Genomic DNA, 57,671 nt, shown 5'->3' with positions numbered 1-57,671 from the left:
TTGTAATAAAGCAGTCCTAAATTGCGTCCGTTTTTGGTGGGTTCGCCCTCGGCAATGAGCTTGCCCTCACCGACACGATGCACGGTTGAGGGACTTTGGCAAACGGGGCACGATACGTGCCCGCGAATTGGGTTTGGGTGTTTACTCATCAGCGGCCGCCTCGACTGTTTCCAATTGCTGCATGTTGCCTTTGACACAACCGCGATACTTTTCACGCACCTTGTTATTGAGCTTGGTAAGCTGCTCAATTTGGTCGAACAACGTTGGATTTAAACCAAACGCTTCAAGCGAAAAGTTACCCGTCATGAGCATCTTGCTTGCACGTTTGATAATCGCGTTGGTGTCCATGTTTTTGAACTGGCTCAACTCCTTTTCCACACTGGCGTTGAGTTTGTCGGCCGCATCGAGCGCGGCCATTGCTTGCTGACATTCTTTAAGGGATAGCATTTCCATTGTTTAAGCCTCGGCTAGTTCTTCATCGGTGTTCGGTTTGTTCTGAATCTGTTTGTTGACTTCCTTCATCCAGACCAACATGAGACGCCAAAACACGCCGCCTTTGCTGCGCTTCACTTCGGCTTCCATTTCTTGGGTGATTTTGTCGATGGTGCTCATTGGGTTGTCCTTACCTAGTTGCTGAAATCGTTGTCGCAAGCAATGCCCAAACGGGTTAAATCAGTCGTAATGTGTTGTTTTGTAATTTGATTGAACAATATTGGTCGATGGAAACCGTCGCCCCATTCGCCAACGGCTCTAATAGGCATTTCACTCCCTCAAAGCTCCATCCGGTGAGCTTCTTCAACTCTGTAATGAGTGGGGAGTTACAGTTATTTTCAGTGCTCCAAGACGTCGCTCCGCGACTTTTTAAAAGACGCTTTACGTCTTTCGTTTGAACGAGCGAATAGCACTCGCTAGCGGTTTCGATGACTTGACCGCACCACTCAAAACCAATGATTTTTTTGATTGGTTCGCCGTAGTCGTTTTTGTTTTCTTTGTAAGCCAACTTCGCGCCCTTAGCTAACTGACAAAACAGTGCCCATTTGGATGAGTCTGCCGCTTGTCTCAGTTCTTCTAGCTGATCATCTTTTTGGGTTTGTTCGGCTGTCGCACGGCGTAAACTACGCCACAAAGACACAGGCTCACCGCCAAATTGCTGAAACTGGCGAATGCGATGCACCGACGCCCAAGCGCGCACTTTAAATGCGCTTTCTTCGGCTTCGGTGTCTGGCATGTGTTTACCGTTGATGTTCTTCGAAACGTACTTGGCAATGTACGCCGTTGCACCGCCCTTGCTTGGGTCGGCTTCTTTAACGTCAAAGCGTGGCGTGATGTCGTCGCCCAGTTCCTCACGGTCTGGCGCAATCGCCTCACCGCGGAGAATACGAATGATGTTGGCTTTGTCTTTGTGAGAGCAAAACAAGAAATAGTGCGCGTGACTGGTTGCATCTTTGTGTGGCTCGGCTACACGAAAGCCAAAGTATTCAATCTCTAACTTTGCCAACTTAGCGCGAGCAAGTGACCATTGGCGCATTAACTCGGCGTGTCCGTCTTTGACGCTTGAGCCGTCCCACTTCGGTGAATTGCGGTGATAACGGCTCGGCAGTGTCCACGTAATGAAAAGCGCGGTGTATTCCAGTTCGTCGGCCAGTTCTTCAAAGCCACGAGAGCGAACCATCATTTCAATGCGGCGATTCTCAGGGTTAGCAATGGTGCGCTTTGCCACTTCCTCTAATGGAAAGTGCTCGCCTGTTTCCTCGTTGTACACGCTCATCGACTTCATGTACTTCTCGGATTCGCGTTGCTTGCGCTTCCAGTTACTAAAGGAAATCTCTGACACGTATTTGCTTTGATGGCCTTTGTCACCCACACGGCTCATGGTGATTTGGGCGTACTCGATGTAGTCACCACGCAGACGCAGCAAACGACGTTCAACCCACTTTTCCGACTGCATTTTGAGTACCGCGGCTGTTAGCATTTGCTCTAACACTTCAACGTCTTTCACTTTGAAATTCACGTATGGCGGCTTGATGTGAATGGTCTTAAGTAACGCTTTTTGCTCAGAATAAACCGCGGCCAACGCCTCGACAAAAGAGGCGTAACCCTCGGCATTTAGGCTTGATAAAACCTCGGCGCATTGGTCGGCGTACTTCTCCGCGAACTTGGTCAGCGCGTCGTCACGCATCAAGATGTTGTGCGTCAATGGCTCGCTATGCGCACCCTTTCGACTGTCAACAAACGAGTAACGATTCTCGATATGGTGAGCGCACTTCAGGCCAAATTTCACCGCGTCTTTGGCGGTTTTAATCACGTTTTCACGTGTGGCGTTTTTGCGCTGTGTGCGCGCCTCTACTTTACGGCGCACATCGTTGCGAACTATCGCGGGTAAGCGTGGGAAGAATCGGCGTGAAAAGGCACTTTGATGAATGGCATCATTGGCGAACGTCTTGCCCGCCATCTTGATTTCTATGGCTTTGGTGTCGAAGTCCATGCATCCCCCTGATTAAAGGGAAGAATCCGCGCCCACTTGGGGCGCTTCATCTTGCTTGCGGATTTCGTGTAGTGGTTGGCCGTTGTTTTGCGCGCCAAGTGTCGCCATACGGTGAGCGGTAGTTGTAATATCGGCCAAGGTGTCGTTTTGTGCTTTGATGCAAGCGACAAGCGTCATCCCTTGGTAAAGCCAAAGTGAGGCTTCAACGGCTTCAAGCTCAAAACTATCGAAGTAGATATGAGTTCCGTTGTCTTGTGATGCAACAAGTTGGCGCTGATTGCGGCGCGATTTCCAGATACTAAGATTCATGCTACAACCCCCTGACGAAAACGTGTAGGAATGTAGGTCTGTTTCTTCTTAGGGAATTGCTCGGCGAACTTCTCGCGTAATTCTGCGATTTTACGCAGCGATTTAGCCGTTTTGATTGGGTCTGGATTTGCACACCCTGCCATATCAGGGCAAGGTAAGTGAATTGGGTTTGAGATTATACGTTCCATGTTCATAGCCTCCGCAAGCTGTCTCTTTTTTGAACATGGCAACCGTAAACGAATTATTTTAAACGTACAAACGAGTTAAACTACTGAAATAGCACGTAAGATGCTCTACAATTTAACAATCTTGTTTCTTTTTTAAACAGTTACTAAATGAACTACACAAACATACTTTTAGACAGAGTAAAAGCTAAGTACGAACTGGGCTCAGACTACAAACTAGCTCAGAAACTTGGCGTTGGTCGTAGTCGCGTAGCCCACTGGCGCGCGGGTAGCTGTTCTATGGATTGGGAAATAGCCTTTAAAATCGCTGACTTACTGGAACTAGATGATCAAAATTTGGTGTTCGGTTTGATAGATGATAAGTACAATAACCCCCGCTTAATCAATGCCTTACAAGCAGGCGCACCCGTCTAACCTATATTAACCCTTTCACATATAATGCGCACTGTAATAGTGGTTCCTGTGGACTTGTAATCACTAAGGCCAATCCAGTGCAAGCCATTGAGGTTCCTGATAATCCAAGTCCATTAAACTTTTTTGCAATTCCTTCCCATGCTGCTTTTATCTGCGGATTATTATTGCGAGATGATTGGTTTATGGCTCACCTGTAGCCTGCATTCCCAACCAATTACACGAGAGCCACTTCATTTTCATTTGGTTCATCGGGTCTGAAAGCTTTGCGCTCTTGCTGCCCGATGCTTCTAATCAACATTGCAATCACGAACCTGTGGCTATATGAAGCCGAATATACTTTTCTGGATATTTATAACGATAGCGTTTTCCTTTCCTCAAGTTGGATTTCACATACCGACAAACTTTTTTGTCACCACTACTGGTTACTCTTTTTATTACTGCTTTTTTACCTTTGTGTTCCATCTCTATCATGACATCACAATAACCTTGGTAGTCATCAAATTTATTGTCTGCTTTCCTTTGAATCTTAGTTTTAATCTTTTTAGCCAATGGATTCGTTTCCGAGTCGTCAGACAAAGCTGAAGCACTTACAAAGAGAAAGATCATTAAAGTTACAACGTATCGCATAGTTTAAGTCCGTTTATCTTATTGATTAATCAATGATAAATAATTTTTCTATAGATACGAAAATGGGACGCTATATTGCGTCCCATTTAACACGATTAAGTAACTGATATGTAATTAAGCTCGCTTCTTGCCTTTGCTCGCTTTGAAACCTTGATGCGGAAAAACGTTGCGAATCCGCTGTTGGATTTTTTTGGGAACGTCCTTGGAGAAGCTCAAACGCATGCCGGTTCGTTGGCTATATACCTTCATTTCACCACTAAACGGATTATGTTCACTAATATCTTGTAAGTTATGTTTGAAAGAAGGTGGTAGATGCCCTTTTACGTTACTGATATGGCCGTTATCAAACTTTACTTTTAGCACTGGTCTATCAACTGCGATCAACCAAAAGATCACGATGGCAGCAATTAAGATTACATATAACATTTGGCACTCCCTATCCTAGCTAGATAGCAATTTACTCAAATCCTCTTTGATTGAGGTAACTTTTTGACTCGCTTTTTCACTTCTCGATGCTTCAGAAAGTAGATATTCAATTGCGTCAGATAATGTACAACCGAGCTCGTTTGCTCTACTAGAAAGCTTTTCCCAAACTCGATAATCTAAGTCAATGGACTTTTTCTTTGTATGGACTTGCTCTGCATTGAAATGACGCTTCCTTTTCGCTCGGATAGCCTGCTTGAGTTTGTTGTCCAACTCTTCTGACATGTGGTTTTCTATCCAAGCTAATACAAGCGTAGGTTCGTGTTCAAGGCGTTTTAGCTCTGCAACCGCGGCATCTGCTTCACTTGTATCAATATGTCGGGTAATCGCTTCACCATCTTTCCATTTCTTGATGAGATACTTCCATTTCCACCCACACTCTAGATTCTCAAGCTGCTGATATTTCATTTATTCCGACCCATAAACATAACCTAGTGACAGCGTAACCCAGATAATTTACTTGGGCAAATAAAACTCTTAGAAGTATCGATGTTGATCACTCATTTGTCTAAGTATTGTTCATTGAGTGTTGAATGCCTTGAGCGAACCAAATTGGTGCTAGGGTGTTATAGTCCATTTCGTTATAATGTCGGCAAGATTGAATTACGATGAATTTTAATGAACCAACTTAATTGGCAAGACGTAACACCTTCACTTGAGCAGTACGAAGCACTTTTAAAGTCTGCACCTTCGTTACCAAAGAAGTCTTTTACTGATCTTCAACCGAGGATGTCGGCAACGATATCTCGCTTTTCCAAAATGTCGGGATTGACACGCGTGCTACTCATTAACTGCGTCGATAATTCTGTCTATAGAGAGTTCATCAGTAAAGCTCTTCAGAGTCATTCTAACGCTGCGATTGTTTTGTCGGAATCACTTGATGCCAAACGTTTATTTGACCGTTACAGTGTTGATGTAAGTGGTGATATTGCCTTCCAACCTGGCTTGATTTCACAAGCTGACGACGGTTATTTGATTGTACCTGCTAATCTCATTCTGGCTAACCCGGGACTTTGGCCGAATATAAAGTCTGCAATTCAACAAAACCTTATCGAGCCACTGAACCTAAGCCCTACTCGCTTATCTACTTCAGTACCGCCATCTAAAGCTTATGATGTAAAACTGATTGTAACTGGGGAAAGAAGTCAGTTAGCAGAGCTAGAATATATCGACGAGGACTTTTGTTCAGGCTTTGCCATGTATACCGAAGTTGAAGAAGATATTCATTTGTCAGAGCAGAATTTGACAGATTACTTTGGTTTGGTGAACTGGATATGTTCTCAATATCAGCTGCCTCACTTAACGGAGTGTGGCTTTAGAAGACTGTTGCTAGCTGGTATGAGATTTACTGAAGATCAACATTATTTGCCGTTAGGTGTAATGTGGCATTCTCAACTTCTAACACTTGCCAGCCAGTTCAGTGATGGCCAAACATTAGATTACGAGTCGTTAGATAAAGCGATTGACGACAAGTATTACCGCGAATCCTATCTTCCTCAGCGTGCCGTGTACGATATTTTAGATGGACAAGTCATTATTGAGACAACTGGGGAACAAGTTGGTCAAATCAATGGCCTAACCGTCATCGATATGGCTGGACACCCTGTCAGCTATGGTGAGCCTGCCAGAATATCGTGTGTAATTCACTTTGGTGATGGCGATGTTTCCGATGTTGAGCGCAAAGCTGAGCTTGGAGGCAATCTACATGCGAAAGGCATGATGATTATGCAAGCTTTCTTAAGCTCTGCTCTAAAACTGGATGAACCACTGCCTTACTCTGCCTCGATTGTATTTGAACAGTCTTATAGTGAAGTTGACGGTGACAGCGCATCTCTCGCAGAACTTTGTTGCTTGGTGAGTGCGTTATCTGAATCTCCAATTAATCAACAAGTTGCGGTTACAGGAGCCGTCGATCAGTTTGGTCGAGTGCAAGCAGTCGGTGGCTTGAACGAGAAAATTGAAGGTTTTTATCAGGTTTGTAAACATCAGGGTTTTACGGGAAATCAAGGCGTTGTCATGCCGAAATCAAACCTTAAACACCTTGCATTACATAAAGATGTAATAGAAAGCATTAAAAATGGTGAGTTCCATATTTGGTCCGTCTCTACGGTAGATGAAGCTATTCCGATTGTTATGAATAAACCTTTTAGAGGCGAAGACGAGAGCATTATTGGCAAAATAGCGGAACGTATTGAAAACTTTGAAAGACATGAGCATCCAGAAGGAATTGTGCAGCGCATCAAAAACTGGTTTGTCTAGTACTGATCGGAGTTGTTTAGCGTACACGTGTTCACTAAGATGCAGCTATCAAAAATTGGAGTAATTGATAATGCAAAACAAACGTGATTCTTATAACCGTGACGATCTACTTGCTTCTAGCCAAGGGGAACTGTTTGGGCCTGGTTACCCTCAGCTTCCTGCGCCAAACATGCTAATGATGGATCGTATTACTAAAATGTCTGAGACAGAGGGCGATTTTGGTAAAGGTTTGATCTTGGCGGAATTGGATATTACTCCAGATTTGTGGTTCTTTGATTGCCACTTCCCTGGTGATCCAGTAATGCCTGGCTGCCTTGGCCTTGACGCGATGTGGCAACTTGTTGGCTTCTTCCTTGGCTGGGTTGGCGGTAAAGGTAAAGGTCGCGCTCTAGGTGTTGGTGAAGTGAAGTTTACAGGCCAAATCCTACCGACGGCGAAAAAAGTAACCTACGAAATCCATATGAAACGCGTCGTAAATCGTAAACTAGTAATGGGTTTGGCTGACGGTCGTGTATGCGTAGATGGCAAAGAAATCTACGTTGCGAAAGATTTGAAAGTTGGTTTGTTCCAAGACACTTCAAACTTCTAATCACGACTTTAATCGATTTATAAAGGCTCCTATTTAGGGGCCTTTTTGTTTGCCTAGTCTATAAATGTAGAAAAGGCTCCGTAGAGCCCTTTCGAATCCTTCTTTTTGTATGTGGAGAGTTTATTTGTAGAGACCAGATTGTCTTTCATCTCTGGCATCACGCCAACCACCTAACCAATACGACCGAGCATCAACTTGTTGATATGGGCAAGCCTCTTGAGACCTTCCATTCAACCCAGCTTTATAGCCTTGAGATTGAGCTCGTTCTAGGCGATCACGCTTTTGTCTCTTCATAGTTAATTCCTCATACAGGTCCATTTACTAACGTACAGCTGTTATTGTGAAACTTTGATGGAGTTTTTATGACTCCACTTATAAGAATCGATCAAGTTGAGTGATTTCTCAAGGCATAAAAAAAGCAGAGGCTCAAATGTGTGAGCCTCTGCTTGATTTAAAAATTACTGACGATTTTTGACTATTTTCTACGGAACCCAAACAATCCAAGCATGGTCAAAGCTAACCAACCAAGGCCTGCACCTTGACGCTCTGTTGTCGTTGAGTCAACGCTTCGAGACACAATGTCCTTCTCAGTCGCCCCTGCAATAGGCACCAATTTTACGGCTACGATTTGTTCATCAGAACTACATGTCGCATTGTTTGCTGTTGTACTGTAACCGCCAGCACATTTCATCGCGGTACCAGAAATCACACCTGCATCGTTGATATCGGTTGCATCGATAATACGGAACTGGTTGTTTTGTTCAGAGTAGTCACCGCCATTAGTCAAACTATCTAGGAACCAAGCTTTTCCATTAAATAGTGTTGAAGCACGTTCACTAGTCTCACCACCTACACTATATGGGTAGATAAAACCGCGCTTACGACGTGGCTTGCCATCGTCTTCACGAGTCGTTTCCGCATCGAGCTGTCCGACAATTTCATTGTAAGAGTTGATCCCGCCCATCTTACCGCCCGCACCGCTGAAGAAAATTCCGGTACTTGGGTAAAAAGCGTTGATAGAATCCTTACGAACATCATTTACGATAAAGAGACGATTTGGAGCAGAACCCGTTGGCATTAAGTATCCACCTGAACGTTTTGCTTCACCAATAGCAACAAAATTTGAGTTAACATCGGTTAATCGTGAGTTTGTATGAACCGTATCATCACCCTCACGCTGTCTCGCTCCTACAACAACTTTGTTTTTCCAAGTTGCGTTTTCAACGCTACCTTCTGCCTCTAGGGTTCCGACAAAAACAGTAGCATTCAGATAATTGTCATCACGATATGTATTGTAACCCACGCCGTAAACCGTTGTTCCATCTGTGACAAGGTCACGCATACTTCCTTGAGCCAGTCTTTCTCCATCTTTAGATTTGTCACTTTGCCAGGCCAGCTCACTAACGGTTCCACTTTGATCCCAAATAGCTGCTTTCGATGTGTGGTGAGCGCCATTGGTATTGCTTGCTGTTCGAGATACACTACCAACGGTAAAAGTGCCATCGGTTTTCCAAGCGTGGCTTTGCACAACGCTTGCGTCGTTATCACCTGTAACAAAATTTGGTTCAATAGGTGCTACGACGGTATTTCTTGTTTCCAGTGTCGACTTGTTTTCACTGTTGACTTTACTTTGATTACCGACAGCGGCACCATCTTCGGTAAGCTGATTGATAACATTGTTATATTCATTTTTATAAGCAGCAGAATCGCCTTCTACAAATGCTAACGCATTAGAAGTAAAGTCTTTACTACGCTCTTTGTTCCATGGGGTCCAGTTTACAGAAGCCCAAGAGTCACAAGTAGAATAGCGAAGCTGGTTATAACAGTAACGTTCAAAATCTTTGAGTTCTTGGATGTAATAAAAGCCCGCGTCCAATCCAAATGGAATTTCCTCACGATAGCTGTTCCCATCCACGGCTTGTGTCGCTGAAATCGGTGTTGTGCGAGTTTCCATCGCAAGCTTAAATTGGTCTAGTGTACAGTTTGCTGCTGCATCAAAACAGCCCAAAGCGAAAGGGGAACCTGTTGAAGGATCTGTACCCGCATCACCTTGCTGAATTGCAACGCCGTAAGCCGTTTGGTAGTCACCGTTTGAACCATGATCCTGAGGTGAAACCTCAACCACTTGATACAATGCCGCCTGTGCGTTCATTGTGGTACCAACCATCATCGCAATGGCGGTCAATTTGAATTTATTACTACAATTCATTGAATTCTTAACTATCCTGTTGCATTGCTTCGAGTTCTTCCCATCTCTCGAATGCGATTTCCAACTCCTGCTCTAGTGCAGCAAGCTGTTCCAATACCGGCTGAGTTTGCTCTACAGGTTTAGCAAAGAACTCTGGATCGTTCACTTGCTCCTGAAGGCCCTCGATATCCGACTCTAATTGTTCTAGTTTAGCTGGTAGAGCTTCTAATTCTCTTTGCAGCTTATACGATAACTTCTTCGAGTTGTTCTTAGGTTGAGTTGTTTTGGGAGTTTCCTCAACCACTTTTTCTCTTTTCGCTGGCTTTTCAACCGCTTGACGAACCGCCAATACCTGTTCACGCTGCTGTCTTGCATCGTGATAACCACCAACAAACTCTTCAATCACTCCGTTCCCTTCGAAGATCCAGCTTGTGGTAACGGTATTATCAACAAACTCTCGGTCGTGGCTAACTAAAAGCAACGTGCCCTGATAGTTGGCAAGCATTTCTTCTAAAAGTTCCAACGTTTCGATATCCAAATCGTTGGTAGGTTCATCAAGAATAAGTAAGTTGTTTGGTTTCAACAAGATACGAGCTAGCAGTAATCGGTTTTTCTCACCACCAGAGAGTGCCTTAACCGGAGTCCTTGCGCGCTTAGGTGCAAATAAGAAGTCTTGAAGATAACTCAGCGCATGACGCTGACGTCCCCCAACCATTACTTCTTGTTTCCCATCCGCTAAGTTATCGATCACTGTCTTTTCTGGATCCAAAATCTCTCGGTACTGATCAAAGTACGCGACTTCTAATTTTGTTCCGCAGTGTAAACGACCAGACTGCGCTTCCAATTGCCCTAATAGCAATTTAAGTACCGTACTCTTACCGCAGCCATTTGGTCCGATAAGTGCAATACGGTCACCGCGCATAATGTTAAAGCTAAAGTTGTCGACGATTGTCTTGCCTTCGTAAGCAAAAGATATGTTTTCTGCTTCAAATACAATTTTCCCTGAACGTGAAGCATCATCGATATTAAGGTTAACTTTGCCTTGGACATCCCGGCGATCGCGACGCTCTTCACGAAGTTTCTTCAATGCGCGTACACGACCTTCATTTCGAGTTCGGCGTGCTTTAATGCCCTGCCGAATCCAAACTTCCTCTTGAGCAAGCTTTTTGTCGAATTCAGCATTCTGCATTTCTTCAACGCGGAGCATCTCTTCTTTTTCTTCTAGGTAGTTGTCGTAATCACCAGGGAAAGAAGCTAATTGCCCGCGATCTAAATCAACAATGCGTGTTGCCATTGATTTGATGAACGCACGGTCGTGAGAAATAAAGATGATCGAGCCTTTGAAGTCTTTTAAGAAGTTCTCTAACCATTCGATAGTTGTTACATCAAGATGGTTTGTTGGCTCATCAAGAAGTAATACATCAGGGTCACAAACCAGCGCGCGAGCTAAAGCGGCTTTACGTTGCCAACCACCGGATAAATCGGTCAGTTTAGTTTCTGGACTTAGTTTTAAAGCACCAAGTACGTTCTTAACACGGTCATCAAAACGCCAAGCATTAGAATGGTCAAGCTGCTCTTGAACCTTGGCTAAACGGTTGATGTTTTTCTCACTCGGGTCTTGAGCAACAAGATCGAGAAGATCGTGATAGATCTTCAGTTGTTCGCCGATTTCAGCCAAACCGCCAGATACGTATTCGTAAACCGTACCCTCTTGATTACGCGGTGGATCTTGTTCAAGTCGAGAAACAACGACGTCTTGAGTGATTTGAATCTTGCCGTCGTCCAACAAAATGTCGCCGGCAAGCACTTTCATTAACGTGGACTTACCTGCTCCGTTGCGACCCACTAAACAAACGCGTTCGTTTTCTTGAAGAGCGAACTCCGCTTTGTCCAGTAATGGGTGGTCACCAAATGCAAGTTGTGCGTTATGAATGGTAAGTAATGCCATTATTATCCAACCAATGTGTGAGTTGTTCTAAGTCAAACGGCCAGTTCAACTCAGAATCTTGATACTTTAATACGGGTATTGTGACGCCGTAACGAGAAAACAGTGCATCATCGAACGCAATATCAATGATATCTGTTTGCTCGGCCAAACCAATTTGGTCTACTAGAGCAAATGCCATCTCACAAAGATGGCATCCCTCCGTGCTATACAATATCAGCACGTATTAATCCTTTTGTTTATACTACGCGTGCGTTACTAGCCAACAGTTATGAATCTGTTTATTACGCGCAAAATCTAATGGTAACGTTTGAGAAGAAATATTCTGAGCCTTCAAACCAAGTTCAGCCAGCGACTCTTCATCCATCTTGAAGTGGCGCTTGTTATTCGAGAATACGATAGTGCCTTCACTTCTTAGTAAACGTTTAAGATTCTTCATCAGTTTAATGTGGTCACGTTGTACATCGAATGATGTTTCCATACGCTTAGAGTTAGAGAACGTAGGTGGATCAATAAAGATCAAGTCGTACTCACCTTTCGCGTTTTCTAGCCATTGCAAGCAGTCTGCTTGTTCATAGCGATGCTGACGTCCTACACAGCCGTTAAGCTGCATATTGTCTTTCGCCCAGTTCAAGTAGGTATTTGACATATCAATAGTCGTTGTGGAACGAGCGCCACCAACCGCTGCGTGAACCGTCGCACTCCCAGTATATGCAAACAAGTTTAAGAAATCTTTACCTTGCGCCATTTCACCTAAGCGACGACGAGTGATCTTATGATCCAAGAACAAGCCAGTGTCTAGATAGTCATGAAGGTTTACGATCAGCTTCACACCGTACTCGTTTACTTCAAGCGTCTCTGATACCTGACCTAATTTTTGGTATTGGCTGCGACCCTTCTGCTTTTCACGAACTTTAAGTACAACTTTGTTCGCCTCTACATCTGTCACCTGAATCGTTGCACGAATGATATCCGTTAGGCGACGTTTTGCTTTTTCTTCTGGAATGTTTTTTGGCGCAGCATACTCTTGAATTACGATTTGATCGCCGTATACGTCTATCGCCACATTGTATTCAGGAAGATCAGCGTCATAGATTCGGTAGCAATCTAATTTCTCTTTACGAGCCCACTTGCCAATCTTGCCAATATTTTTCTTTAAACGGTTTGAAAAGTCTGGTGCGATTTGAACATTAGTATCAGCCCCCTTCACTTCATCAGCACTGCGCTCTGCAATACTGTAGTTCTTTTGGTGACAAGGTAACGCACCATTATTCAATTTAAACTGTTTATCAGCACGCATACGAAGACAGCTCAGCAGCTCGTCTGAACTCGAGAAGATAGAGGCTTTACATCCACCAAACTCAGATTTTAGCTGTCCACCAAATGCGGTGTAGAGCGCAATTAGCCCCGGCTCAGTTCCTAGACGTTCACCGTAAGGTGGGTTTGAAACGATAACACCGTGTTCGAATCCTGCAGGACGAGTAATGGTTGCAGCATCACCTTGTGCGAACTCAATCAATTCTTCAACGCCTGCTCTGCGCGCGTTTTCTTGAGCAACTTTTAATACTTTAGGGTCGTTATCGAAGCCAAAAAACTTAGCGTCAACTTTCTTGACACCTCGTCTAGCTTGAACATTAGCCTCTGATTTAATCTCTGCCCAAGTCTCTGGTTCAAAGTCTTCCAACACTTCGAAACCCCATTGCTTTCGCTTAACGCCAGGAGCCATGTTGGCAGCCATCATCGCAGCTTCAATAAGCAAAGTACCAGAACCGCACATTGGATCGAGTAATGGTTGATGCCCATCCCAGCCACAACGCATGATAATCGCAGAAGCAAGCGTTTCACGTAACGGGGCACGACCCGATTCTGGTCGGTAGCCACGTTGATGCAAACCACTACCTACCATATCTATCCCAAGCAACGCTTTATCTTTATGCAAACGAACGTGGATACGAACATCTGGGCGTTCTTTACTGATGTTGGGACGCGGCAATCCTTTATTTTCAAAGCAATCTACGATGCCATCTTTGACTTTCATCGCACCGTACTGGCTATTTCTGATCTCACGGTTTGTGCCGTTAAAGTCCACAACAAAACGTTTAGAACTATGAAATTGGTTAACCCAGTTAATAGCAGATGTAGATAAATACAAGTCCATGTCGTTGTTACACGTGAACTCAGATAAAACACGTACAAATCGAGACGCTAAACGGCTCCACAAACAACAGCGATAAACCTGTTCGTTTGTCGCTTTAAATTTTACGCCTGCCTGTACTGGTTTCGCATTTTCAATGCCTAGTTTAGTCAGTTCTTCAACAAGCAAATTTTCCATGCCATTTGAAGTTACCGCGAGATATTGATTCATAGTGTTCTTTCGCTGATAAAAAATGGCTTCAATTATACCTGACTTTACGATCAATGCCTCGTTTTTAAAGGAATTTCCCCACCTGTTAGTTCAAATCATCACCAACAAAATGATCTGAAACTTTCAACATCTTCAATTTGAGTGTTTTTTATTCACGAACGAAATTTTGTTTCCTTGGAAAGAAGTGAATACTTATTTACATTGATTTTGGTATATACCAGGCAGTGATTGTTGATGTAGGTTACTTACATTTTTGCCTTATAGGGGAATAAATGGGGTCATTTTAAGCGCTAGGTTGCCTAGTTAAGGGAGTCATCAGATTGAAATAAGTAAAATAAAAGTGACCAGCTTCATGTTTGCATGCATAGAAAACATACAGTTTCATGGCTGATGGGGCTCTAGTATCAAAGGAAAGGACAAAAAAAATCGACCTAACGAGGTCGACTAATGCAAACAAAGGAACGAAATAAAGAAAAAATTAAACAGGTTTACCCCACCATTGCCATAGGGGTTATTGCAAAGAGGTGATTTGCACAAGCCATGCGGTCATGCATTACTTTAATCGGCTGCCCAAACTGAAGCGCCTTATTGCCATCAAGCACAAACGCTTCTTGGTTAACATAAGCACATAAGCTCGACGTCTCGCCTGGTTCTAACACGATGAACATGCCGTCAGAATATTGGTTTGTTAGAAAGACCATGTCCCCTTCTTCAGGCTCGTAACCTGAGGACTGTGCGTCAAAGAACCAGCTTTTAGGCTGTACAGGTTTATGAAAGCGCTTTGCTGCAACACAATACAGTGTTAACTCAGCTTGGCGGTATTCGCCGATGTCGAGGCATCGAATACGTTCATTAAACGTTTGGAATGCACTGGCGTCATCAACGGTAAATTCATTGTTTGAGAAGGCACAGTTAACCAACAATTTTCGGGATAAATTGGTTTGGAAAATCATTTCCTCCCCCAGATCCAGCATTAAGCAAGCTTTTTGCTCGTCAAAATACCAATTCCATTTGTCGCTGGGTTTAAGCATTATTCCGTTCTCTCTTGACTAGTTAAATCAGTGGTAAAGAGGTAAGACGCTTAATTACCTACTCGTGATTTTTAAATTTTACAAACGAACGGATAAAAAAAAAGAGGAAACAAAGTCCTCTTTTTTATGTAATAGCTACTGATTTTTCAGTGGTTTTTGATGTATATGTTAAAGATTCTTAACAATATCACGTACTAGGCTTGGGCCGTGGTAAATAAAGCCAGTGTAGACTTGAACAAGTTTAGCGCCTGCCATCAGCTTTTCTTTGGCTGCAACATAGGAATCCACACCACCAACACCGATAATTGGAAGTTTGTCTCCTAGCTCTTCATGAAGCTTACGTACGACTTCCGTAGAGCGTAATTGCACAGGGCGACCACTTAAACCACCTGCCTCATTGGCGTGTTTCATTCCTTCTACGATCGTGCGATCCAGAGTTGTGTTAGTCGCGATCACACCATCTATATTGTTTTTCAATAAAGAATCGCAGATTTGGCAGATTTCTTCGTCACTCAAATCAGGCGCAATTTTTAATGCTAGCGGGACGTATTTGTTGTATTTCTCTGAAAGTTCCGCTTGTTTCGCTTTTAATTCAGAAAGTAGTTCATCAAGCGCTTCACCATATTGAAATGAACGAAGACCCGGAGTGTTTGGTGATGAGATATTAACCGCAATGTAGCCTGCGTACTCATACACTTTCTCCATACAAATCAGGTAGTCCTCTGCCCCTTTCTCAATTGGTGTGTCTTTGTTTTTACCAATATTAATTCCGAGAACACAGCTGAATTTTGCTTGCTTTACATTCTCGACCAAATTATCAACGCCTAGGTTGTTAAAGCCCATGCGATTGATGATACCTTCAGCTTCGACTAAGCGAAATAAGCGTGGTTTATCATTCCCTGGTTGCGGACGAGGTGTTACTGTGCCAACTTCGACAAAGCCAAAGCCCATGGCATCAAATGCTTCAATGCATTCACCGTTTTTATCTAAGCCAGCCGCAAGACCTACTGGGTTACGGAATGTTAGTCCCATACACTCAACTGGACGAGTTGGTAATTGTTGGCGGTAGAAGAGATCAAGTGGTGTGCCGTTAAAGCGTTGGAAGTTCTTGATTGCAAGATCGTGTGCCTTCTCGGCATCGAGTTGGAAAAAGCCAGTTCTGGCTAGACGGTAAAGCATTGTGCCTCCGAAAGAAAAAAGCCCCGTATAAACGGGACAATATTATTTACTGTTTTTCATCGTAATTCAATGAAAATGAATGTATTAAGTAAAAACCTATATCTTTCTAATATTTTCAAATATAAAACAAACAATTAGAGTAAGATTTCAACAATAAAATTTATAACTAACCACCCTAAAGCAATCGATTTCAGCCTATTTTAACTTCCCAACGCCGTTACGCCGTAACTCATCCGCACTATAGTAGAAACGATGAGCAACAAAAAAGCCTCGCTAAATAACGAGGCTTTTACTTACAATTTGACTAGCTCATCTACTCTTTCGACGAACAGTTGAGATTCAAGAGTACTAATTCTCGAAGTGCTACAGAAAACTTAGCAAATTCGTGGACAGAGCCAACTTTGAACTCATTCAAGATGCTTTCCCAACGGTGCAGTGATTGCTCGTTAGTTTCCATCCAATCTTCTAACGCTTTCATCACGTCTAGCTCTTCCGTTGCACAGCCGCAATTTAATACCTGAGCCGTAAGTTGACGTTGTTGCCAGTCCAGATCTTCTCGGAATGCAGCTCTTGCCAGTGCCTGCCAGTTATTATCAACGGCTTGGCTGTTAATTTGCTTCAAGAACCAGTGTAACGACAAACGGTCACCTAAGTTAAAGTAGAGCTTCGATGCTTGCTCAACCGTTTTACCTGTTTCACTCGCCACTGATGAGATATCCAGTGCAGATTGTAAGCTGGATAAACGAGCGACTTGATGTGCAAGTTTCTCTTCTACCCCTTTCTCAATCCACCCTTGAGCAAGTTCATTGTGTTCTTCTACTTCAGACTCAACCAGCATAGTGTCTAAGGTTTCAGTGATAACATTGACATCTTGCTTGTAGATAGCAATCAGCTCACCAACTGTGCATTTACCACTGCGGTTGCGAAGCAACCAACGTGCAATTCGACGTAGTGCTCGACGAACATAAAACATGATTTCGTACTGAGCTTGAGCAGTGGCGATATTATCGAGCTCACGAGTCTGCTTAAGAATTGCTTCTAGATCGAAAATTTCACGAGCCGCACTGTATGCGTTAGCAATATCGACAACACTTGCACCGGTTTCTTCTTGCAAACGAGTGACGAAATTACAGCCCATTTCATTAACCATCTGGTTAGCCAATGCTGTAGCGATAATTTCAGCTCGCAGTGGGTGATTAACCATTTGATCTTTATAGTTACGTCGTAACGCACTTGGGAAATATTCAACAAGCTGTTTCGCATGGAATTCATCATTCGCGATTTCATCCGTAACAAGTTGCTGTTTAAGTACCATTTTACCGTAGGCAACTAACACTGATAGCTCAGGGCGAGTCAGACCTAGTCCCTGTTTTTCACGCTCGATTAGCGTTTCATCATCAGGGATGTATTCGAGAGCACGATCCAAGTACCCTGCTTTTTCCATGGTATGGATGAATCGAATTTGTTCCTTAACAATGCCAACACCTTGCTGTTCAGTCACGGAGATCGACTCCGACTGACGGTAAGCATCATCTAATACAATTTCACCCACTTCGTCTTCCATAGACTCTAGAATTTGGTTACGTTGCTTAACCGTAAGATCGCCATTTGAAACCAGTCCATTAAGGAAGATCTTGATGTTGACTTCATTATCCGAACAGTCAACGCCACCCACGTTATCAACGAAGTCTGTGTTCACTCGGCCGCCAGTCAGTGCGTATTCAATACGACCAAGCTGAGTCATACCCAAGTTACCGCCTTCGCCAACTACTTTTGCTCTTAAGTCACGGCCGTCAATGCGCAGCATGTCGTTAGCGCGGTCACCAACATCCGTATGAGTTTCTGTCGAGGCTTTAACGTAAGTGCCGATACCACCATTCCAAAGCAGATCGACTTTCATTTTCAAGATCATCTTAATCAGATCATTAGGCGCTAAAGATGCTTTCTTAGTACCTAACATTTTCTGAATTTCTGGTGTCAACTGGATCGATTTTGATCGACGAGAGAAGATGCCACCACCTTGAGAGATCAAATCTTTATTGTAATCTTCCCAGCTTGATCTTGGCAGATTAAACAAGCGGTTACGCTCTTCCCAGCTGGTGGCTGAATCTGGATTTGGATCAATAAAGATGTGCATGTGGTTAAAGGCAGCTTGCAATCGAATATGCTTCGATAACAGCATACCGTTACCGAACACGTCACCTGCCATATCACCTACACCGATTGCGGTAAAGTCAGTGGTCTGGCAGTTGATGCCCATTTCACGGAAGTGACGCTTAACAGATTCCCAACCACCTTTTGCAGTGATACCCATCGCTTTGTGGTCGTAACCATTTGAACCACCTGAAGCAAATGCGTCACCTAACCAGAAGTTGTACTCTGCAGAAACAGAGTTCGCTAGATCTGAGAATGTTGCTGTGCCTTTATCTGCAGCCACTACTAGGTATGGGTCATCTTCGTCATGGCGCACAACGTTTTGTGGTGGCACGACTTCACCTTCAATGATGTTATCTGATACATCAAGTAGCGCACGAATAAATCGTTTGTAACAACGTTGGCCTTCAGCAAAGATCTCATCACGGGTTGTGAGAGATGGCTGGCGTTTACAAACAAAGCCGCCTTTTGCACCCACAGGTACGATAACGGTGTTCTTAACTTGCTGAGCTTTTACGAGACCAAGAATCTCTGTACGGAAATCTTCTTGACGATCTGACCAACGTAAACCACCACGAGCCACTTTTCCGCCACGAAGGTGAACACCTTCAATATCTGGTGCGTACACAAAGATCTCGAACGCGGGTACAGGCTGCGGAATCTCTGGAATATCGCTCGGTTTCATTTTCAAAGATAACCAAGGCTTAGGTTGCTTGCTTTCGTCTAATTGATAGTAGTTAGTACGAAGTGTCGCCATGATCATGTCGATGTAACGACGAATAATACGATCATCATCCAAGCTCTCTACACGATCCAACTGCTCTGTTAGCTTTTTAATCAGATCGTTTTGGCCTTTTTCACTGCCTTTGTTTTTCGGATCGAATCGCTTGGTGAACAGCTTGACTAGACCTGTTGCTAAGTCTGGGTAGTGGCTTAGCGTGTCTTCGATGTATTGTTGACTGAATGGGAAACCGACTTGGCGCATGTATCGAGCATAAGCACGAAGAATGGAAATCTCACGCCCAGATAGCGACGCACCTAGTACCAATCGGTTAAAACCATCACTTTCAAGGTTGCCCGCCCAAATTGCGGCAAATGCTTGTTGGAAACGATCACGAGCCTCACGAAGATCAACCGTTTTCTCGCTCTTATGCAGCATAGAGAAATCAAGGATCCAGAATGTCTGTCCGTTATTTTTCTCGATCTCATACGGTGATTCACCGATCACTCGCAAGCCAAGGTTTTCAAGCATTGGCATTACGTCAGAAAGATGGATTGGCTCATCGCGATGGTATAATTTCAAGCGAACAGCTTTTGAATCCGCCCCCTCTTCTTGAGGTCGGTAGAACAACATGCCAAGTTTATTATCATCACTTAACGCTTCTAAGCGTTCAATATCTGCAACCGCAGAACCTGGCATCATGTCCTCTTTGTATGAGCGAGGGAACGCACTCATGTATTCTTTTGAAAGAGGAAGGCCTTTGCTTTCACCAAAGTTAGCAATGATGGATTCTTTTAGTCTGTCATCCCAAGAGGTAGAAACTTCCATTAGGTTTTGCTCGATCTTTTTCACGTCTACGTCAATGTTGTTATTGTCTACACGAACAATGTAATGTGTTCTCGCTAGTGGGCTTTCTGAGAAGAACGTTGTAAATTCAACTTCTTGCTCGCAACCGAAGTACTGCTTAAGAATGCGTTGAGTTTGACGACGTAACTCTGTGTTGTAACGATCTTTAGTGACATAAACCATGCAGCTAAAGAAACGACCAAATGGGTCCTTACGAACAAATAAACGCAGTAGGTCACGATCTTGCATTTGTACAACACCCATACCCACCTCAAGCAACTCTTCTTCATTTGCTTGGAGTAGTTCATCGCGTGGGTAGTTTTCTAAGATATTGTGCAATGCTTTGTATGAATACGATCCGTGACGGTATCCGCTCGCTTCAAGGATACGGTCTACTTTTTCACGGATCAGAGGGATGCTTTGTACCGCTTGGTTGTACACGGCAGAGGTATATAAACCAGTAAAGCGATGCTCACCTATTACTTTACCGTTTTCATCAAACTTCTTAACACCGATGTAATCAGTATATGCTGGTCGGTGAATACGAGATGCTTTGTTACCTTTTGTGATAATCAGAGCGTATGGCTTTTTCGCTTCTAACCGCGCAGAATCTGAAAGCTCAGATAGCTTGACGCTACGCACGCGCTTGTCATCAGCAAATAGACCAAGTCCTTTTTCTTTAGCAGGAACAAGCTCGGTATCACCATTGACTTCTTCTAAGTCATAATCTTTGTAACCCATAAAGGTAAAATTATGATCTTCTAGCCAACGAAGAAATGCGATCGTTTCGTCCATACGATCCGTTTGGATAGAAACACGATCTTTATTTTTCTCAAGTTCATCAGTCACAAGCTTAAGCTTATCAACCATTTGCTTCCAGTCATCAACGACTAAACGAGTGTCAGATAGAATTTTTAACAGCTCTTCTTTAAGCGCTTGCATCTCTTCTTTACTAGTAAGGCGGTCTACCTCGATATGGAACAGTGATTGAAGAACACCACCCTCACCGTTTACGTCGGTAACTTGGCCTTTTTTATCACGCTGTATCTGTGTTGGGTTGTTTAACATTAGGTGGCAAACAAGGTCCAAACGCGCTAAAGCCATTTTGACTGAGTCCACTAAGAATGGACTATCTGGAACAACAATTTCTACGATTGTGTGTGTGGATTGCCAGCCTTGACGACTTACGGTCGGGTTAAATACTCGTACCGAAATCTCTTCTGGTTTTTTTTCATTGATATGGTGCCAAAGGCTGACGACAGCACCATAAAGATCGGATTCGTTTCGCTGAATCAGGTCATCATCAGCAATGTTACTGAATAAGTGTTGAGCAAGTTTAGTTACAAGCGTTTGGTGAGAAAGCTCGAGTTTGTCTTGAATCAGTTGGTAAACTTTTTCAAGCAGAACCGGCACTACATTTTCACGCGCGGTCATATTCACACTCCACATTAGAATTGTTGTTTTGTAGGGGGACTTAGTAGCTAGGTTGTTACCTTAGAAACTAAGCATAGGTAATGCATGTGCCCATTGTAAAAGCATAATTACAAATGTTTAACAACTAATCGTGGTGGTAAGAGGTGAAATGTCCGATTCTGTGACTAAGATTCCTATTTAACTCTCTGCAAATACAATACATCACAGAGTTTCTAACTTAAGAAACTTATTATTTTGGTCAGTTGTTAGTCTAAACTGGCCTTTAATGCCTAATTGACTAAGAAATGGTCTGAATCGTGCGGCGGGCAACTGCAAACGTAAACCGTTATGTGTGACGACTTGAACAACACTTGCCGCGCCAGAATAATGGGATAAAAACGTTTGATATGAAATGTTGAGGTTGAAGTAGTAATAGTTCATGAAGTAAAAACTAAGTGACATAAACAATAAGGTGGCCTTAATGACCACCCTATTGTGTTGTTTACTATTCGTCTAGTGCTTTAGTCACTTTTTCGAATAAGTCTTTAGCAAGATTATCCATTGCTTTAAGCTTTTCAAGTTCTGCTTTGATCAAAGCTTGGCGACCTTCATCGTATTTACGGAACTTAAGCAAAGGATCAATCATTCTAGATGCGACTTGTGGGTTCGAATCATTAAGTTGGCGAAGGATTTCTCCTGCAAATTGGTAACCTGCACCGGATTTATCATGGAAACGCACAGGGTTAGCACTTAAGAACGAGCCAATCAAACTGCGCGTACGGTTCGGATTTTTCAAGCTAAATGCTTCGTGGTTCATGGTTGCTTTTACTTTTTCAAGAGCATCCTCTGCAGGATTGCTACCTTGAAGTGCAAACCACTTATCCATAACCAAACCATCGTGCTTCCATTTATCGCTATAATCTGCCATAAGAACTTCACGACACTCAAGCTGAGCACTATTTGCCGCACTCATCGCTGCAATCGTATCTGTCATGTTATTTGCAGATGCGTATTGTGCTTTCACTAAATCATTACCTTTTTCCGTATGTGCTAGGTATTGCAGACAACGGTTACGTAATGCACGCTTGCCAATCGCAGCATGATCGATCGTGTACTCTGTTTGCTTCAGTGTATGATAAGTTGCACTTAGCTCATCTTCTAACTCTTGAGAAAGTGACACTGTAATGCTGTTTAGCACTTTGTCTACGGCATCAATGTCAATTTGCTGGTACCAGCCAGTAATCTCATTAATTGAAGGCAAAGAGAAAACTTGAGCAATGAAAGCTGGCTCAAGCGTCTCATCCAATAGCACACCACGGAACGCATCTATCACGCCTTCAGAAAGCGACACGTCTTGTCCGGCTTGAACGTTTTTCACGTTCTGACGAATGTACTTAGCCAATAGCATTTGGCTTGCATCCCAACGAGCGAAGTCATTCGTCGCGTGCTTCATCAAGAAGACTAATTCATCATCACTGTAGTCGTATTCTAGTTTTACTGGTGCCGAAAATTCACGCAACAAAGATGGCACTGGTTGTTCTTCGACATTCTCGAATACGAACGTTTGCTTATCTTGTTTAATATCTAATACGTTATGAACAGATTCACCGTTAATCATCAACGGGATAACGTGACCTTTCGAATCGTACAGCTCGATATCAAACGGAATGTGCAGCGCTTGCTTCTCAGCCTGGTCTTGCGTTGGCTCCGTAAATTGCTCTACCGTTAGTGCGTAAGTTTTTGCATTGGCATTGTATTCGCTATTTACGCGCAGCGTCGGTGTACCAGACTGGCTGTACCATAGACGGAATTGTTTTAAATCGACACCGGTGGCATCTTCCATTGCAGAAACAAAGTCTTCGCATGTCGCAGCAGTACCATCGTGACGTTCAAAGTAAAGTTTCATCCCTTTTTGGAAGCCCTCTTCGCCAAGGAGTGTATGGTACATGCGAATAACTTCGCTGCCCTTTTCATACACTGTTAGCGTGTAGAAGTTATTCATCTCAATGACTTTGTCAGGACGAATCGGGTGAGACATTGGGCTTGCATCTTCTGCAAACTGAGGGCCACGGATGATACGTACGTTATCGATGCGGTTATCTGCACGAGAGCCTAAGTCAGAAGAAAATTCTTGGTCACGGAATACGGTTAAGCCTTCTTTTAGACTTAGTTGGAACCAGTCACGACAAGTGACACGGTTGCCAGTCCAGTTGTGGAAGTACTCATGACCGATTACAGCTTCGATACCTAAGTAGTCACGATCCGTCGCCGTTTGGTCATTCGCCAAAACATACTTTGAGTTAAAGATGTTTAGGCCTTTGTTTTCCATTGCGCCCATATTGAAGAAATCAACGGCAACGATCATGTAAATATCCAGATCGTATTCAAGGCCAAAGCGTTCTTCATCCCACTTCATCGAGTTGATCAGCGATGTCATCGCATGGCCTGCACGATCTAAGTTACCTTTATCAACAAAGATTTCTAAATCAACACTGCGACCTGACATCGTTGTGTATTTGTCACGCAGTACGTCAAAGTCCCCTGCGACAAGAGCAAACAAGTAAGCTGGCTTTGGATGCGGGTCCTGCCATTGAACCCAATGACGACCGTTCTCTGCATCGCCTTCTGCAATTCGGTTACCATTGCTCAGCAAATATGGATAAGCGGATTTATCTGCGATCACTTTTGTCGTGTATTTTGCCAGAACATCAGGACGATCTAAGTAATAAGTAATACGACGGAAGCCCTCGGCCTCACACTGAGTACAAAATGCGCCGCCTGATTTGTACAAACCTTCGAGTGCTGTATTCGCTTCAGGATCAATTTTGGTGACGATTTCAAGTTCAAACTCGGATGGAAGATCGGTCAGTACAAGCGATGATTCTTTCACTTCGTGATGAGCCCAATCCTCACCGTTTACTTTTACAGCGCGCAGCTCAAGCCCCTCGCCATCGAGTTCTAGCGTTGTTGTATCGCCTTTTTGAGCAACCTTTGATATCGCCGTAACGATGGTGTCATTGTCATAAAGATCAAACGTAAGATCGATATCGGTAATCGCGTGAGATGGCTCTTGATAATCTTTACGATATTTGGCCTGGGGAGCTTGGGACATGAGCATAAATCCTTGTATGTCGAACAACAAAAATACCAGACTGCATGATCAAAAATGCAGTTCTGGTATCACTATATAAGCTATTTGTAGGGGTTGTGGTATCAGAATACAAGTCTTTCCATCAAAAAACGGAGCTTTTAGTGCTCTAGCTCCGTTTTTTGATTAACATTTAAACAACATTGACAATTTACCGTATGCTCGCGTAATTTGTCGTAGCAAGATAAGCTATCAAGGCGTTACCCGATTAAGTACCGCGTACATATCGCCATTTGAATCTTCAATCGTTAATTCATTTTTGTTGAGCTTATAGGTGGTCCCGTGCTCGCCATTTTCATAGAGCAAGACTAAATATTCATCTTCTGTGTAGAAAACACCTTGCTTGATTGACTCATCTCCTTCTTCGTTGGATACCCGAAACATAAACACAAAGTCAGGTTGAAGTATCAGATCCATATGGTTGATGTTGTTTGCCACAAGGCCATCTCCGGATACATAAGAGCTAGACCATATGCCCGCTAGCGAGTTAGACAACCCTTTAATAAAAGTCACACCATTAAGATCAAGCGTATTGTGATTATTGCGATAGGCATAAATTTGAGGCTCATCTGTGTTTAAGCCAAGAACGATGGTGTCTTCATTGGCGTTATACAATCCTTCCCAATGATCGACAGAATAATCTTTCTTTTGAATATCAATAGAAAAGCTGTAGTCGGAACCCAGTGACAGTTTTATCGCACGAAAATTTTCAGCCGACTCTTCGGGGTTTGGGTTCATTAAATACCAGTCTCCGATGAGAAACGGCGTGTCAAAGTGACTTAATTCATCTTCTCTGGTGTTTTCTCCGCTAAACACACTAAAGCAGCAAAAGCTAAGTAAAATAAAGAACCATTTCATATCGGCATCCTTATCGTTTTCTTTTAGCTTAGGCAGTAGTCCTCACTTTCGCGAAATTTTAGATGTAGATCACGTAAATTATTGGGAAAAAATAAGCGAATATCTTACTTGATACTCAATACAAACAAAGATGAAAAGACATAAAAAAAGAGTGAGCCTGAAAGACTCACTCTTTTTACTTTGAATTGCCAGTTATTATGACTGATTTTTCTGCTTGAGTAGATCAACCATAATCGCGACAGACTCATCTAAATAAACATCAGGCGCTTCATAATCTTTAGGTATATCATCCAATGTTTTGAATGCTTCCTTACCTAAAGCAGCTTGACGCTCATTGATGCGTTGCAAACGAAGTGCTTCCGCTTTATCCGATTCAGCCTTGCGAACTTTCTCGTTCAAAGACAACATATTATCGTCTTTTTCTTTACGATACTTCTCTATGTCTTCATTGATGAAACGGAATTCCATCTCATCAGAAATACGCTTGTTATGAAGAGCGGTGAGTTTTTCAACTAGTGCTTCGTTGCTTGGGAAGGTTTGATATTTTGCTTTATCAATCTGATCCCAAGGTAGTGCATTGTCTTCTACACTTTCACCCGTTTCAGAAGCTTCAATTGGTGTTGGGTACGAAATATCGGGTGCAACACCACGATTTTGCGTACTTCCACCGTCAATACGGTAGAACTTCTGAATCGTGTACTGAACGTAGCCTAGCTCTTTATCGAAAAGATCGTAGATATGATTCAGTGAACGATGCTGTTGAACCGTACCTTTACCGAAAGAATTTTCACCTAAAATAATTGCACGATTATAATCTTGCATTGCTGCTGCAAAAATTTCAGACGCTGAAGCACTGTAGCGGTTAATCAACACCGTCAGCGGACCATCGTAGCTCACTTTTCCGTCAGTATCGGCGTTCACCTTAATACGACCATAGCTGTCACGAACTTGAACAACAGGACCTTCTTTAATGAATAACCCTGTTAATGCTGTCGCTTCCGTTAATGCACCACCACCGTTGTTACGTAGATCAACGATTACGCCGTCAACGTTTTTGGTTTTTAACTCAGCAAGCAGTTTATCGGTATCTTTCGACAAACCGACGTAGAAACTTGGCACTTCTAAAATACCAATCTTCTTACCATCTTTTTCGATGATCTCCGACTTAACTGCGCGATCTTCTAGGCGAACTTTGTCACGAACAATTGTGACAATGTAACTCTTCGCATCGTTACCTTCTGGCAAGATCTGTAGATTAACCTTTGTGCCTTTTGGGCCTTTGATTAATTGAACTACATCATCCAGACGCCAACCGATCACGTCGACAATCTCTTCACCGTCTTGTCCAACACCGATGATTCGATCCCCTTCGCCAAGTTGCTTGCTCTTCGATGCTGGGCCGCCAACAACAAGTGAACGAATTACTGTGTAATCGTCAGTCATTTGCAGAACGGCACCAATGCCTTCCAGAGAAAGGTTCATTTCCGATTGGAATTGCTCAGCATTACGTGGAGAAAGATAGCTAGTATGAGGGTCGACTTGTCGGGCGAAGGCATTCATATATAACTGAAATGCATCTTCGTTATTAGTCTGTGTGATCCGCTTCATCGCGTTGTTATAACGCTTCTCTAAAACCTCTTTAATCTCTGGCCATTCTTTGCCAGTCAGTTTCAGATTTAACGCGTCATATTTCACGCGCTTACGCCATAACTCGTTGAGCTCCGCTTCGTCTTTTGGCCATGCAGCTTCAGAACGGTCTAACTCTATCTCGTCGTCAGTATCAAACTTGATCTCTTCGTCGAGTAGCGTTAACGCATAAGCAAAGCGCTCAAAACGCTTTTGCATTGAGAGGTTATAAACATCAAAAGCAATTTGGTTGTTACCAGCTTTTAGCTGATCATCAAGCTCAATTGACCAGTCTTTAAAAGAGTCGATCTCCGCTTGAGTAAAAATATTTCTATTATAATCAAGCAATTCTACATAGCGTTCAAAGATCGCTTTGGAGAAATCATCATTGAGGCTGAAATGCTTATAATGAGAACGGGTAAATCGAGAGGTGACTCGTTTGCTAGCTGTTTCGTGCTGAACTTCAGGAGCGAGAACCGGCAAGTCATCTTTATGTAGTTTGGCTTCGAGAGCCTGAGCTGATGCTGCTAGCCATAAGCTAGCAGCAATCAGTGTCACTTTTGAACGGCAATTCATGCGTAGGAGTATCTCCTTTATGCGCGCAAGTGCTCCGCTTTCACAACCATTTGTAGGCCGTTAGCAAGTTGAACACGTACATCATCCTTATTGATCTCAACAATGGTCGCTGCCATGTTTCCTTTGCCCATGTTCACGTTAACTGCGTTACCTACTGTGATTTCGTCAGCATTTAGAGCGCGCGTTTCTACAGGCTTAGTTGTTTTTTGTACTTTTGGTTTGTTAGTACGACGAGGCTGTTGAGGCTTTTTAGCCGCTGGTTTCGCTTTCGCCTTACCCTCTTCACGAGCTTTTTGTGCTTGTTCTTTACGACGAGCTTGAACTTTCGCCTTGCTTTCTGCAAGTGTCGCTTTCGCGTGTTCAACGTGCTCTTCTTCTAGCTCACCACAAGGGTTGCCGTCTAGGTCCACACGTACTGCACCTGGTTTTACACCATGTAGGTAACGCCATGATGAAGTGTACTGTCTTAACGCTGCACGAAGCTGTGTTTTGCTTACTTTTTCGTCTTCACTTAGACGTTCCGCAAGATCTTGAAAAATACCAATTTTCAGAGGTTTTGCTTCACCTTCTAAAGTAAAGCACTTAGGGAAACATTCAGCAATATATGCAATAACTTCTTTGCTGTTTTTTAACTTTTCAGTCATGAGGGGTCCTGATTTGAGCGGATTTCCGCGAGCATTAAGAAAAAATATTCTCGTATTATAGTGACATGCCAAGGAAAAACCACACTCGAAGGCTAATTTATGCGTCGTTCGCGTGTGAATTAAGCAGCTTTTCTACTTCAGCCATGAAATGAGTGAGACCTTCTTCGTCTGTTTCATTGAATCGACCAATACTTGGGCTGTCAATATCAAGGACACCAACCACCTTTCCATTAATAGAAAATGGAATCACAATTTCTGAATTGCTCGCTGCATCGCACGCTATATGTCCCTCAAATTCATGAACGTCGTATACTCTTTGTATGGTGTTAGTTTTTGCAGCAGTACCACAGACACCGCGACCCATAGGAATGCGGACACAAGCTGGTTTTCCTTGGAACGGACCAAGAACGAGCTCTTCACCTTTTGCTAGGTAAAAGCCAGCCCAGTTAAGATCGTCCAATTCCATGAAAAGCAGTGAGCTCAAGTTTGCTAGGTTAGCAATAAAGTCTGGCTCAGACTCAATTAGAGCAACGGCTTGTTTGGTTAGTCTATGGTATTGTTCTATGTTCATATTAACTTCCTACTTACTATAAAAGCTTCCATTCTCACTGTATGGCGCTAAAATGCAGCCCTACTTTATAATAGGACTTATTCTCAATTACAATGCTTCTGAAAAATGACACTATTAGCCGTTCTTGGTTGATAACACAAGTAAAAAAGCACAAGTCCAAGCTGATCATAGCGAACTTGATAGCGGTGCTTGCAACCTTGATTAGTGTTCCAATCCCCCTTCTCATGCCGTTGATGGTTGATGAGGTTTTATTGGACCAACCAGCAAAAGGCTTAGCTGCTATGAATGCCATTCTCCCTGAAGCGTGGCACACTCCGACGGGTTATATATTTTTCACCCTTTTCTTGGTCGTCCTGATGCGAGCTGCAAGTCAGGGGTTAAATATCCTTCAAAGCCGACAATTTACACTTGTTTCTAAAACGATCACGTTTGAGATGCGCAGTAAAATGATCGATAAGCTTGGTCGTATCAGCATCCGCCAATACGAAACCAAAGGCAGCGGAGGCATCAACGCCCACCTTATCACTGACATTGAGACCATCGATAAATTTATTGGTTCTACGTTAGCAAAATTCGTTATCAGTTTTTTAACGGTCATTGGTACTGCCATCGTTCTGCTTTGGCTCGACTGGCGACTTGGTCTATTTATTCTGCTAGTTAACCCTATTGTCATTTACTTCTCACGTAAACTAGGAAGTATGGTTAAACATCTGAAACGGAAGGAAAATCATTCTTTTGAAATTTTCCAAAATCGTTTAGTTGAAACATTAGATGGCATTTACCAGCTGCGCGCAGCCAATAAGGAGCGAGAATTTCTCCAACAACTCAAAGACAGTGCGAACCAAGTTCGTGTGGATGCAGACAAGTATGCGTGGCAATCAGAGGCGGCAGGTCGCGTCTCTTTCCTACTCTTCTTAATCGGTTTTGAGTTATTCAGAGCCGTCGCCATGCTGATGGTCATGTTTAGTGACCTCACTATTGGTCAAATCTTTGCTGTTTTTGGTTACCTATGGTTTATGTTGTCTCCTGTTCAAGAGCTGCTCGGCATTCAGTTTTCTTGGTACAGCGCGAAAGCTGCGTTAAAACGCATCAACGACTTATTAGTATTAGAAGAAGAACAAAGACCAGTACCTAAGGTAAATCCTTTCAAAGAAGACAGAGAAGTCGATGTTAAAGTAGAAAACGTAGACTTCTCTTATAATAATGAAAACAAAGTCCTAGATAACCTTTCTTTACATATACCGGCAGGAAAGAAAGTGGCGTTAGTTGGTGCGAGCGGAGGCGGTAAGTCGACCTTAATACAACTACTTATTGGGGTTTATCGTCAAAACTCCGGTAGCATTCGCTTTAATGATGAATTAACAGAAGATATTGGTTTTGAAGTAATTCGCGACAAAATTGCCGTGGTATTACAGCAACCTATACTATTTAACGACACCTTGAGGCATAATCTAACACTCGGTGGGAATTTTGACGAAATGTCACTTTGGCGAGCTCTTGAAGTAGCCCAGCTGCAAGATGTTATTTCTCAACTGAACCACGGTTTGGATACTCAAGTCGGCCGTAACGGCATTCGTTTGTCAGGTGGTCAACGACAACGCCTTGCCATCGCAAGAATGGTGCTGAGTAATCCTCAATTTGTTATTTTAGACGAAGCCACGTCTGCGCTTGATACCGCTACTGAAGCGGCATTGCACAAAGCATTGACTGAATTCTTACGTGGTAGAACAACATTAATCGTTGCGCACCGTCTATCAGCCGTAAAACAAGCCGATTTGATCTACGTGCTTGAAGATGGAAAAGTGACGCAAACAGGTACTCATGGTGAGTTAGTTGAGCAAGAAGGCTTATATCAAACCTTATATGGGGGCATACAGTCCCACGCTTAAATCGTTCAAGTTAGAGAGGTCGTTATGACCTCTCTGTCTAAGCACTCCATGCAGCCAAATAATGTGCGCTTGTGCCAAGGTTGCGAATTGCCTGTCGATATCGTCGACTTACCCAATGGAAAAAATGCACACTGTCCTCGTTGTGGCACACAGTTGTATCGAGGCGGTAGCCCTAGCCTCTCAGGTAATCTAGCCGTCGCGATAACCTGTATTCTGCTATTTATTCCATCACACTTTTTTAACTTTATTAGTATCCGACTCTTTGGTGTGATGATTCCGGCAACCCTACCTTCAGGGATGATCACATTGATGGAAGAAGGCTTTGTTCTTCTTTCACTGCTTATTCTATTTTGTAGCTCTCTAGCGCCGCTGACGGTTTGTGTTTCAGTGGTTACGGCACATATCTCGCTGCATCAACGGTGGTTTCGAGGGCTTCGTGTTTCACTGTGGCTAATTCAACATTTGAAACATTGGGTAATGCTGGATGTGTTCTTAGTTAGCATCGCCATTTCCTGCTTCAAACTCCAAGATTATTCCGACATTTTTGTAGGCCCAGGGTTAATTGGTCTGGTTCTTTTGCAGATATTTACCGTTTTGTTAGTTTCAAGAATCAGCGTGCGTCGTTACTGGGAAGCCTGGAAACCAGAAAGCCTTTATTCCTTTGAACACAAAGACGTGCATTGCCATGAGTGCCACCTGTCTCAACCTGAAGGTGACCATTGTCGGCGTTGTCACCACGAGTTATATCATCGCAAGCCCAACTCCATTCAGAAGACGTGGGCTTACCTCATTGCGGCAACGATAGCGATTTTCCCAGCCAACTTGATTCCTATTTCCATCTTGCTGACCAATGGCAAACGTTTGGAAGATACTATTTTCTCAGGCGTAGCTGGGTTGGTAAAAAGCGGTATGTATAGCATCGCAGTGATCATTTTTGTGGCCAGTATTGTTGTGCCAGTTGTAAAAATACTTGGCCTTGCCTACATCATGCTTTGCATTCAATTCAAACGTTCGGTGTTTAAGAGACAACGAATGATGGTTTACTTTGTTGTTAAATGGATCGGTAAATGGTCTGTGATGGACTTGTTTGTTATTTCTATCATGATGACCTTAGTCGATCGTGGTCAGATACTTGATTTCACACCAGGATATGGCGCCGTGGCCTTTGGTGTTGTCGTGGTATTGACCATGCTTGCAGCGGAAAGTATTGATCCAAGGCTAATCTGGGACCAAACAGGCCCAACACAATCAGAAAAAGAGTCAATGAATGAGTGATCAGAACAGTTCTCAAACGTCATACGTACCAGATGTAAAGCGGAGCAAAGGCATATCTCCTCTTTGGCTTTTGCCAATTTTGACCACGGTCTTAGCTGGCTGGCTTGTGGTGAAGTCGATACACGATGCCGGACAACGGGTGCAAATCTATTTTTCTGACGCTGCTGGCTTGGTCGCCGGGCGAACCACTATCCGTTACCAAGGGCTAGAAGTCGGTATGGTGAGAGACATTAACCTCACTGAAGATCTCGGCAGTATTTATGTTGATGCCGATATCTACCCTGAAGCGGCAAAATTGCTGAACGATAAAACTCGCTTTTGGCTGGTAAAACCAACAGCAAGCCTAACGGGAGTTTCTGGGCTCGATGCGCTCGTGTCGGGTAATTACATCTCGATTCAACCTGGAGATGGTCAAGAGTTTGAAACAACGTTCCATGCGTTAGACTCTGCACCAACAGATTTGCGCGTTTCACAAGGTTTGAACATTAAACTCAAAAGCCGCGATTTAGGTGGTGTGTCGATTGGATCTCAAATTGTTTATAAGAAAATTCCAATCGGTGAAGTCTACAGCTACCAGTTGGATGAAGACGCAAAATCTATCACGATTCAAGCCAACATTCAGGATCAATACCGACATATCATTAACAACCGCAGTCGGTTCTGGAACGTAAGTGGAATCGGTGCCAGCATCGGTTTTGAAGGCGTCGATGTAAGGCTAGAAAGCATGAGTGCTCTACTCGGAGGCGCGATCGCCGTCGATTCTCCGGATGACGGTGAGCCTGTAGAAGAGAATACTGAATTCCGTCTGTATAAAGATTTGAAAACTGCAGGTCGAGGTATCGCTGTTAAAATCGTCCTCCCTGATGACAGTAAAATCAGTGGCGAAGGCGCACCCATTATGTATCGCGGAATCGAGATTGGCCAAGTTACAGACTTAAGCCTATCCGAAGGGCGAGAAGTGATATTAGCGTCAGCGGCAATTCAACCAGCTTTCAGTGACATGCTGACGACAGGTACCCGATTCGTCTTAGAAGAAGCAAAAGTGTCCCTCTCTGGTGTTGAAAACATTGCCAATCTCGTGAGAGGAAACTTCTTAACCATTGTGCCAGGTGCCGGTGATCGCTCTCGCCGCTTTACTGCCATTCGTAAAAACGTTTTTAACCAACAGCAAGAAAAGTCCATCGCTATTCGTTTAGTGTCTGACAACTCGTTTGGCCTAGATAGCGGTGCCAACGTGCTTTACAAAGGCATCGTGGTCGGTTCAATTATCAACGTAGGCTTAGTTGAAGAAGGTAAAAAATCGCAACATGAAGTATTTATGGACGTATTGATTGATCATGAATACAAACACCTGATCAAATCAAACAACCGTTTTTATGTAACCGGAAGTGCCTCTGCAGAGTTAACGGAATCGGGCCTCAGCGTTACCGTTCCTCCGGCAAAACAGTTGTTAACTGGGTCCATTAGCTTTGTAAGCGAAGGTAAGCAAGATATTCAAAAAGAGTACCAACTGTTCCAAAACGAATCATTGGCAGAACTAGCACAGTACAACCAAAGTGGCTCTAGAGCACTCACACTGTTTGCTTCTGAATTGCCGCCGATTTCCAAAGGCAGCCCTCTGCTCTATCGTAATCTTCCTGTTGGTAACATATCCGATTTCCAATTGGTTGATGGCGGTGTGTTAATTAAAGCAACCATCGAAAACCGCTTTGCTTACCTCGTAACACCGCAAACCGTCTTTTGGAACCGTTCAGGGATCGAGATAGATGCATCGCTAGCTGGCGTGAGTGTGAAAGCTCACCCTTTAAAATCATTAATCGAAGGTGGCATCGCTTTTGACTCTGTTCCTGGCGTTGAAAACAAAATTGGAGACAACTGGAAGTTATATACAGATCAAAAAACCGCACGCAAATTTGGACGCGTTATTGCGTTAGAAACAGACGGCTCACAAGAAATTGCCAAAGGAATGCCGATAGAGTATCAAGGCGTCAAAGTTGGTGAAATCACACTGGTTGTACCGAATTTTCGTCGCAATATGGTTGAAATTACCGCAAGAATCCTACCTGAATACGTAGAAAACATTGCGGTTGAAGGCTCACATTTTTGGCTAACTGAGCCAGAGATTGGCTTAGGAGGCGTGAAAAACCTTGGCGCATTGGTGTCGAAATCCATCAGTGTTGAGCCTGGTAAAGGTAAAGCTAAATTTGATTTTCAGTTGGAAAACGGTTCAGAACATGTTCAGGGCATGATGTTTACTTTACAAAGTGAACAACGAGGCTCAGTACAAGTCGGAACGCCTATTCTTTACCGCCAGATGGAAGTCGGCCAAGTAACCGACGTGAGCCTAGGAGAATTTGCCGATCGCGTCGTCACGACCATCAAGATACAGCCTGAATATGCTTACCTCGTTCGTCAAAACAGTGTGTTTTGGAATGTTTCAGGAGTAGATGTCTCCATCGGAATTACTGGTGCGAACATCAAAGCGGGCACATTTGATAGTTTAGTTCGCGGAGGAATTGCGTTTTCAACGCCAGAGCAATCGGCTATTCCACCAGCGGCAAAAAGTGGGCAATCTTTCTTTTTGTATCCACAAGCTGAAGAAGGTTGGACTCAATGGCGTACTGCGATTCCTAAGCCGTAGAATAAAGCTCAATTCACATACAATTGAAGTTTGAGTACCTTAAAAGAGCAGCAATCGCTGCTCTTTTTTATTGCTCGGCCCTTGTCACTATTCGTTTCTGCTTCGCTTTCGTATATTATTTGCCACAAATTCTGCAAACGAGATCCCACATTGCATCCTAATGTTTACATCCCAGACGCGTTTCTGGAAAAAATCCAAACTATCCTTCCTGCTAACCTCAACATGGAAGACTTTATCGCATCGTGCCAAAAGCCACTGCGCAAAAGTATTCGTATTAATACGTTGAAGATCAGCGTTGAATCGTTTCTAGAACGTGCAGACGCAAAAGGCTGGAAGCTTTCCCCTGTGCCTTGGTGTGACACAGGGTTTTGGATTGAAGCGGACGAGTCAGTTGTACCATTAGGCAACACCGCAGAGCACATGTCAGGCTTATTCTACATTCAAGAAGCCAGTTCAATGATGCCAGTATCTGCGCTGTTTATGAATGACGAATCGTACGATGCCGTGTTAGATACAGCAGCTGCACCAGGATCAAAGACCACTCAAATCGCCGCTTTAATGAACAATGAAGGCGTTCTCGTGGCCAATGAATACGCCGCAAGTCGTGTAAAAGTGCTGCATGCCAACGTGGAACGTTGTGGTGTACGTAACGCCACACTAAGTAACTTCGATGGGCGCGTTTTTGGTGGTTGGCTACCAGAACAATTTGATGCGGTTCTGCTCGACGCGCCCTGCTCCGGCGAAGGCACCGTTCGCAAAGACGAAGATGCAATGAAAAACTGGACGCAAGCTTCCGTGCTCGACATCGCTGACACACAGAAAGATCTTATTGAAAGCGCCTTCCATGCACTAAAGCCCGGTGGTGTGATGGTTTACTCAACGTGCACACTCAGTACCGAAGAAAACCAACAAGTTTGTCATCACTTGAAAGAAACCTTTGGTGATGCCGTTGAGTTTGAAAGCCTTGAAAACTTGTTTGAAGATGCAAATGCAGCCCTGACTGAAGAAGGTTTTTTGCATATTTTTCCACAGGTCTACGACTGCGAAGGATTCTTTGTCGCAAGAATTCGTAAACTGGCAGCTGTTGAACCACCAAAGGTCAAAAAGCGCATGGGCAAGTTCCCGTTTACCAAAGCATCGAAAAAAGAATCGGTTGAAATTGCCCAACAGCTGCAAAGTGCGTTAGGTATTGAACTTCCGAATGACAGTTCTGTATGGCTTCGCGATAAAGATGTCTGGTTGTTCCCTAATGCTTTAGAGCCAATGATCGGCGAATTACGCTTCTCCCGGATGGGTATAAAGATCGCGGAAGCCCATAAAAATGGCTACCGTTGGCAGCATCAGGTGGCAACGGCATTAGCGACGGGCTCTGAGGCAAACGCCATCGAGCTAACCATTGAAGAAGCGCGCGAATGGTACATGGGGCGTGATGTTCGCCCACAAACGATTCCTGAGGGAATGAAAACAGGTAAAGGCGAAGTACTTGTCACCTATCAAGGCGCAGTCATTGGCCTTGGAAAGTGGGTAAGCAACAGAATAAAGAATGGTCTTCCTCGCGAATTAGTACGAGATAAGAACTTATTTTAAAGAAGTAACGAATCATAAATAAATGAAAAGCCATCGTATTTGCGATGGCTTTTTAATTCGTAAGTATGAAAGCAACTGGGCTCGCTAGCGATCCGGATACGCTGTACTAAACTAGTTGTATCAAAGTAATGCTTTGATATGGCATTTCTCTCTATGTTCACCAACAAAATTATTGTTGGAAAAAGTTTAGCGCAGGCTCTGCGGAGCCGTTTCCCCTAGGCCCAAAAAAAGGAAAAGTTTGGGCCGTTTTTTTGGCTGCAGATCCGCTATACGTGAGTTTGGGCTACGCCAGACGAATACCGTCTTTCTCGATAACAATCTTGCCCTGCTTGTACAATCCACCAATGGTCTTTTTGTAAGTACCTTTACTTGTACGGAAAGCATCAAAAATCGCTTCAGGAGAAGACTTATCGTTCAAAGGTAAAAAGCCGCCTTTCTTCTCTAACAGATCAAGAATCTTGCTAGAAAGATCGTCCATTTTTGCCACGCCGACTTTTTGTAGCGCGAGATCGATTTTGCCATCTTCCCGAATTTGCTTAATAAAGCCTTTCAGTTTCTTACCGATGTAAAGCTTACCAAACACATCTGATGGGAAAATCATGCCCCAATGCTTTCCGTTAACAATCGCTTTGTAGCCAAGTTGACTGCGCTCTGCGATGATCAAATCAACTTGTTCGTTAACTTCATAGTTCGCCGGAGTTTTGTCTAACCATTTGTTGAACTTAGTCGTACCAACAATGCGGCCTGACGCTTTGTCAGTATAAACATAGACAAGAATAGTTTGTCCCGCAGAGAAGCGAGTGCGTTGCTCACTAAAAGGAATAAGTAAATCCTTCTCTTTGATGCCCCAATTTACAAAAGCACCTGTCGCGTTGACGCCCTCAATCTTCATTAAGCCCCATTCACCCACTTGGGCAATAGGTCTTTCAATGGTCGCAGCAAGCTGGCTTTCTGAATCGAAGTACAAAAATACGTCTACATGATCACCAATTTCAGTACCCTCTGGTACATACTTATTAGGCAGTAGAACAGAACCGTAATCATCACCATCCAGAAATACGCCAAAATCAGCCTTTTTAATGACTTCTAAGCTGTTAATTTGACCAATTTTAATCATTGATTTTGTCTCTTTTTAAATTTACGTGGAATTATACCTAAACTCACAAGAAAATCAGAGAGAAAAGCATAGTGCTCTGTTATGCTGTTGTCGTTCAGCTATATGCCCCAGTCACTCTTTTAGCACTTTTATGCTTACCTGCTCAACAGTACGCATAAGTTAAGAATGCTTTAACAAAGTCAGGAGCTTTCTTTGGTCACCGTCGATAAACAAGACTCAATAACATTAAAAATCAGTCATGCACTCGCAAAGAGCAAAAGTGTCGACCTAGATATTTACTTTTTTATACCTGGTGAGCTTGGTTTAAACGCCGATATCATCAGTGAATCCGAATTTTATTACACTTCAATCACACAGCAACGCTCTTATTACAGTACTGAAATCCTTCTACCGCTAGTACACAGTCGACTTGCCAAACGTGGACGCCTGTCGAATCAACAATACCGAGTAAGTTTGAGTTTGTTCGCGTACCAATACGTTATTGCGCTAGACAAAGCGGTGGCAAGTTTAAACAAGCATCAGAACAACTCCGTAACGGAAGATGAAGTAGACGAAGTTATCGAGCTCACGCTTGAGATCTTAAAGCGCTTGCGACGTTCTATTCCTTATGAAGAGAACTTAAAACGGTACTACGTTAACATCGATAACTACCTGTCTTGGTATACCGAGCAGAAGTTTTTATCTCTAGTGGCTCATCTCCCGCGTGAAGGCGATTATGGCACGATTAAGAAACGCTTGATCACGCTCTGTGAAAAAGAGCAAGCCCATCGAAAACTCAACAAGTACAACTCTCCAAGAGTCGTTGAAGACGTTACTCGCCTATCTAACAAAATGCGCTTGCTAAGACGCTTGATTGAACACCCTATCGTGCTTCGTGAAGAAACCATATCAATGGGTAACAACATCAAGCGTGCTATCAAAGGTATTGCTACTGGCTTGGTGATGGTTGTCGTGACCTCAACCGTGATTCTCGCTCGCGATTACCTTGGGGAAATTTCCGCGTCCTTCATTATCGCGATGTCATTTATTTATGCTCTACGAGAAATCTTTAAAGATGATTTGCGCGATGCGATGTGGCGATGGATCCGTAAAGGCAAGCCAAAGTGGCGTAAGAAGTATGTTGATCCAACAACGAAAAAAGTGGTCGGCAGAAAATTAGAGTGGCTCGATTATCGTACGTTAAGTAGCTTGCCAGATAAGATTCAAAGAATACGTAAGAAGCGCGTCGTGCAGCGCGAAGAGCAGATACTTCATTATCACGAGAAAACCGAAATGGCGACCTCTCTATTCTTAAGTGGTTATGAGCAAACAAGAGAAACACTGAACATCAGTTTGCGCCCTATCATCCGCTTGATGGATAAAAGCTCAAACCGAGTTTACCGTTTAAATGAAGGGCAAGTGACCAAAGAGTCTGTAGAGAAACGTCATTTGCTCAATGTGATTGTCAAAGAGGACAACCACACCGATGAGCCTGTTTATTACCGTTGGAAAGTGGTCTTAAACCGCTCCAAAATAGTCTCGATTGAGCAGATTGAACTCAATTAAAGCGATATTCTTTAAAAACAGCAAACCACTAAGCAGCCTCTTTTCTTCGTTGGGCTGCTTTTTTTATCGAAAGAGTCAACGAGAATTCAGCCATAGGTTCGTCACCATGTAAGCTAGGACACAACGCGACGATTTTTACATCGCGATTCACTCGTTCACCCGTTGCCAACGTATGATCGAGCATCTCATCAATGACATGACCATCGTTACACACAAAGTGTACATCCGCTTCCGGACGTTTTAAAAACTCGGCTTTGACGCCTTTAAATGCTAAAGAGATCGCTTCTCCTTTTTCTTGCGCCTTGCTCATAGCAAGAAAACCACCAGCTACATCCGCCCCAACAGCTAAAGCGCCGAAATACATGCTATTCAAATGGTTCTTTGTTCTTCTTCGCAAAGGAATTCGAACCTCAACGTGCTCGCTATCTATCGCAATGATCTTAGGATGACAAAGCCAAATTAGAGGCACTTTAGAAAAGCCAAATAGATTTAGGTACAAATTTGCACGACGTACAGCTGATAACATTTTGGTCTCCTTACCAATCTAGTCAGACCAGTTAATCAACGAAAGAAATAGATGTCAAAGAAATGTTAACAAAAGCTCGATCTCACGAGTTATTTAGCCACCAATTTAGTGACATTGTCACACAGATAAACATGAGGTTTGCCGCAGTTATCTTGATTGCCTAACGGTGAGATAGATGAAATGGTTATAAATTCAAATGTATATATATTGATTTAATGATCAAGTTTTGTCATTTATACATAAGTCATTTAAATGAATACCTACACCTTTGTATACAATTCGGTATTTCCTGGCGAAGATTCCCGTGAAACGGTTTATTCCTGCCTGTAATTCCGTTATCTTTACCCCTTCGCAATAGAGAATAAAGCTATAACATGCCTATAAAAACAGATGAATTGAGAACCCAACCTTTGGGTCCAATGCCTACCCCAGCAGAGCTAGGTAGTGTACATCCTATTACGGATGACGTTGCAGACCGTATCGCTCAATCTCGTCGTCAGATTGAAAACATTTTATCGGGTGAAGACGATCGCCTTCTTGCGATTGTAGGTCCGTGTTCCGTTCACGACACTGAAGCTGCCATTGATTACGCCACTCGCCTGAGTGAAATCCAAGACAAGTACAAAGACGAACTGTTTATCGTGATGCGTACTTACTTTGAAAAGCCTCGTACAGTAGTTGGTTGGAAAGGTTTAATTACCGACCCTAACCTAGATGGCTCTTACGCGCTTGAAGCTGGTCTCCATAAAGCACGTAAACTACTACTGGATATCAACAAGCTTGGTCTTGCGACTGCTACTGAGTTTCTTGATATGATTACTGGTCAATACATCGCGGATTTGATCACGTGGGGCGCGATCGGTGCTCGTACAACAGAATCGCAAATTCACCGTGAAATGGCATCGGCGCTGTCTTGCCCAGTTGGTTTCAAAAATGGCACAAATGGCAACGTAAAAATTGCAATTGATGCAATTCGCGCATCGAAAGCCTCGCATTACTTCTACTCTCCAGATAAGAATGGCCGCATGACGGTTTACCGTACAAGTGGTAACCCATATGGTCATATTATTTTACGCGGCGGAGAGAAAGGCCCTAACTTTGATGAAGCGTCAGTAAAACAAGCGTGTGATGCTCTAGCCGAGTTTGGCTTGCCACAACGTTTGGTTGTGGATTTCAGCCACGCAAACTGTCAGAAGCAGCACAGAAAACAAATCGACGTTGCTCAAGACATTTGTAACCAAATTAAGTCAGGCAGTACTCGTATTGCGGGTATCATGGCTGAAAGCTTTATTCTTGAAGGCAATCAGCCAATGACTGACATCAACAACCTAACGTATGGTCAATCTATTACAGACCCATGCCTAGGCTGGGAAGATACTGCTACAATGCTAGATATGCTGGCAAACGCCGTTAAATCCCGAAAGTCCCTATAACAAAATAATCAAGGAATCTTCATGCCATCGTTTGATATTGTTTCTGAAATCGATACGGTTGAACTACGTAACGCCGTTGATAATGCTAACCGTGAATTGTCTACTCGTTTCGATTTCCGCAACGTTAATGCGAGCTTTGAGCTAGTAGAAGAAAACGTAAAAATGTCTGCGGAAGGTGACTTCCAACTTAAGCAAATGCGCGATATTTTACGTGGCCACTTGGCAAAGCGTAATATTGATGCAAACGCAATGGATGCACAGGACCCAGATGTAACTGGTAAGAACTGGCACCAAACTCTGCTTTTCCGCCAAGGTATCGATACACCAACAGCCAAAAAAGTAGTGAAACTTATCAAAGACGCAAAGTTAAAAGTACAAGCCTCTATTCAAGGCGACAAAGTACGTGTTACTGGTAAGAAACGTGATGACCTGCAAGCGACAATGGCAGCGATTCGTGAAGCAGAGATGGGCATACCATTCCAGTTTAACAACTTCCGTGATTAATCAGTCTGAGAAGTAACTTAGTTTAAAAACGCCAGCGCATAGTTCGCTGGCGTTTTTTTGGCCTTTTAATCGAGCAAGCCAAGTGCCCACTTTTTAACGTGGTTATATCACCAAGTCCTGCCCTTGCAGCAATAAGAACTCGCTCGTCCCTTTAGGGATAAACACGCAAACTCGAAGCTTTTCAGATTTAGCCTTGGTCAACATATCAGAGAGTTCAGCTGCGCTCGAGAAAGCTTCTCGCTCTGCATCTCTTCGTATTAGCTCTAACACGTTCGCTTCGCATCGAGTTGAGTAAAGTGCTAGCTCGGCTTGTTGCATGTAGCGCACGGCCTTAATTGGCAACATCTCAACGTCTTTCCCTACCTGTATCCAAGTACAACTTCCTTTTTCATCCAAAGGTGTTGCCATGGTCGCTTGGTAAATCGTTTCTAACTCTCTATTATCTCGCGCGTTTTCAACCTCAGGATTCGAGAAGAATTGCTCCCAAAACTTACGACGTAAATCGACGCTAGGTAGTGCTTCTTTAATCGAATTACGCTTTGAGTTAGCAAAGTCCGCCATCAACCCCATGTTTTGTGGCAGTATCGATTCAAGCTTTTCACGGATGTTTCGAATTAAAACTGGTGAGGCGCCGCCACTAGAAATAGCAATTTGTATGCGGCCACGATTGATCATAGAGGGCGTAATGAAGTCACAATAAGGCTTATCATCCACAACGTTCACTAGGATGCCTAATTCTTTCGCATTTTTATACACTTGGTGATTTAGCTCAGGATTATCTGTCGTGGCCCACACTTGAACAAAGCTTTTAGTGACAATGTCACTTGAATAGAAACGTTGCACCCAGCGCACTTGATGCTCTGCAGCAAGCTTAGACAGAAAATCGACCAACGTTGGAGAAACGATAGTGACATCCGCCCCTGCCTTTAGCAACGCTTCCACCTTTCTGCTTGCCACTTCACCGCCGCCCACGACAAGAACGGGTTTATTGATTAAATCTAAGAACAGAGGAAAATATCGCATTTCAATCCATGATTACTCTAATTAGCTATTGCAGACCATGCTACCAAAAATGGGGCAAGCTCATCACCCTGTTTCGGTATCACAAATAATTTTTGTTCGAATTTTTACTGAACTTCACCAAGCTCAGCTAATGACAGTTTTAATAACAACTTTTTATTCTCTTGTATTGTTCACTCTTCTATTGATTGTTCTGATGCACCAAATTGTCCATGATTTGCACTATTTACAAACAATTAACATTTCGTCATTCTAAATCTCAAGGCGCTTTGTAAGTTCTCTCAAAACTTCATTTAAATTATATATTTGAGAATTAACAGATCCTTTCCTACGCTTATAACTGGTTGATCTATCGAATACCGTTTCTTCGAAAATCAATCACGTAGGACGATAACTCTAACGAATTGGACACGTTATTTCAGGTCACTCCTGATTAAACATGGATCATACAGGAAGGATACAAATGGCAAATAAACTCACAGTTCTTGCTTCCGTCGTAGCGGCTTCTACTGCGGTGATGGCAACATCAGCTCAAGCAGCAGACACTACTCTGGACAAAGTCACAAAACAAGGTTTTCTTACTTGTGGCGTAAGTACCGGTCTACCTGGTTTCTCTAACCCTAACTCAAAAGGTGAATGGGAAGGTATCGACGTAGAATATTGCCAAGCACTGGCTGCAGCCGTTCTTGGGGATAAAACGAAAGTTAAATATGTCCCCCTAACCGCGAAAGAACGTTTCACTGCGCTTCAATCAGGTGAGATTGATGTGCTTTCTCGTAACACCACCTGGACACTGCATCGTGATACTGCACTTGGCCTCAACTTCGTAGGGGTAAACTACTACGATGGCCAGGGCTTCATGGTCAAGAAAGATCTTGGCATCTCAAGCGCAAAAGAGCTTGATGGTGCATCAGTTTGCGTACAGTCCGGTACAACAACTGAGCTGAACCTTGCTGACTACTTCCGTAATAGCGGTATGTCATATAAGCCAGTCGTATTTGATACGGCAGCCCAAACGTCAAAAGGTTTCGATGCAGGACGTTGTGATGTGTTAACGACTGACCAATCTGGTCTTTATGCATTGCGTCTAAACCTGAAAGATCCCTCTTCTGCAGCCGTTCTTCCGGAAATCATTTCCAAAGAACCACTAGGTCCCGTCGTTCGTCAAGGTGATGACCAATGGTTCAACATTGCGAAGTGGACATTATCAGCAATGATTAACGCCGAAGAGTATGGTATTAGTTCGAAAAATGCGGATGAAATGCTGAAATCGAAAGATCCAAACATCAAACGTATTCTTGGTGTTGACGGTCCGAAAGGCAAAGGTTTGGGTATTCGTGATGATTGGGGCTACCAAGTTATCAAGCAAGTCGGTAACTATGGTGAAAGCTTCGAACGCACAGTCGGTACTGGTTCGCCGTTAGAAATTTCTCGTGGCGTTAATGCGCTATGGAATGCAGGCGGCTTTATGTACGCGCCACCAATCCGATAGAACGAGTTAATCAGGGCGGTTCATGCCGCCCTTTTTCTTGATTTTATCCATCTGTATGAGTAAGGACCGCTCATTGAATGGCAAGAAGTATTCGCTTAGACAGGCTATTTCAACTCGAATATCGCCGTTTAGCTCTGGTGAAAACATGCTTCGACCAGCAAGGACGTGACTATTTATACAGGCAGATATCTATAACTAAGGTTTGAGGTTATCGCTGTATGAAACCGACAAAAGATGCATCGCCAAGTACGATGTCCAAACCGAGCGGAAGCAAGAGCTTGATTTATAATCCCGCCTTTCGTTCTGCTATTTTCCAGATCATTGCCATAACTGCACTGGTATTTTTCTTTTACACGATTATAAATAATGCACTGAACAACTTAGATGCTCGTGGGATCGCTACGGGTTTCGGTTTTTTAAATCAAGAAGCCGGGTTTGGTATCGGGCTGACGCTAATTGAATACGATGAAACGTACTCTTACGGCAGAACGTTTATTATTGGCCTTCTAAATACGGCGCTGGTCTCCGTATTAGGTATTATTCTGGCTACCGTGATTGGTTTTACCATGGGGGTCGCTCGCCTTTCTTCTAACTGGTTAGTGAGTCGCTTGGCTGCTGTTTATATCGAAACGTTCCGAAATATCCCACTTCTTCTACAAATATTTTTCTGGTATTTCGCTGTTCTTCAAGCATTACCCTCACCTCGTCAAAGCTTGAGCCTTGGCGAAGCCATCTTCTTGAATGTTCGTGGTTTATATTTTCCAGCACCAGAAATGGAGCCAGGCAGTGGCTTTGTTATTGCTGCATTAATCTTCGGGGTGATCGCCAGCTTGCTGATTAATGTATGGGCGAATAACAAGCAACGCCTAACTGGGCAACAAACGCCAATGGGAAGAATAGCTTTAGGCTTAGTCGTTGGCCTTCCGCTGATTGTCTACTTCCTTGCTGGTATGCCAATTTCACTAAATTATCCTGAACTGAAAGGGTTTAACTTCCAAGGTGGTATTAGCATTATTCCTGAACTTGCTGCACTACTTTTGGCACTGAGCGTTTATACCGCCTCCTTCATTGCCGAAATTGTACGTTCTGGTATTAATGCGGTTAGCCATGGTCAAACGGAAGCGGCGATGTCGCTGGGCTTACCACGCGCGAAAACTTTAAAGCTTGTTGTCATTCCGCAGGCGTTACGAATTATTATTCCACCTTTAACCAGTCAATATCTCAACCTCACCAAAAACTCATCGTTAGCGATGGCGATTGGTTATCCAGACCTTGTCTCTGTCTTTGCTGGTACTACCCTGAACCAAACGGGGCAAGCGATTGAGATCATTGCGATGACGATGGGCGTGTACTTAACCTTAAGTTTGATTACGTCTGCATTAATGAACTTGTATAACCGTAAAGTCGCGCTGGTGGAGAGATAATATGAGTACTCATCAATTTCAACCGGATCTCCCGCCACCAGCCAATACCGTCGGCTTTGTTGGTTGGATGCGGAAAAACCTATTTAATGGACCTGTCAATTCCATTGTTACCGTAATTCTTGCTTATCTTGTCTTTAGTGCAATTTGGCATATCGTTGATTGGGCGTTTATCAACGCGGACTGGATTGGTTCGACGCGTGACGATTGCAGCCGAGAAGGTGCTTGCTGGGTATTTATCAGCGTGCGCTGGGAGCAGTTCATGTACGGTTTCTATCCTGAGTCTGAACTGTGGCGCCCTCGCCTTTTCTATATCACATTGGCTATATTTACTGTGTTGCTAGCGTATGAAAAGACACCGAAACGGATTTGGATTTGGCTTTTCTTCGTAAACATCTACCCATTCATTATCGCTGGGCTGTTATATGGTGGGATATTTGGGCTAGAGGTGGTCGATACACACAAATGGGGCGGATTACTCGTTACGCTCATCATTGCGTTAGTCGGTATTGTCGTTTCATTACCGATTGGTGTGGTACTCGCGCTCGGTAGACGTTCAGAGATGCCCATCATTCGCAGTATTTGTACCGTCTATATTGAAGTTTGGCGTGGTGTGCCACTGATTACCGTTCTGTTCATGGCTTCCGTTATGCTGCCTTTGTTTATGTCCGAAGGATCAGAGACAGACAAACTTATTCGCGCTCTTATTGGTGTGGTGATGTTTGCCTCGGCGTACATGGCCGAAGTGGTACGGGGCGGCTTACAAGCGATTCCAAAAGGCCAATATGAGGCTGCCGACGCACTTGGGTTAAGTTACTGGAAAAAAACAGGTCTTATTATCTTGCCACAGGCGCTGAAGATTACGATCCCTTCTATCGTGAACACGTTTATCGGATTGTTTAAAGACACCAGTTTGGTTCTTATCATTGGTATGTTTGACGTACTAGGTATAGGACAAGCAGCAAACACCGACCCTGACTGGCTAGGCTTTGCTACTGAAAGTTATGTATTTGTCGCGTTAGTGTTTTGGGTATTTTGTTTTGGCATGTCGCGTTATTCGATATGGCTTGAAAACAAACTTCATACCGGTCACAAACGATAACTCATCAAGCTCAAGGACGTATTATGACGCAACAACAAGACTATATGATCCAATTGAAGGACATGAATAAATGGTATGGTGAGTTTCACGTACTAAAGAATATTAACCTCGATGTTAAGCGCGGGGAAAAGATCGTAATCTGTGGCCCATCAGGGTCAGGAAAATCAACGATGATTCGCTGTATTAACCGCCTCGAAGAGCACCAAGCTGGTAGCATCTATGTTTCTGGTACGGAGTTAACTGAAGATTTAAAAAATATTGAAGCTGTGCGCCGTGAAGTGGGCATGTGCTTTCAGCACTTTAATCTCTTCCCTCATTTAACCGTACTGGAAAACTGTACGCTCGCGCCTATTTGGGTGAAGAAGATGCCTAAAGATGAGGCAGAAGCTGTCGCGATGAAATATCTGGAACGCGTTAAAATTCCGGACCAAGCAGAGAAATATCCTGGCCAATTGTCTGGTGGGCAGCAACAACGCGTGGCGATTGCCCGTTCATTGTGTATGAACCCTAAAGTTATGCTTTTTGATGAACCAACATCAGCGCTTGATCCGGAGATGGTTCGCGAAGTGTTGGATGTAATGGTCGAACTCGCCGAGGAAGGCATGACCATGCTCTGTGTGACACATGAAATGGGGTTTGCGAAAGAGGTTGCCGATCGCGTGATATTTATGGACGCAGGAGAGATCATCGAAGAGAACAACCCTGTTGATTTCTTTGAAAACCCTCAATCAGATCGAACTCAAAACTTCCTAGCGCAAATCTTACATCACTAAGATATTTTGCAATTGGCATAATAAAAGCACTGATTTCAATGAAGTCAGTGCTTTTTGTTAGTAAATTCAAAATTCTGTGTGACAATCACTATGACTTTGCTCTGCAGTAATATTGTGTTACAAGTTGTCAAATACATAACATCTTATTTCTATTATTATTTTATCTAAGTTACGCATCGTTAGGGCTTGATTTTTTGAACTTTCAGCCCCATAAATGTACCAATAGTAAACTCCCTTACTGAGGATAATTATGAACAGTCCAATGTTTACTCGTTCAACAAGTGTTCCTAACACACTTGAAACTAACAAAGTACTGAAAAACACTTACTTCCTACTGTCGATGACACTGATGACCAGTGCGATCGCAGCAGTAGCAACAATGGCAATGCAAATTTCACCAATCATGGCGATCGTGATGCAAATTGCAGCGATTGGTATTTTGTTCTTTGTCATGCCAAAAGCAATCAACTCATCATCTGGTATCGTTTGGACATTTGTTTTCACAACTCTAATGGGTGGTGCTTTAGGTCCAATGCTGAACTACTACGCATCGATTCCAAACGGTCCAACGATCATTGCTCAAGCTCTAGGGTTGACTGGCATGGTGTTTCTAGGCCTATCGGCTTACACTATTTCGAGCAAGAAAGATTTCTCTTTCATGCGTAACTTCCTGATGGCAGGTTTGATCATTGTTATCGTGGCGATGCTGATTAACATTTTCGTTGGTTCAACAATGGCCCAACTAGTAATAAGCAGCGTCTCTGCACTAGTGTTCTCTGGTTTCATCTTGTTTGATACAAGCCGTATCGTTCGCGGCGAAGAAACTAACTACATTAGTGCGACAATTTCGATGTACCTAAACATCCTTAACTTGTTCACTAGCCTACTAAGCATTCTAGGTATTATGAACGACGATTAATCGTTCGCTCTAAGGTGAATACTAAAAGCCCGAAGGTAATTCCTTCGGGCTTTTTCTTTGTTAGTGGTTAAGTGCATTACGCCTGTTCGACTGCTAACTCGATAACTTCATCAGCCTCAGGATTTTCTCTAAAACGTCTCACTTTAATCGTATCTTCACCCAACATGATTTGCTTAGCAATTCGGTGCATACCATCAAAAACGCGGTAATCATTGGTTAAAATTATGGGATACGACAAATCGGCATTGTTGATGCGTTGGCAATGCTTCGCGATCTCACGACAGGTTGGCTGTGGTCCATCATCACTAAACCAGGTCACTTCATTAGGGCCTTTGATATCATCAATAGCAATTTCTTCTACAGGTAGGGACTCCGCGAGCTTCCAAATACGCTCAATAGACCAAATGGATTTTACGTTGTCATTTATTTCAATGTAACGTTGTTTCGACATGACTAACTCCTTGTCATCATTATTGTTTACAACCAGAATGTAGGTTGCTTATCAACCAAGAGAATATCGGTCTATAAGAGCAAACACAACGTCGTAAGCTATTCATTCACCGATAAAATTCCATATTCAGACAAGTAGCCAAGAAAAAACCAAAACAAAAATGAATAAGCCTGGATATCCATGCAATTTTATTGGTACTCACCCCGAAAAATTTCTAACAAACTGAATAGTTTCCTATTTATTTGAATAAAAGAGCATTTATATCAAAGCACCTGGCTCAGTCAAAAAGCACTCACCATTTTGTACGCTTTTGCTTCGCTCGGCACTACTTCGAGATTCTTTTGTTGAGAACATCCTCACCTGTCGCTAATCTATAAACATCCATGTTCACTTAACGGATAAAACGTTATGTTCGTTTACAACGGCAAAGAAATTGAAACTGATGCTCAAGGCTACTTACTGGATCATACTCAATGGGAAGAAGGTATGATTGAGCTTTTAGCAAAAGAAGAAGACATCGAGCTTACGGATGCTCATTTGGAAGTTGTGCACTTTGTGCGAGATTTTTATGAAGAGTTTAATACTTCCCCTGCTGTGCGTATGCTTGTCAAAGCAATGGAAAAAGCGCACGGCCCAGAAAAAGGTAACAGTAAGTATCTATTCAAGCTGTTTAAAAAGGGGCCAGCCAAACAAGCGACTAAATTAGCCGGCCTACCAAAGCCAGCTAAATGCTTGTAGAATTTACAAAACCTTAAAACCGCGCAACGGCTTATATGACGCAGACTCCTGTATCACACTCTCTACTGTTGCCGTTCGCGGGCCTTCTTTCAACCACTCGGAAAACGCAGCTATTTGTGCATCTGTTCCACACGCCATAACTTCAACATCACCATCGTTTAGGTTCTTCGCGTAACCCGTCAAACCCAGTTTCAATCCTTGATGGGAAGTATGGTAACGAAAGCCGACGCCTTGAACGTGACCTTTTACTATAAATCTCTCACACTTTACGTTCATCTTTGTACCGCTTCTTTTTACTGAGTGATATATTCTTTTCGTCTATTCACCCCACTAAGGATAGTGGGTTTTTGCACGGTTATTATAATTATGAAAGAAATTCCATTCCGCTGGATTGATAAGTATCTCATTCACTTAAAGATTCAAGAAAAGTTCTATTTGCTCTTCGTTCTCCCTCTTCTTGCTTTAGTCATTCTCACTCTCGTCCTTAATAGCGCGGCTAATACGTTGATCTCAAGTATGTACCAAGATGAGCTCATGCTTATGAAAGGTCTGATAGAGGCAGGCAACCTTTCTCAATCGCAAGTAGCAAACCTCATAGCTGGTTCAGAAACCGTTTCTCTTGGCTCTGGTCCGCAATCCGTGTCTGTTCTAAATGGTGCGTACAGCTTGGTTGCAAACCATGAACTTTCTTTATGGACTGCCCTATCAACGACTCAAGTGAGCATCATCTGTGTGAGCTTGTTTATTCTCGCTCTTGGCGTTTACTACATCATGACGTTTATTGGCGGCGCGATGTTCACGATGAACAAAGCATTAAACACCCTTGCGGGTGGCGACTTAACCGCAAGAATGAACTTCTTCCCTGTTCGCGACGAGTTTAGTGAAATTGCTATTACGATAGACAAAGTTGCAGAACGAGAGCAACAAATGGTGCTGTCGATTCAAGAGTCTGTGGCGTTAATGCAACAAATTAGCTCAGACCTGAATCAATCAATTCATCACAGTTCAGATATTTCTGCGACGCAACAAGAGCACCTCAACTCTCTTGCGAGTGCAACGGAACAGATGGCATCAACGATTCGAGAAGTCGCGACATTAGCTCACGATTCAAGCGCGCAAACCGATGATGCGCGCAGCGTGGCTCAGTCTGGGCAAGTAAAAGTAGAGAATACACTGCACTCGATTTCGAACCTCTCTAATGAGATTCAATCTGCGTCTCAAGCAGTAGCGGAGTTAGATGCCAATGCCGCACAAATTGATGAAGTCGTGACAACCATTAATGGGATTTCCGAGCAAACTAACCTACTTGCATTGAACGCAGCCATTGAAGCAGCACGCGCTGGTGAGCAAGGTCGTGGATTTGCGGTCGTTGCGGATGAGGTTCGCGCTCTTGCGGGACGCACTCAGCAAGCGACGGTTGAAATCCAAGCGATGATCGAATCATTACAGCGTAACAGTCAATCACTTACTAAACTGATGGAAGTGACTGTCAACAATGCAAATGAGGGACAAAACCTCATGACGGAAGTGAATCACGAAATCGGCTCTTTGGCAGATAAAAATCAAACTATATCCGACAGTAGCATTCAAATTGCAACAGCGGCTGAAGAACAAGGTGTAGTCGCGGACAATATCGCCTCAAGCGTTGAAGAGATTCGAGTTCAAGCAGATAACGTGTGCAATATGATCAGCACGACTTCACAAAACGTGGATCAACTGCGTAAGCAAAGCGACACCATGGAGTCGCTCCTTACTGGACTTAAAGCGTAGCAACGTAATCTGTTACGACCAGTTCAAATAAAAGGGTTACTTTAGTGACCCTTTTTTGTATTTAAAAGTCACTACAATGTACTGGATTGCCGAGGGATATTGCTTTTACCATTCACATCCCGGACAATACGCCCCTTTCAAAATTCAACAAGAGCTAATGAAATGACAGCTGCTATCTATTTGGTTAAAGGTCGTGAGAAATCGGTCAAGCGCAAGCACCCTTGGATCTTCTCTCGAGGCATCAACAAAGTTGAGGGCGAACCTGCTCTTGGCGAAACGGTTGATGTATTCACTCACGACGGTAAATGGCTAGCTAAGGCGGCATATTCGCCAGCTTCACAAATTCGTGCTCGTATTTGGAGTTTTGATAAAGAAGAAATCGACACCGCGTTTTTCGTAAAACGATTAAAAGACGCACAACTTCTTCGTGAAGACATTATCAAACGTGATGGCCTTACGGGTTATCGCCTTATCGCAGCAGAGTCTGTCGGCTTACCTGGCGTTACGATCGACCGTTACCAAAATTTCTTTGTGTGCCAACTTCTCAGTGCTGGCGCAGAACACAATAAGCAGGCTATTGTTGACGCTCTGGTTGAGTGCTTCCCTGGTTGTAATGTGTACGAGCGCTCTGACGTGGCCGTTCGTAAAAAAGAAGGTTTAAAAGAGATCACGGGCGTCTTGCACGGCGAAGAGCCACCTAAATCGGTCGTCATCGAAGAAAATGGCGTAAAGATTAGTGTAGATATCATTGGCGGACACAAAACAGGTTTCTACCTAGATCAACGTGATAGTCGCCAGCAAGCGATGAAATATATGAAAGGCAAGGAAGTTCTTAACTGCTTCTCTTACACTGGTGGCTTCGGACTTTACGCTCTAAAAGGTGATGCAAAGCGTGTGATTAACGCTGACGTGTCACAACCTGCTTTAGATACCGCAAAATTCAACGCAGAACTAAACGAGTTTGATATTTCGAAGAAGCGTGCCGTGTTCCTAAATGCAGACGTGTTTAAGCTGCTTCGTGAGTATCGTGATCAAGGAACTCAGTTCGATGTTGTGATCATGGACCCACCGAAGTTCGCAGAGAGCAAAGCACAACTAAACGGCGCATGTCGTGGTTACAAAGACATCAACATGCTAGCAATGCAAATTCTAAAACCGGGCGGCACGCTACTGACCTACTCTTGCTCTGGCTTGATGGATCAAGTTCTGTTCCAGAAAATCATCGCTGATGCAGCCGTAGACGCTAACCGCCAAGTAAAGTTTGTGGAGCGTTTTGAACAAGCCGCTGACCACCCAACCGATACCGCATATCCAGAAGGTTTCTACTTAAAAGGTTTTGCATGTAAAGTGCTTTAGGCTACGAATAAGTAAGACAAAGCAGAAGAAAAGGGCCTACTGGCCCTTTTCATTATGGCTCTAAGTTAACCTTAGTTAGTGCGGATAACACATCTCTCTCAAAGTCCGCATTTCCCACGATTAAATCACTAAACTCTGTCGCCCCGTTTTCTATTACGATAGTTTGAATTGAGTTTCCATCGTTATGGGTTATTTCTAGAGATAAGTCATCGCCATCAATGTTCAAGTCAATACTATTGAGAAGTTCTTCTATCGTATTGTGCCCTGCATCTTCAACGACTTCACTCAGATCTAAGGTGTCCAAATCTCTCTCAAAACCTCTAATTAGATCTGTTCCTGCATCCAAGGAGTCGTTGACCCATTTAAAGACATCTGCCTCGTTATCATTACCGATCAAGATGTCATGACTTACGTCTACTTCAGCTTCAATAATATTTGCAGAGCCATTACTTGAAGCATTTACTCCTCCGTTTTCATCAATAACGAATTGCAGGGTGTTCTCACTTTGATCACCATCGTTATCCGTCAATACATAATCGAAGTCTAACGTTTCAACTGTATCACCCACCGCACCATAAAATGCATACGCACCATCGTTTAAGTCGATTTCCAGAGTATGTTTGCTGTCGATATAGATAGTAAGCTGCATCGTTGTGTCGTCAAATGCATGCGAAATACCATCGTTATTGTCAGTTACTATTAGGTCTGTACCATCAAACGAATAAGTGACACCGTCATGTTCTATTTCGCTAATATAACCACCATCTGCACCAATACCTGTATCTGGAGAAGTGGTATACATCAAGTTCCCCCCAACAGGTTGAATCACTGACTGCAACATAACCGGAGGTAATTGAGTTACGTCAGGAACCACAACACCATCAAGGTCTTGATTCAAAAAGCCATCATAGGCTACGCGATCTAATTGCTCCGGCATAAGATTAACGCCCATACCATACGCTAGGGCTGTTATCTGATTATCAGGATCGGTTAGGTGATCAATCCAACTTTGCTCGCGAGCGTCGTTTATAAATGATGACGCAGGATTTGGCTGACCATCTGACAAGAAGTAACTAACATTCGACGCACTGGTTAACTTACCTACATCATCCCATGACTGTTTTGCTTCATTTAGCGCGTTATTATAGTTAGTCGCGCCACCCGCAGTTAGCGTCTCAATATAAGCTTTGGCCTCCTCGACCGTCAGCCACGTCGCAGCACCTATAGCGTAAGTGGATGCTGTACTGCTATAAGTAATAATTTGAACTCGCGTTTGACCGATAGACTCATATTGATTCAATAACTGAGTCGCCGAATCTTTCATTATCTGCAAGCGATTATCCGTTCGCATAGAACCCGAGACATCCATTATGAGTTGAACGTTGGCACTTTCTTTAGTTTCTGCAACTACATCGTGAATAATAGATGCAGAATCTGGTGAGTCATCTTCCACAATAACGTTGACCGTTGTGGAGTTAGTAAGACCACGAGCATTCGAGACAAGCACAGGCACCTCAATATTTAAGGTGTCTTCTCCAGATGGGTTGGAGTGATCAATCGGACCAAGAAGCTCCGTAGATACCACTCCAGTATCATTGACTGATATTTTGATAACCCCTTCACCGTTCGCTGAACCGATAAGCATTTGGTCGTTATTTGATAACGTCCACGTTACAGAGATCCCGTTACTAGTAAGAGCTGTAGATGGTTCACTGAGCGTAACAGAATCAACGGTTTGACCCAGCGTCAATTGTTCTACATCAGTACTCGAGTCAGTTGTGTCATCAAAGCCGTTTAGAGCAGAGTCATCAGCAATGGCGTTGCTTAAGCCTTCCTCAGAAACGTTTAGTGTTACACCTTCTACAATTGGTGGGGCGTAAGGGTTGACAGAAAAGTACCCCGTTTTACTGTCACCATCATTATCAGTAATCGTGTAGTTAAAATCGATATCCCCATCGCCATAAGGTGAGGTCAAAGGCAAGTATTGGAAGAACTCCCACTTTCCAGTGCTAGGTGTAAGTTGAACTTCGAATGCAAGCTCTCCATCAGCCTCTGCAATCAGTCTATTAGAGTTTTGTGGATCTACGTATATCAACACGTCTTTACCATCTAGAGTCTCTAAACCAGCCTCACCTCCATTTAAGACTATAGAACCAGGGCCATCAGCTCCATATACAGCACCGAGGTTCCCATCCGCACTAGCAATTGGCACGCCAGAGTACGCACCTGTAAAGGTTATTGATTTAACGGTAAAGTCACTGTTGTCTTCAGTATCCGGGCCATTGCCATTACTGGTCGCCTCGAGGATGATTTGATCAAAACCTCCCTGTTGAACATTGAAATTTGCCGCGTAATCACCACTGCTTGCGTCAGAGCTGAACGATTGCTGAGCAATTAATACACCATCTCTATAAAAAGATGCGATTCCTTTCTCAAGTTCACCACCAAACATTTTCTCAAATTCTATTTCTGCTCCGTAAGCAACTTTATTGCCTAAGTCTATGATTAACTGCTCTGATACACCCTCATTACCCGCGAATCGATAATCGACTTCGTTTTCTAATTGGAAGCCGTTGTTACCAGAACTTTTAACGCCAATCCCTTCTGATGATTGATTGATTTCAGCTGTTCCCAGCATCACAGATTCGTCAGACACAAAACCGTTTGCAGTCACAACAATGTCCCCAAATGTTCGACTGGTTCCATCTGCCTCACTTCCTGCAAAATCTATGCGCCCTGTCAGAACGTTAGGTGCACCAGTAAGCGACACATCGACGGGTTGAACAACCACAGGCACGTATGGGCAATCATCTTCAACGGCCACATTTAAGCTTTGAGATGTTGTTGTTTGTCCATCACTTACAGAAATCTGTAAATCAAAGTTGATGATGTCTTCCACATCATTAACAGGATGATCAAGTGGCTCAAACAGAGTAATAGTATAGTCCCAAGAGCCTTGACCTGAAGCTGAAGGCTCGCTCAGCACAACAGTAGCAACAACGCTCAGGTGAGCAGTTTTCGCAGTCAGCGTTTGAGTACTGTTGTCCCACGTCCACGATATAGGCTCCCCTCCTGATGTTAGGTTGTTAGGGCCTGCCAATACCACTGAAACATTCGCCGTGTCTGGATCGGCAACTGTGAATGTTCCTGAGAAACTTGCGGAGTTAGTAGTGTCTGAAGGTGATCCTGTATTATCAGGGATACCATTAGCTAAACCTTCTTCCGAAACAACTGCATTCACAACATTTGAAATAGAAGGAGGAGCATCATTATCAATAATCGTCGCCGTACCCGTATCACTGCCTTGCACTGCACCAATGCCGGTCACCGTCACACTGAAATCTTCAGGGCCTTCATAAACGGCGTCATCAATGGAAGCGATGCGCACATCAAACTCAGTTTGCCCTGCTGGCACCGTTACTACGCCATCGTTTGGCACTGTCACCCAACCGCTTCCCGTGTTGTATTCTAAGGTGCCTAAGTCACCGGCTTCGGTATCACCTAAGTTCAGGCCTAGCTCGACTTGTACTGTAGACTCGGAGGCATTCGATAGCGTCACTTTGAAGTTGGCTGTCTCACCCTCATTAATGGTGCCAGCGTCTGAAATAGTCACATTCGGGCGGTCATCATCCGGATCGGGGCCTGGACCCGTACCGTCATCCACGATCGTTGCTGTCCCCTTATCACTGCCTTGCACCGCACCAATGCCAGTCACCGTCACACTGAAATCTTCAGGGCCTTCATAAACAGCGTCATCAATGGAAGCGATACGCACATCAAACTCAGTTTGCCCCGCTGGCACCGTTACTACACCATCGTTTGGTACTGCAACCCAACCGCTTCCCGTGTTGTATTCTAAGGTGCCTAAGTCACCGGCTTCGGTGTCACCTAAGTTCAGGCCTAGCTCGACTTGTACTGTAGACTCAGAGGCGTTCGACAACGTCACTTTGAAGTTCGCTGTCTCACCCTCATTAATGGTGCCAGCATCTGAAATAGTCACATTCGGGCGGTCATCATCCGGATCGGGGCCTGGACCCGTACCGTCATCCACGATCGTTGCTGTCCCCTTATCACTGCCTTGCACCGCACCAATGCCAGTCACCGTCACACTGAAATCTTCAGGGCCTTCATAAACAGCGTCATCAATGGAAGCGATACGCACATCAAACTCAGTTTGCCCCGCTGGCACCGTTACTACACCATCGTTTGGTACTGCAACCCAACCGCTTCCCGTGTTGTATTCTAAGGTGCCTAAGTCACCGGCTTCGGTGTCACCTAAGTTCAGGCCTAGCTCGACTTGTACTGTAGACTCAGAGGCGTTCGACAACGTCACTTTGAAGTTCGCTGTCTCACCCTCATTAATGGTGCCAGCATCTGAAATAGTCACATTCGGGCGGTCATCATCCGGATCTGGCTCTGGCCCCGTACCATCATCGACAATGGTTGCGGTACCCGTATCAGTGCCTTGGACAGGACCGAGACCGGTCACATCTACCGTGAAGTTCTCTGGACCTTCGTAGACTTCGTCATCAATCGAAGCAATGCGCACATCAAACTCGGTTTGCCCCGCTGGCACCGTTACTACGCCATCGTTTGGCACTGCAACCCAACCGCTTCCGGTGTTGTATTCTAGTGTGCCTAAATCGCCAGCTTCGGTGTCACCAAGGTTAAGGTCGAGTTGCACTTCTACTGGGGCTTCAGAAGCATTGGTTAGTGATACAACGAAGTTGGCAGTGTCACCTTCGTTAATCGTGCCAGCGTCACTGATAGATACCGTTGGGCGGTCATCGTCCGGATCAGGACCCGGACCCGTGCCGTCATCCACAATCGTTGCCGTACCGGTATCGCTGCCTTGCACCGCGCCAATGCCAGTCACTGTCACGCTGAAATCTTCAGGGCCTTCATAAACAGCGTCATCAATGGAAGCGATACGCACATCAAACTCAGTTTGCCCTGCTGGCACCGTTACTACGCCATCGTTTGGCACTGCAACCCAACCGCTTCCGGTGTTGTATTCTAAGGTACCTAAGTCACCGGCTTCGGTATCGCCCAGGTTCAGGCCTAGCTCGACTTGAACAGTGGACTCGGAGGCGTTCGATAGCGTCACTTTGAAGTTCGCTGTGTCACCCTCATTGATGGTGCCAGCATCTGAGATAGTCACATTTGGGCGGTCATCATCCGGATCTGGCTCTGGCCCCGTACCATCATCGACAATGGTTGCGGTACCCGTATCAGTGCCTTGGACAGGACCGAGACCGGTCACATCTACCGTGAAGTTCTCTGGACCTTCGTAGACTTCGTCATCAATCGAAGCGATTCGAACATCGAACTGAGTCATACCAGCAGGAACGCTTACTATGCCATCGACAGGCACTGTCACCCAACCGGAACCTGTGTTGTATTCTAAGGTGCCTAAGTCACCGGCTTCGGTATCGCCCAAGTTGAGGCCTAGCTCGACTTGAACAGTGGACTCGGAGGCGTTCGATAGCGTCACTT

The 57,671-nt window shown here is 43.8% G+C and carries 48 protein-coding genes and 1 pseudogene (1 of these 49 running past the window's edge); 18 read left to right on the top strand and 31 right to left on the bottom strand.

Going from position 1 to position 57,671, the window contains the following annotated elements:
* The 6 genes in view from D8S93_RS21035 to D8S93_RS21010 are tightly spaced (at most 55 nt apart) and all read right to left on the bottom strand, a layout consistent with a single transcriptional unit that may run on beyond the window.
* On the bottom strand, positions 1–149 hold the 5' portion of the coding sequence (locus tag D8S93_RS21035; RefSeq protein ID WP_152815287.1) for a hypothetical protein. 397 nt of this gene lie to the left of the window's left edge; 149 of the gene's 546 nt are visible here — the first part of the coding sequence; its start codon is at positions 147–149; the stop codon falls past the left edge of the window.
* On the bottom strand, positions 142–453 hold the full coding sequence (locus D8S93_RS21030; RefSeq protein ID WP_005457413.1) for a hypothetical protein: 312 nt from the start codon (positions 451–453) through the stop codon (positions 142–144). Before D8S93_RS21030 ends, D8S93_RS21035 begins: the two co-directional genes overlap by 8 nt.
* 3 nt (positions 454–456) lie before the next feature.
* On the bottom strand, positions 457–612 hold the full coding sequence (locus tag D8S93_RS24900) for a hypothetical protein (protein ID WP_005457434.1): 156 nt from the start codon (positions 610–612) through the stop codon (positions 457–459).
* Positions 613–667: 55 nt separating this feature from the next.
* The gene (locus tag D8S93_RS21020; protein WP_152815284.1) at positions 668–2,485 is read right to left on the bottom strand and encodes a replication endonuclease; all 1,818 of its coding nucleotides are present in this window, start codon (positions 2,483–2,485) and stop codon (positions 668–670) included.
* 12 nt (positions 2,486–2,497) lie between these two features.
* The gene (locus D8S93_RS21015; RefSeq protein WP_017634764.1) at positions 2,498–2,794 is read right to left on the bottom strand and encodes a hypothetical protein; all 297 of its coding nucleotides are present in this window, start codon (positions 2,792–2,794) and stop codon (positions 2,498–2,500) included.
* Positions 2,791–2,982 (bottom strand): hypothetical protein, encoded by a 192-nt coding sequence (locus D8S93_RS21010; RefSeq protein ID WP_005455288.1) that lies wholly within the window; start codon positions 2,980–2,982, stop codon positions 2,791–2,793. The genes D8S93_RS21015 and D8S93_RS21010 overlap by 4 nt, the downstream gene beginning before the upstream one ends.
* A 147-nt stretch (positions 2,983–3,129) precedes the next feature.
* Between D8S93_RS21010 and D8S93_RS21005 the strand changes: the two genes are divergently transcribed.
* Entirely contained in the window at positions 3,130–3,393 is a 264-nt protein-coding gene (locus tag D8S93_RS21005; RefSeq protein WP_005390085.1) for a helix-turn-helix domain-containing protein, read from the top strand.
* Position 3,394: 1 nt separating this feature from the next.
* On the opposite strand, the pseudogene D8S93_RS21000 reads toward D8S93_RS21005, so the two are convergent.
* The 4 genes and pseudogenes from D8S93_RS21000 to matP form a co-directional block, all read right to left on the bottom strand.
* Positions 3,395–3,568, bottom strand: a pseudogene (locus tag D8S93_RS21000) (DUF3693 domain-containing protein); the annotation flags it as partial.
* Between the two features lie 128 nt (positions 3,569–3,696).
* Positions 3,697–4,020 (bottom strand): hypothetical protein, encoded by a 324-nt coding sequence (locus D8S93_RS20995; protein WP_104971713.1) that lies wholly within the window; start codon positions 4,018–4,020, stop codon positions 3,697–3,699.
* Between the two features lie 114 nt (positions 4,021–4,134).
* Complete coding sequence (locus D8S93_RS20990; RefSeq protein WP_005396496.1) at positions 4,135–4,446, bottom strand: DUF3634 family protein; 312 nt, start codon at positions 4,444–4,446, stop codon at positions 4,135–4,137.
* A 15-nt stretch (positions 4,447–4,461) separates the two neighbouring features.
* Positions 4,462–4,911 carry a macrodomain Ter protein MatP gene (matP, locus tag D8S93_RS20985; protein ID WP_005396497.1) on the bottom strand — a complete coding sequence of 150 codons (450 nt, stop codon included), beginning with the start codon at positions 4,909–4,911 and terminating at the stop codon, positions 4,462–4,464.
* Positions 4,912–5,121: 210 nt separating this feature from the next.
* On the opposite strand from matP, the gene D8S93_RS20980 reads away from it, so the two are divergent.
* Together D8S93_RS20980 and fabA are read left to right on the top strand one after the other, a co-directional pair.
* Positions 5,122–6,762 (top strand): S16 family serine protease, encoded by a 1,641-nt coding sequence (locus D8S93_RS20980; RefSeq protein ID WP_152815282.1) that lies wholly within the window; start codon positions 5,122–5,124, stop codon positions 6,760–6,762.
* 70 nt (positions 6,763–6,832) lie between these two features.
* On the top strand, positions 6,833–7,351 hold the full coding sequence (gene fabA, locus D8S93_RS20975) for a bifunctional 3-hydroxydecanoyl-ACP dehydratase/trans-2-decenoyl-ACP isomerase (RefSeq protein WP_005396499.1): 519 nt from the start codon (positions 6,833–6,835) through the stop codon (positions 7,349–7,351).
* A 120-nt stretch (positions 7,352–7,471) separates the two neighbouring features.
* Here the strand turns inward: fabA and rmf are convergent, their stop codons facing one another.
* The 14 genes from rmf to D8S93_RS20905 all read right to left on the bottom strand — a co-directional run bounded on the left by rmf (position 7,472) and on the right by D8S93_RS20905 (position 28,616).
* Complete coding sequence (gene rmf, locus D8S93_RS20970; protein WP_005377453.1) at positions 7,472–7,645, bottom strand: ribosome modulation factor; 174 nt, start codon at positions 7,643–7,645, stop codon at positions 7,472–7,474.
* Positions 7,646–7,826: 181 nt separating this feature from the next.
* Complete coding sequence (locus D8S93_RS20965) at positions 7,827–9,560, bottom strand: DUF3466 family protein (protein ID WP_152815279.1); 1,734 nt, start codon at positions 9,558–9,560, stop codon at positions 7,827–7,829.
* Between the two features lie 7 nt (positions 9,561–9,567).
* Positions 9,568–11,487: an ABC transporter ATP-binding protein gene (locus D8S93_RS20960; RefSeq protein WP_145532063.1), complete on the bottom strand. Its 1,920-nt coding sequence runs from the start codon at positions 11,485–11,487 to the stop codon at positions 9,568–9,570.
* Complete coding sequence (locus D8S93_RS20955; protein ID WP_074190119.1) at positions 11,465–11,707, bottom strand: glutaredoxin family protein; 243 nt, start codon at positions 11,705–11,707, stop codon at positions 11,465–11,467. Before D8S93_RS20955 ends, D8S93_RS20960 begins: the two co-directional genes overlap by 23 nt.
* 21 nt (positions 11,708–11,728) lie before the next feature.
* Positions 11,729–13,849: a bifunctional 23S rRNA (guanine(2069)-N(7))-methyltransferase RlmK/23S rRNA (guanine(2445)-N(2))-methyltransferase RlmL gene (rlmKL, locus tag D8S93_RS20950; RefSeq protein WP_152815276.1), complete on the bottom strand. Its 2,121-nt coding sequence runs from the start codon at positions 13,847–13,849 to the stop codon at positions 11,729–11,731.
* A gap of 488 nt (positions 13,850–14,337) precedes the next feature.
* Entirely contained in the window at positions 14,338–14,880 is a 543-nt protein-coding gene (locus D8S93_RS20945) for a cell division protein ZapC (RefSeq protein ID WP_152815273.1), read from the bottom strand.
* A 168-nt stretch (positions 14,881–15,048) separates the two neighbouring features.
* The gene (gene pyrD / locus D8S93_RS20940; protein ID WP_152815270.1) at positions 15,049–16,059 is read right to left on the bottom strand and encodes a quinone-dependent dihydroorotate dehydrogenase; all 1,011 of its coding nucleotides are present in this window, start codon (positions 16,057–16,059) and stop codon (positions 15,049–15,051) included.
* 313 nt (positions 16,060–16,372) lie between these two features.
* The gene (locus D8S93_RS20935) at positions 16,373–21,214 is read right to left on the bottom strand and encodes an NAD-glutamate dehydrogenase (RefSeq protein ID WP_152815267.1); all 4,842 of its coding nucleotides are present in this window, start codon (positions 21,212–21,214) and stop codon (positions 16,373–16,375) included.
* 201 nt (positions 21,215–21,415) lie between these two features.
* Positions 21,416–21,634 carry a DUF2835 domain-containing protein gene (locus D8S93_RS20930; RefSeq protein WP_046876238.1) on the bottom strand — a complete coding sequence of 73 codons (219 nt, stop codon included), beginning with the start codon at positions 21,632–21,634 and terminating at the stop codon, positions 21,416–21,418.
* A 64-nt stretch (positions 21,635–21,698) separates the two neighbouring features.
* Entirely contained in the window at positions 21,699–24,305 is a 2,607-nt protein-coding gene (pepN, locus tag D8S93_RS20925) for an aminopeptidase N (protein ID WP_152815264.1), read from the bottom strand.
* A gap of 228 nt (positions 24,306–24,533) precedes the next feature.
* A complete protein-coding gene (locus tag D8S93_RS20920) occupies positions 24,534–25,199 on the bottom strand; it encodes a hypothetical protein (RefSeq protein ID WP_193621659.1) in 666 nt (221 codons plus the stop codon).
* Positions 25,200–25,394: 195 nt separating this feature from the next.
* The gene (prc, locus tag D8S93_RS20915; protein ID WP_152815258.1) at positions 25,395–27,401 is read right to left on the bottom strand and encodes a carboxy terminal-processing peptidase; all 2,007 of its coding nucleotides are present in this window, start codon (positions 27,399–27,401) and stop codon (positions 25,395–25,397) included.
* Positions 27,402–27,418: 17 nt separating this feature from the next.
* Positions 27,419–28,045: an RNA chaperone ProQ gene (gene proQ / locus D8S93_RS20910; protein WP_046876216.1), complete on the bottom strand. Its 627-nt coding sequence runs from the start codon at positions 28,043–28,045 to the stop codon at positions 27,419–27,421.
* 97 nt (positions 28,046–28,142) lie between these two features.
* Complete coding sequence (locus tag D8S93_RS20905) at positions 28,143–28,616, bottom strand: GAF domain-containing protein (RefSeq protein WP_046876215.1); 474 nt, start codon at positions 28,614–28,616, stop codon at positions 28,143–28,145.
* A gap of 92 nt (positions 28,617–28,708) precedes the next feature.
* On the opposite strand from D8S93_RS20905, the gene D8S93_RS20900 reads away from it, so the two are divergent.
* From D8S93_RS20900 to rsmF, 4 genes are all read left to right on the top strand, one after another.
* The gene (locus tag D8S93_RS20900) at positions 28,709–30,505 is read left to right on the top strand and encodes an ABC transporter ATP-binding protein (protein ID WP_006743267.1); all 1,797 of its coding nucleotides are present in this window, start codon (positions 28,709–28,711) and stop codon (positions 30,503–30,505) included.
* 24 nt (positions 30,506–30,529) lie between these two features.
* Entirely contained in the window at positions 30,530–31,780 is a 1,251-nt protein-coding gene (locus D8S93_RS20895) for a paraquat-inducible protein A (protein WP_152815255.1), read from the top strand.
* The gene (locus tag D8S93_RS20890; RefSeq protein WP_152815252.1) at positions 31,773–34,421 is read left to right on the top strand and encodes a PqiB family protein; all 2,649 of its coding nucleotides are present in this window, start codon (positions 31,773–31,775) and stop codon (positions 34,419–34,421) included. The genes D8S93_RS20895 and D8S93_RS20890 overlap by 8 nt, the downstream gene beginning before the upstream one ends.
* Before the next feature lie 150 nt (positions 34,422–34,571).
* Positions 34,572–36,008, top strand: coding sequence for a 16S rRNA (cytosine(1407)-C(5))-methyltransferase RsmF (rsmF, locus tag D8S93_RS20885; protein WP_152815249.1), 1,437 nt, complete (start codon positions 34,572–34,574; stop codon positions 36,006–36,008).
* A 283-nt stretch (positions 36,009–36,291) separates the two neighbouring features.
* On the opposite strand, the gene D8S93_RS20880 is transcribed toward rsmF, so the two are convergent.
* Entirely contained in the window at positions 36,292–37,125 is an 834-nt protein-coding gene (locus tag D8S93_RS20880; RefSeq protein WP_005396561.1) for a S1 RNA-binding domain-containing protein, read from the bottom strand.
* A 192-nt stretch (positions 37,126–37,317) separates the two neighbouring features.
* Here D8S93_RS20880 and D8S93_RS20875 point away from each other — a divergent pair, with 192 nt between their 5' ends.
* Entirely contained in the window at positions 37,318–38,670 is a 1,353-nt protein-coding gene (locus tag D8S93_RS20875; protein WP_006743263.1) for a hypothetical protein, read from the top strand.
* Between the two features lie 28 nt (positions 38,671–38,698).
* Here the strand turns inward: D8S93_RS20875 and D8S93_RS20870 are convergent, their stop codons facing one another.
* A complete protein-coding gene (locus D8S93_RS20870) occupies positions 38,699–39,196 on the bottom strand; it encodes a DUF4442 domain-containing protein (RefSeq protein ID WP_012841801.1) in 498 nt (165 codons plus the stop codon).
* Positions 39,197–39,570: 374 nt separating this feature from the next.
* Here D8S93_RS20870 and D8S93_RS20865 point away from each other — a divergent pair, with 374 nt between their 5' ends.
* Together D8S93_RS20865 and D8S93_RS20860 are read left to right on the top strand one after the other, a co-directional pair.
* Positions 39,571–40,629 carry a 3-deoxy-7-phosphoheptulonate synthase gene (locus D8S93_RS20865; RefSeq protein WP_006743262.1) on the top strand — a complete coding sequence of 353 codons (1,059 nt, stop codon included), beginning with the start codon at positions 39,571–39,573 and terminating at the stop codon, positions 40,627–40,629.
* Between the two features lie 21 nt (positions 40,630–40,650).
* Positions 40,651–41,133, top strand: a complete 483-nt coding sequence (locus D8S93_RS20860) for a YajQ family cyclic di-GMP-binding protein (protein WP_005377415.1) — start codon at positions 40,651–40,653, stop codon at positions 41,131–41,133.
* Between the two features lie 102 nt (positions 41,134–41,235).
* Here the strand turns inward: D8S93_RS20860 and D8S93_RS20855 are convergent, their stop codons facing one another.
* On the bottom strand, positions 41,236–42,156 hold the full coding sequence (locus D8S93_RS20855; RefSeq protein WP_152815246.1) for a bifunctional precorrin-2 dehydrogenase/sirohydrochlorin ferrochelatase: 921 nt from the start codon (positions 42,154–42,156) through the stop codon (positions 41,236–41,238).
* 460 nt (positions 42,157–42,616) lie between these two features.
* On the opposite strand from D8S93_RS20855, the gene D8S93_RS20845 reads away from it, so the two are divergent.
* Positions 42,617–43,645, top strand: a complete 1,029-nt coding sequence (locus D8S93_RS20845; RefSeq protein ID WP_152815243.1) for an amino acid ABC transporter substrate-binding protein — start codon at positions 42,617–42,619, stop codon at positions 43,643–43,645.
* 6 nt (positions 43,646–43,651) lie between these two features.
* On the opposite strand, the gene D8S93_RS24895 is transcribed toward D8S93_RS20845, so the two are convergent.
* Positions 43,652–43,792, bottom strand: a complete 141-nt coding sequence (locus tag D8S93_RS24895) for a hypothetical protein (protein ID WP_165615986.1) — start codon at positions 43,790–43,792, stop codon at positions 43,652–43,654.
* A 71-nt stretch (positions 43,793–43,863) separates the two neighbouring features.
* Between D8S93_RS24895 and D8S93_RS20840 the strand changes: the two genes are divergently transcribed.
* The 4 genes from D8S93_RS20840 to D8S93_RS20825 all read left to right on the top strand — a co-directional run bounded on the left by D8S93_RS20840 (position 43,864) and on the right by D8S93_RS20825 (position 47,860).
* Complete coding sequence (locus D8S93_RS20840; RefSeq protein WP_152815240.1) at positions 43,864–45,069, top strand: amino acid ABC transporter permease; 1,206 nt, start codon at positions 43,864–43,866, stop codon at positions 45,067–45,069.
* Between the two features lies 1 nt (position 45,070).
* On the top strand, positions 45,071–46,168 hold the full coding sequence (locus D8S93_RS20835; protein ID WP_012841798.1) for an amino acid ABC transporter permease: 1,098 nt from the start codon (positions 45,071–45,073) through the stop codon (positions 46,166–46,168).
* A 23-nt stretch (positions 46,169–46,191) separates the two neighbouring features.
* Positions 46,192–46,941 (top strand): amino acid ABC transporter ATP-binding protein, encoded by a 750-nt coding sequence (locus D8S93_RS20830; protein WP_005377400.1) that lies wholly within the window; start codon positions 46,192–46,194, stop codon positions 46,939–46,941.
* A 250-nt stretch (positions 46,942–47,191) separates the two neighbouring features.
* Positions 47,192–47,860 (top strand): Bax inhibitor-1/YccA family protein, encoded by a 669-nt coding sequence (locus D8S93_RS20825; RefSeq protein ID WP_046876207.1) that lies wholly within the window; start codon positions 47,192–47,194, stop codon positions 47,858–47,860.
* A gap of 76 nt (positions 47,861–47,936) precedes the next feature.
* Here the strand turns inward: D8S93_RS20825 and D8S93_RS20820 are convergent, their stop codons facing one another.
* On the bottom strand, positions 47,937–48,311 hold the full coding sequence (locus D8S93_RS20820; RefSeq protein ID WP_152815237.1) for a chromosome partitioning protein ParB: 375 nt from the start codon (positions 48,309–48,311) through the stop codon (positions 47,937–47,939).
* 408 nt (positions 48,312–48,719) lie between these two features.
* On the opposite strand from D8S93_RS20820, the gene D8S93_RS20815 reads away from it, so the two are divergent.
* Entirely contained in the window at positions 48,720–49,049 is a 330-nt protein-coding gene (locus tag D8S93_RS20815; RefSeq protein ID WP_005377396.1) for a TusE/DsrC/DsvC family sulfur relay protein, read from the top strand.
* A gap of 3 nt (positions 49,050–49,052) precedes the next feature.
* Here the strand turns inward: D8S93_RS20815 and yccX are convergent, their stop codons facing one another.
* Positions 49,053–49,325 (bottom strand): acylphosphatase, encoded by a 273-nt coding sequence (gene yccX / locus D8S93_RS20810; protein WP_152815235.1) that lies wholly within the window; start codon positions 49,323–49,325, stop codon positions 49,053–49,055.
* A gap of 90 nt (positions 49,326–49,415) precedes the next feature.
* Here yccX and D8S93_RS20805 point away from each other — a divergent pair, with 90 nt between their 5' ends.
* Together D8S93_RS20805 and D8S93_RS20795 are read left to right on the top strand one after the other, a co-directional pair.
* Entirely contained in the window at positions 49,416–50,819 is a 1,404-nt protein-coding gene (locus D8S93_RS20805) for a methyl-accepting chemotaxis protein (protein WP_152815232.1), read from the top strand.
* Between the two features lie 162 nt (positions 50,820–50,981).
* Entirely contained in the window at positions 50,982–52,175 is a 1,194-nt protein-coding gene (locus D8S93_RS20795; protein ID WP_193621658.1) for a class I SAM-dependent methyltransferase, read from the top strand.
* Positions 52,176–52,227: 52 nt separating this feature from the next.
* Here the strand turns inward: D8S93_RS20795 and D8S93_RS20790 are convergent.
* The coding region (locus D8S93_RS20790; RefSeq protein WP_152815226.1) for a Calx-beta domain-containing protein at positions 52,228–57,671 on the bottom strand (5,444 nt) is incomplete at its 5' end.

Origin of the sequence: Vibrio sp. VGrn 2, assembly GCF_009361695.1 — a bacterium.
GTDB classification, from domain to species: domain Bacteria; phylum Pseudomonadota; class Gammaproteobacteria; order Enterobacterales; family Vibrionaceae; genus Vibrio; species Vibrio diabolicus.
This window is presented reverse-complemented; position numbering and strand designations above follow the sequence as displayed.

Excerpts from the sequence above, each read along its gene's own strand:
- D8S93_RS21030 (WP_005457413.1), bottom strand. The coding sequence starts at position 453 with ATGGAAATGCTATCCCTTAAAGAATGTCAGCAAGCAATGGCCGCGCTC.
- D8S93_RS24900 (WP_005457434.1), bottom strand. The coding sequence starts at position 612 with ATGAGCACCATCGACAAAATCACCCAAGAAATGGAAGCCGAAGTGAAG.
- D8S93_RS21020 (WP_152815284.1), bottom strand. The coding sequence starts at position 2,485 with ATGGACTTCGACACCAAAGCCATAGAAATCAAGATGGCGGGCAAGACG.
- D8S93_RS21015 (WP_017634764.1), bottom strand. The coding sequence starts at position 2,794 with ATGAATCTTAGTATCTGGAAATCGCGCCGCAATCAGCGCCAACTTGTT.
- D8S93_RS21010 (WP_005455288.1), bottom strand. The coding sequence starts at position 2,982 with ATGGAACGTATAATCTCAAACCCAATTCACTTACCTTGCCCTGATATG.
- D8S93_RS21005 (WP_005390085.1), top strand. The coding sequence starts at position 3,130 with ATGAACTACACAAACATACTTTTAGACAGAGTAAAAGCTAAGTACGAA.
- D8S93_RS20995 (WP_104971713.1), bottom strand. The coding sequence starts at position 4,020 with ATGCGATACGTTGTAACTTTAATGATCTTTCTCTTTGTAAGTGCTTCA.
- D8S93_RS20990 (WP_005396496.1), bottom strand. The coding sequence starts at position 4,446 with ATGTTATATGTAATCTTAATTGCTGCCATCGTGATCTTTTGGTTGATC.
- matP (WP_005396497.1), bottom strand. The coding sequence starts at position 4,911 with ATGAAATATCAGCAGCTTGAGAATCTAGAGTGTGGGTGGAAATGGAAG.
- D8S93_RS20980 (WP_152815282.1), top strand. The coding sequence starts at position 5,122 with ATGAACCAACTTAATTGGCAAGACGTAACACCTTCACTTGAGCAGTAC.
- fabA (WP_005396499.1), top strand. The coding sequence starts at position 6,833 with ATGCAAAACAAACGTGATTCTTATAACCGTGACGATCTACTTGCTTCT.
- rmf (WP_005377453.1), bottom strand. The coding sequence starts at position 7,645 with ATGAAGAGACAAAAGCGTGATCGCCTAGAACGAGCTCAATCTCAAGGC.
- D8S93_RS20965 (WP_152815279.1), bottom strand. The coding sequence starts at position 9,560 with ATGAATTGTAGTAATAAATTCAAATTGACCGCCATTGCGATGATGGTT.
- D8S93_RS20960 (WP_145532063.1), bottom strand. The coding sequence starts at position 11,487 with ATGGCATTACTTACCATTCATAACGCACAACTTGCATTTGGTGACCAC.
- rlmKL (WP_152815276.1), bottom strand. The coding sequence starts at position 13,849 with ATGAATCAATATCTCGCGGTAACTTCAAATGGCATGGAAAATTTGCTT.
- D8S93_RS20945 (WP_152815273.1), bottom strand. The coding sequence starts at position 14,880 with ATGCTTAAACCCAGCGACAAATGGAATTGGTATTTTGACGAGCAAAAA.
- pyrD (WP_152815270.1), bottom strand. The coding sequence starts at position 16,059 with ATGCTTTACCGTCTAGCCAGAACTGGCTTTTTCCAACTCGATGCCGAG.
- D8S93_RS20935 (WP_152815267.1), bottom strand. The coding sequence starts at position 21,214 with ATGACCGCGCGTGAAAATGTAGTGCCGGTTCTGCTTGAAAAAGTTTAC.
- D8S93_RS20930 (WP_046876238.1), bottom strand. The coding sequence starts at position 21,634 with ATGAACTATTACTACTTCAACCTCAACATTTCATATCAAACGTTTTTA.
- pepN (WP_152815264.1), bottom strand. The coding sequence starts at position 24,305 with ATGTCCCAAGCTCCCCAGGCCAAATATCGTAAAGATTATCAAGAGCCA.
- D8S93_RS20920 (WP_193621659.1), bottom strand. The coding sequence starts at position 25,199 with ATGAAATGGTTCTTTATTTTACTTAGCTTTTGCTGCTTTAGTGTGTTT.
- prc (WP_152815258.1), bottom strand. The coding sequence starts at position 27,401 with ATGAATTGCCGTTCAAAAGTGACACTGATTGCTGCTAGCTTATGGCTA.
- proQ (WP_046876216.1), bottom strand. The coding sequence starts at position 28,045 with ATGACTGAAAAGTTAAAAAACAGCAAAGAAGTTATTGCATATATTGCT.
- D8S93_RS20905 (WP_046876215.1), bottom strand. The coding sequence starts at position 28,616 with ATGAACATAGAACAATACCATAGACTAACCAAACAAGCCGTTGCTCTA.
- D8S93_RS20900 (WP_006743267.1), top strand. The coding sequence starts at position 28,709 with ATGCTTCTGAAAAATGACACTATTAGCCGTTCTTGGTTGATAACACAA.
- D8S93_RS20895 (WP_152815255.1), top strand. The coding sequence starts at position 30,530 with ATGACCTCTCTGTCTAAGCACTCCATGCAGCCAAATAATGTGCGCTTG.
- D8S93_RS20890 (WP_152815252.1), top strand. The coding sequence starts at position 31,773 with ATGAGTGATCAGAACAGTTCTCAAACGTCATACGTACCAGATGTAAAG.
- D8S93_RS20880 (WP_005396561.1), bottom strand. The coding sequence starts at position 37,125 with ATGATTAAAATTGGTCAAATTAACAGCTTAGAAGTCATTAAAAAGGCT.
- D8S93_RS20870 (WP_012841801.1), bottom strand. The coding sequence starts at position 39,196 with ATGTTATCAGCTGTACGTCGTGCAAATTTGTACCTAAATCTATTTGGC.
- D8S93_RS20865 (WP_006743262.1), top strand. The coding sequence starts at position 39,571 with ATGCCTATAAAAACAGATGAATTGAGAACCCAACCTTTGGGTCCAATG.
- D8S93_RS20860 (WP_005377415.1), top strand. The coding sequence starts at position 40,651 with ATGCCATCGTTTGATATTGTTTCTGAAATCGATACGGTTGAACTACGT.
- D8S93_RS20855 (WP_152815246.1), bottom strand. The coding sequence starts at position 42,156 with ATGCGATATTTTCCTCTGTTCTTAGATTTAATCAATAAACCCGTTCTT.
- D8S93_RS20845 (WP_152815243.1), top strand. The coding sequence starts at position 42,617 with ATGGCAAATAAACTCACAGTTCTTGCTTCCGTCGTAGCGGCTTCTACT.
- D8S93_RS24895 (WP_165615986.1), bottom strand. The coding sequence starts at position 43,792 with ATGTTTTCACCAGAGCTAAACGGCGATATTCGAGTTGAAATAGCCTGT.
- D8S93_RS20840 (WP_152815240.1), top strand. The coding sequence starts at position 43,864 with ATGAAACCGACAAAAGATGCATCGCCAAGTACGATGTCCAAACCGAGC.
- D8S93_RS20835 (WP_012841798.1), top strand. The coding sequence starts at position 45,071 with ATGAGTACTCATCAATTTCAACCGGATCTCCCGCCACCAGCCAATACC.
- D8S93_RS20830 (WP_005377400.1), top strand. The coding sequence starts at position 46,192 with ATGACGCAACAACAAGACTATATGATCCAATTGAAGGACATGAATAAA.
- D8S93_RS20825 (WP_046876207.1), top strand. The coding sequence starts at position 47,192 with ATGAACAGTCCAATGTTTACTCGTTCAACAAGTGTTCCTAACACACTT.
- D8S93_RS20820 (WP_152815237.1), bottom strand. The coding sequence starts at position 48,311 with ATGTCGAAACAACGTTACATTGAAATAAATGACAACGTAAAATCCATT.
- D8S93_RS20815 (WP_005377396.1), top strand. The coding sequence starts at position 48,720 with ATGTTCGTTTACAACGGCAAAGAAATTGAAACTGATGCTCAAGGCTAC.
- yccX (WP_152815235.1), bottom strand. The coding sequence starts at position 49,325 with ATGAACGTAAAGTGTGAGAGATTTATAGTAAAAGGTCACGTTCAAGGC.
- D8S93_RS20805 (WP_152815232.1), top strand. The coding sequence starts at position 49,416 with ATGAAAGAAATTCCATTCCGCTGGATTGATAAGTATCTCATTCACTTA.
- D8S93_RS20795 (WP_193621658.1), top strand. The coding sequence starts at position 50,982 with ATGACAGCTGCTATCTATTTGGTTAAAGGTCGTGAGAAATCGGTCAAG.